This window comes from Stenotrophomonas sp. ESTM1D_MKCIP4_1 (assembly GCF_003086895.1).
Classification (GTDB): domain Bacteria; phylum Pseudomonadota; class Gammaproteobacteria; order Xanthomonadales; family Xanthomonadaceae; genus Stenotrophomonas.
In genome coordinates this window covers 453,973-498,073 of sequence record NZ_CP026004.1, presented here as the reverse complement: position 1 = coordinate 498,073, position 44,101 = coordinate 453,973, and the positions used below count along the sequence as shown (strand labels likewise).

At 63.2% G+C, this 44,101-nt stretch carries 39 protein-coding genes (1 of these 39 cut by a window edge); 25 read left to right on the top strand and 14 right to left on the bottom strand.

The genetic code is table 11. The features are described from left to right. The 6 genes from C1924_RS20500 to C1924_RS02215 form a co-directional block, all read left to right on the top strand. Positions 1 to 932, top strand: a 932-nt coding sequence (locus tag C1924_RS20500) for a DUF2345 domain-containing protein (protein WP_254051200.1), incomplete at its 5' end; no start/stop codon positions are given. A 35-nt stretch (positions 933 to 967) separates the two neighbouring features. After that, positions 968 to 1,327 (top strand): hypothetical protein, encoded by a 360-nt coding sequence (locus C1924_RS20250; RefSeq protein WP_159094742.1) that lies wholly within the window; start codon positions 968 to 970, stop codon positions 1,325 to 1,327. A 25-nt stretch (positions 1,328 to 1,352) separates the two neighbouring features. Further along, a complete protein-coding gene (locus tag C1924_RS20245; protein ID WP_159094741.1) occupies positions 1,353 to 2,696 on the top strand; it encodes a hypothetical protein in 1,344 nt (447 codons plus the stop codon). Then, positions 2,693 to 3,532, top strand: a complete 840-nt coding sequence (locus tag C1924_RS20240; protein ID WP_159094740.1) for a hypothetical protein — start codon at positions 2,693 to 2,695, stop codon at positions 3,530 to 3,532. The genes C1924_RS20245 and C1924_RS20240 overlap by 4 nt, the downstream gene beginning before the upstream one ends. Positions 3,533 to 3,582: 50 nt before the next feature. After that, on the top strand, positions 3,583 to 4,422 hold the full coding sequence (locus tag C1924_RS20235; protein WP_159094739.1) for a hypothetical protein: 840 nt from the start codon (positions 3,583 to 3,585) through the stop codon (positions 4,420 to 4,422). A 104-nt stretch (positions 4,423 to 4,526) separates the two neighbouring features. Next, positions 4,527 to 5,084: a hypothetical protein gene (locus C1924_RS02215; protein WP_108763880.1), complete on the top strand. Its 558-nt coding sequence runs from the start codon at positions 4,527 to 4,529 to the stop codon at positions 5,082 to 5,084. A gap of 78 nt (positions 5,085 to 5,162) precedes the next feature. Here C1924_RS02215 and C1924_RS02210 read toward each other — a convergent pair whose 3' ends face one another. Beyond that, positions 5,163 to 6,305, bottom strand: coding sequence for a YncE family protein (locus C1924_RS02210; RefSeq protein WP_108763879.1), 1,143 nt, complete (start codon positions 6,303 to 6,305; stop codon positions 5,163 to 5,165). A 280-nt stretch (positions 6,306 to 6,585) separates the two neighbouring features. Between C1924_RS02210 and C1924_RS02205 the strand changes: the two genes are divergently transcribed. The 3 genes from C1924_RS02205 to C1924_RS02195 all read left to right on the top strand — a co-directional run bounded on the left by C1924_RS02205 (position 6,586) and on the right by C1924_RS02195 (position 10,210). Next, positions 6,586 to 7,347: a hypothetical protein gene (locus C1924_RS02205; protein WP_108763878.1), complete on the top strand. Its 762-nt coding sequence runs from the start codon at positions 6,586 to 6,588 to the stop codon at positions 7,345 to 7,347. Positions 7,348 to 7,409: 62 nt separating this feature from the next. Further along, a complete protein-coding gene (locus C1924_RS02200; protein ID WP_108763877.1) occupies positions 7,410 to 8,795 on the top strand; it encodes an NAD-dependent succinate-semialdehyde dehydrogenase in 1,386 nt (461 codons plus the stop codon). Then, complete coding sequence (locus C1924_RS02195; RefSeq protein ID WP_108763876.1) at positions 8,792 to 10,210, top strand: dihydrolipoyl dehydrogenase; 1,419 nt, start codon at positions 8,792 to 8,794, stop codon at positions 10,208 to 10,210. The genes C1924_RS02200 and C1924_RS02195 overlap by 4 nt, the downstream gene beginning before the upstream one ends. Before the next feature lie 15 nt (positions 10,211 to 10,225). Here the strand turns inward: C1924_RS02195 and C1924_RS02190 are convergent, their stop codons facing one another. The 3 genes from C1924_RS02190 to C1924_RS02180 are packed head-to-tail and all read right to left on the bottom strand — an operon-like array spanning position 10,226 to position 13,427. Continuing rightward, the gene (locus tag C1924_RS02190) at positions 10,226 to 10,906 is read right to left on the bottom strand and encodes a GAD-like domain-containing protein (RefSeq protein ID WP_108766940.1); all 681 of its coding nucleotides are present in this window, start codon (positions 10,904 to 10,906) and stop codon (positions 10,226 to 10,228) included. A 5-nt stretch (positions 10,907 to 10,911) separates the two neighbouring features. Then, a complete protein-coding gene (locus C1924_RS02185; RefSeq protein ID WP_254051199.1) occupies positions 10,912 to 11,586 on the bottom strand; it encodes a GAD-like domain-containing protein in 675 nt (224 codons plus the stop codon). Further along, positions 11,583 to 13,427, bottom strand: a complete 1,845-nt coding sequence (locus C1924_RS02180) for a PAAR domain-containing protein (RefSeq protein WP_254051255.1) — start codon at positions 13,425 to 13,427, stop codon at positions 11,583 to 11,585. Before C1924_RS02180 ends, C1924_RS02185 begins: the two co-directional genes overlap by 4 nt. A gap of 443 nt (positions 13,428 to 13,870) precedes the next feature. Here C1924_RS02180 and C1924_RS02175 point away from each other — a divergent pair, with 443 nt between their 5' ends. After that, a complete protein-coding gene (locus C1924_RS02175; RefSeq protein ID WP_159094737.1) occupies positions 13,871 to 14,884 on the top strand; it encodes a hypothetical protein in 1,014 nt (337 codons plus the stop codon). A 183-nt stretch (positions 14,885 to 15,067) separates the two neighbouring features. Continuing rightward, the gene (locus C1924_RS02165; RefSeq protein WP_174208928.1) at positions 15,068 to 15,283 is read left to right on the top strand and encodes a hypothetical protein; all 216 of its coding nucleotides are present in this window, start codon (positions 15,068 to 15,070) and stop codon (positions 15,281 to 15,283) included. A gap of 158 nt (positions 15,284 to 15,441) precedes the next feature. Here C1924_RS02165 and C1924_RS02160 read toward each other — a convergent pair whose 3' ends face one another. The 3 genes from C1924_RS02160 to C1924_RS02150 are packed head-to-tail and all read right to left on the bottom strand — an operon-like array spanning position 15,442 to position 21,391. Next, the gene (locus C1924_RS02160; protein WP_159094736.1) at positions 15,442 to 18,066 is read right to left on the bottom strand and encodes a DEAD/DEAH box helicase; all 2,625 of its coding nucleotides are present in this window, start codon (positions 18,064 to 18,066) and stop codon (positions 15,442 to 15,444) included. Further along, positions 18,063 to 20,084 carry a hypothetical protein gene (locus tag C1924_RS02155; protein WP_159094735.1) on the bottom strand — a complete coding sequence of 674 codons (2,022 nt, stop codon included), beginning with the start codon at positions 20,082 to 20,084 and terminating at the stop codon, positions 18,063 to 18,065. Before C1924_RS02155 ends, C1924_RS02160 begins: the two co-directional genes overlap by 4 nt. Continuing rightward, on the bottom strand, positions 20,081 to 21,391 hold the full coding sequence (locus tag C1924_RS02150; RefSeq protein ID WP_108763869.1) for a hypothetical protein: 1,311 nt from the start codon (positions 21,389 to 21,391) through the stop codon (positions 20,081 to 20,083). The genes C1924_RS02155 and C1924_RS02150 overlap by 4 nt, the downstream gene beginning before the upstream one ends. 285 nt (positions 21,392 to 21,676) lie before the next feature. On the opposite strand from C1924_RS02150, the gene C1924_RS02145 reads away from it, so the two are divergent. From C1924_RS02145 to C1924_RS20225, 7 genes are all read left to right on the top strand, one after another. After that, positions 21,677 to 21,892 (top strand): hypothetical protein, encoded by a 216-nt coding sequence (locus C1924_RS02145; RefSeq protein ID WP_174208927.1) that lies wholly within the window; start codon positions 21,677 to 21,679, stop codon positions 21,890 to 21,892. A 488-nt stretch (positions 21,893 to 22,380) separates the two neighbouring features. Beyond that, positions 22,381 to 22,752 (top strand): hypothetical protein, encoded by a 372-nt coding sequence (locus C1924_RS02140; protein WP_108763867.1) that lies wholly within the window; start codon positions 22,381 to 22,383, stop codon positions 22,750 to 22,752. A 63-nt stretch (positions 22,753 to 22,815) separates the two neighbouring features. Beyond that, positions 22,816 to 23,607, top strand: a complete 792-nt coding sequence (locus C1924_RS02135) for a hypothetical protein (RefSeq protein ID WP_108763866.1) — start codon at positions 22,816 to 22,818, stop codon at positions 23,605 to 23,607. 1,338 nt (positions 23,608 to 24,945) lie between these two features. Next, on the top strand, positions 24,946 to 25,179 hold the full coding sequence (locus tag C1924_RS02125; RefSeq protein WP_159094733.1) for a helix-turn-helix domain-containing protein: 234 nt from the start codon (positions 24,946 to 24,948) through the stop codon (positions 25,177 to 25,179). A 60-nt stretch (positions 25,180 to 25,239) separates the two neighbouring features. Then, positions 25,240 to 26,454 carry a DNA cytosine methyltransferase gene (locus C1924_RS02120; protein ID WP_108763863.1) on the top strand — a complete coding sequence of 405 codons (1,215 nt, stop codon included), beginning with the start codon at positions 25,240 to 25,242 and terminating at the stop codon, positions 26,452 to 26,454. Next, complete coding sequence (locus C1924_RS02115) at positions 26,451 to 27,098, top strand: Eco29kI family restriction endonuclease (RefSeq protein WP_108763862.1); 648 nt, start codon at positions 26,451 to 26,453, stop codon at positions 27,096 to 27,098. The genes C1924_RS02120 and C1924_RS02115 overlap by 4 nt, the downstream gene beginning before the upstream one ends. A 112-nt stretch (positions 27,099 to 27,210) precedes the next feature. Beyond that, complete coding sequence (locus tag C1924_RS20225; protein ID WP_159094732.1) at positions 27,211 to 27,921, top strand: GIY-YIG nuclease family protein; 711 nt, start codon at positions 27,211 to 27,213, stop codon at positions 27,919 to 27,921. Positions 27,922 to 27,933: 12 nt separating this feature from the next. Here C1924_RS20225 and C1924_RS02110 read toward each other — a convergent pair whose 3' ends face one another. The 3 genes from C1924_RS02110 to aceE form a co-directional block, all read right to left on the bottom strand. Next, positions 27,934 to 28,965 carry a DUF262 domain-containing protein gene (locus C1924_RS02110; protein WP_108763861.1) on the bottom strand — a complete coding sequence of 344 codons (1,032 nt, stop codon included), beginning with the start codon at positions 28,963 to 28,965 and terminating at the stop codon, positions 27,934 to 27,936. A 2-nt stretch (positions 28,966 to 28,967) separates the two neighbouring features. Then, a complete protein-coding gene (locus tag C1924_RS02105) occupies positions 28,968 to 29,735 on the bottom strand; it encodes an FRG domain-containing protein (protein WP_108763860.1) in 768 nt (255 codons plus the stop codon). Between the two features lie 205 nt (positions 29,736 to 29,940). Further along, the gene (aceE, locus tag C1924_RS02100; RefSeq protein ID WP_108763859.1) at positions 29,941 to 32,628 is read right to left on the bottom strand and encodes a pyruvate dehydrogenase (acetyl-transferring), homodimeric type; all 2,688 of its coding nucleotides are present in this window, start codon (positions 32,626 to 32,628) and stop codon (positions 29,941 to 29,943) included. 638 nt (positions 32,629 to 33,266) lie between these two features. Here aceE and C1924_RS02095 point away from each other — a divergent pair. Beyond that, a complete protein-coding gene (locus C1924_RS02095; RefSeq protein WP_108763858.1) occupies positions 33,267 to 33,830 on the top strand; it encodes a PadR family transcriptional regulator in 564 nt (187 codons plus the stop codon). Positions 33,831 to 33,896: 66 nt separating this feature from the next. Further along, positions 33,897 to 34,694, top strand: coding sequence for a siderophore-interacting protein (locus C1924_RS02090; RefSeq protein ID WP_108763857.1), 798 nt, complete (start codon positions 33,897 to 33,899; stop codon positions 34,692 to 34,694). 50 nt (positions 34,695 to 34,744) lie between these two features. Here C1924_RS02090 and C1924_RS02085 read toward each other — a convergent pair whose 3' ends face one another. Beyond that, positions 34,745 to 35,575, bottom strand: a complete 831-nt coding sequence (locus tag C1924_RS02085) for a hypothetical protein (protein WP_108763856.1) — start codon at positions 35,573 to 35,575, stop codon at positions 34,745 to 34,747. Positions 35,576 to 35,737: 162 nt separating this feature from the next. Between C1924_RS02085 and C1924_RS02080 the strand changes: the two genes are divergently transcribed. Then, positions 35,738 to 36,139, top strand: coding sequence for a hypothetical protein (locus tag C1924_RS02080; RefSeq protein ID WP_108763855.1), 402 nt, complete (start codon positions 35,738 to 35,740; stop codon positions 36,137 to 36,139). Between the two features lie 428 nt (positions 36,140 to 36,567). Here the strand turns inward: C1924_RS02080 and C1924_RS02075 are convergent, their stop codons facing one another. Next, positions 36,568 to 37,278 (bottom strand): YceI family protein, encoded by a 711-nt coding sequence (locus C1924_RS02075; RefSeq protein WP_108763854.1) that lies wholly within the window; start codon positions 37,276 to 37,278, stop codon positions 36,568 to 36,570. An 85-nt stretch (positions 37,279 to 37,363) separates the two neighbouring features. Then, positions 37,364 to 37,954 (bottom strand): malonic semialdehyde reductase, encoded by a 591-nt coding sequence (locus C1924_RS02070; protein WP_108763853.1) that lies wholly within the window; start codon positions 37,952 to 37,954, stop codon positions 37,364 to 37,366. Positions 37,955 to 38,080: 126 nt separating this feature from the next. Here C1924_RS02070 and C1924_RS02065 point away from each other — a divergent pair, with 126 nt between their 5' ends. The 3 genes from C1924_RS02065 (at position 38,081) to C1924_RS02055 (ending at position 40,083) form a co-directional block, all read left to right on the top strand. Then, on the top strand, positions 38,081 to 39,040 hold the full coding sequence (locus C1924_RS02065) for a mitochondrial fission ELM1 family protein (protein ID WP_108763852.1): 960 nt from the start codon (positions 38,081 to 38,083) through the stop codon (positions 39,038 to 39,040). Between the two features lie 142 nt (positions 39,041 to 39,182). Then, positions 39,183 to 39,413, top strand: coding sequence for a hypothetical protein (locus C1924_RS02060; protein WP_108763851.1), 231 nt, complete (start codon positions 39,183 to 39,185; stop codon positions 39,411 to 39,413). A 109-nt stretch (positions 39,414 to 39,522) separates the two neighbouring features. Continuing rightward, positions 39,523 to 40,083, top strand: coding sequence for a queuosine precursor transporter (locus C1924_RS02055; RefSeq protein ID WP_108763850.1), 561 nt, complete (start codon positions 39,523 to 39,525; stop codon positions 40,081 to 40,083). A 95-nt stretch (positions 40,084 to 40,178) separates the two neighbouring features. Here the strand turns inward: C1924_RS02055 and glnE are convergent, their stop codons facing one another. Next, positions 40,179 to 42,974 carry a bifunctional [glutamate--ammonia ligase]-adenylyl-L-tyrosine phosphorylase/[glutamate--ammonia-ligase] adenylyltransferase gene (gene glnE / locus C1924_RS02050; RefSeq protein ID WP_108763849.1) on the bottom strand — a complete coding sequence of 932 codons (2,796 nt, stop codon included), beginning with the start codon at positions 42,972 to 42,974 and terminating at the stop codon, positions 40,179 to 40,181. A gap of 401 nt (positions 42,975 to 43,375) precedes the next feature. Between glnE and C1924_RS02045 the strand changes: the two genes are divergently transcribed. Continuing rightward, positions 43,376 to 44,101 carry the beginning of an acetyl-CoA hydrolase/transferase family protein gene (locus C1924_RS02045; RefSeq protein ID WP_108763848.1) on the top strand. 789 nt of this gene lie beyond the right edge of the window, so 726 of the gene's 1,515 nt are visible here — the first part of the coding sequence; its start codon is at positions 43,376 to 43,378; its stop codon lies off the right edge, out of view.

The following is a 44,101-nucleotide window of genomic DNA, read 5'->3' as shown; positions in this document are numbered from 1 at the left end:
TGGCGCAGCTGAAAGGCGCCGAGCGCAGCCTGGAACAGATGCAGCAGACCCTGGCCCAGCAAGAGGTGCCCGGCCTGGCCGAGTACCAGCGCACCCAGCAGCTGCGCGAGCAGATCGACCCGCAGGCGCAGGGCCGCTTCCAGGGCGATGTGAACGGGCAGAGTGGAATGAAGCCCGGCAGCGATGGCCGCAGCCCCGGCGAGCAGCCGGTGGAACGGCTGGGCAAGCCCCTGCTGCTGGCCGAAGCGCCGCACCACGTTGCCTGGACCACCCCGGCCAGCGCGGTGGCCTACGCCGGACAGAACCTGCAGATGACCGTGCAGCAGGACCTGCACGTCAGCGCCGGGGAAACCATCGCCACCGTTTCCGGCGGGCACGTCTCGCTCTTCGCGCAGAGCGGCCCGCTGCGGGTGATCGCCGCGCAGGGCCCGGTGAGCCTGCAGGCCAACGACGGCGAACTGGAACTGCTGAGCGACCAGGCCCTGACCATCACCGCCACCGACGACCGCATCGACGTGCTGGCGCAGACCAAGGTGGTGCTGCAGGCCGGCAGCAGCGCGATCACGCTGGAGGGGGGAAACATCACCTTCAGTTGCCCGGGTGAATTCACGGTGAAGGCGGGGGAGCATCCGTTTCTGGGGGGAGCGTCCAGCCCCGCTGCCATCGTTCCGCTGCCGAGGCAGCTTGCGCCACGATTGAAGTATCGCGGGAAGCTGCGTGTGGTGGATGCGCAGCAAAGGGCCCGACCCAGCACCTACTACAAAATTGTCACCGCCGCGGGCGAGGTGTTGGCGCAAGGCGTTACTGATGAAACAGGACGGAGCATTACGGTCGGAACCGAGTCGGACGCCACGCTTACGGCCTACATCGGTCATGGAGGCTGGAGCATCGAATCATCGATCGATGGACAGGATGACCCCTGCGAATGTTGAGTCCGCCCGCTAACAGTGCTCAAGGGAAACCAGCCATGAACGCGCCGCGCGCCCCTTCTTCAACAGGGTCAACCCAGCTTCACTTCTCGACGAGCTTCGGCGAACCGCTGGAATGCATCGCGTACCGGCTGAGAGATGAGCGAGGAACGACACATGTCGGCACCACCTCAGCAGATGGCCGGGGAGTAACGGTCTGCTCCGGCCATGACAGCAGCTCGGGCGAACAGGACGGGACGTGGTGGCTGCCTGTGTCTGGCCATGTGCAGATCGATATACGTCGCGATGACGGCTCGTGGAAGCACATTGGAAGCTTCTGCCATCACGCCCACCAGCGTAGCAACGTCGTGATCAAGGCCAACGCAACAGCGTTTCCCTTCAAGGTAGACCTCGCATGAACCCAGCCCAGCGGAAGAAGAACTGATGCAGCGCGCGAACCAGCCACCAGCAGTAGCAATCGTGCTCCGTGACCGGGACAACGTGGCCATGAACCTCTACCACGTTCCAGTCACGCACCATGTCGAGATCACTTTCACGATGAGAGGAGGCGATGACGGGAGAACTACTCAACTGATCAAGGGGCTGCCCTACGTCGTAGTACATGCGCGCCCGGAAGACCCCAGTCACTGGCGCGTGCTGGCGCGCCCAAGAGGCTCTTCCGGGAAGACATCCTCGCAGGGAAAAGCTCATGTGCTTCTCCATGGTGCGGGGAAGTACAGGATCTACATCAATGAGCCCACAGAGCAGTTTCCTCCGCGAAGCACCTTTCGTATACAGCAGCACGCACTTGCCGACGGTCGAAACAGTGGACGTGACGTTCAGCCACTGGTCGAGCTGGACGTGATCGAAGCAGCCGACTTGAGCCCTTCCATCCGTACCACACACCCAAATGGTCTGTCGCGCACTCGTGGTGGAGCAGCTGACTCCATCGCAGCGGACGGCCCCGTCCTACAGTTGATGAACCATCAAGAGGCCAACGGCAGAAGAGTCAAACCCTTGGATCTTGGGCGCCACCTTATCTCCTTCCAGGCGTGGGCTGATGCCTCTCGCACGTATGGCAGCGAGCACCCGCTCATCGAATCCAGCGACTATCGCGAACAGTTACGCATCATCTACGGCGAGCGATTGACCATGAACAGCGCAAGGGACGCTCACTTGCAGGACCGGATGTTTGAGCATGGCGACAAACAGATTGAGTTCAATCACCAGTCAACTACCGGCGGACGCGGGCGGCTCTCCTTCCGCGAAGACAACGGCCATGCCGGAAACCGCATGACTGCAGATGAGACCCTGCGCAGGACACATCCAGCAACCATGGAATTCCTATTGAGGATGATGCATGACCTGGACATCTCGCACATTCGATCTACCGGTGCGTGGCGCCCGCACTTCGGTTCCGTTCTGCATCGCTATGCCTCAGCACTGGACATTACAAAAGCAGAGGCAACGGTAGCTGACAACAACGGCCGCTTGAACCGAATAGAGGCCCGTTTTCATCGCGAGCTTGGCAAAGAGTGCAACCCGATTCCACCTAGAGGCGCAGAGTCAGATAGTAACAGGCGTCGGCGTGAACTTAGTTTCAGAGTACATGCGTACATAGCTCAGGCCAAACAAGACGGTGTACTGGGGTGGATCGGCGGACCATGGAGCCTAACGCATACCCAACTCGGCACCTTTGACGCCCGCGATCCTGGAGCGGTTGGATTCGTGACTGACCACGTTCACCGACACCATATCCATATCAGTCTCAGGCATGTCCAATCATGACACTTCTTCTGCTTCTTTCTCTCGCATCTGCAGGCGCAGTGCAAACACCGGCTGATGATCTTCCAATAGCAACCGGGAAAGACTGCCCACCGCCACCTGCAACCGTCAGGTTCCTTGGTCGCCGGTATCAGTGCGAACCCGAAGAAGGTGAGGATGCGTACAAAGATGTAACGCCTCCGGACGATCGCGCGCACTGGAGCCTGAACTTCGGTAACGTCGAACAGCCCCCCCTCGGTTCTCGCAACTTCCGCTGGGTCGATGCATGGCCATTCCGCTCCATCGTTGTAATCAGCCTTCCGTGGCCCGAGCCCAGAGATGCCTACTTCATCTTCGACCATAACGGAACGGTGATCGACTCCAGCGATGAAGAAGCGATCGGCGAACGAATGGCAGAGATGACGGTGTCAGGCTTACGCGTGTGGCCCACCGCCAATGTGTACTACCGTATGCCTACCGGCAAGAATCGCGACGCAGGAACGGCTCGTGATCCCATGCTGAGGGTAATCTATCCGTCGCACTTTGCACTGATAGTCGATCAAGGCATGCTCTGCCCAGTTCTCGAAGAATCCGAGTTCGTGAACTGGCCGCGCGACCGGCGCTCAGGCGACAACACCGGGACATACATCAATGGCCACTGCGGCGACGCCAAAAGCCGCACTTTCAGCTTCCCGGGGTTTGAGCATGATCTGCAGACGGACTATGAGTACCCAGGATTTCCAAACAGAAAGCGAATTCTGCTGTGGTCCTTCCAGCGCCATGACGAACCAGAACGTCCAGTGCGCGACCGACACGGGAAGTGCGTTGCACTTTGCGGCAGCGATGGGTCGAAGCGCTAGAAGGAAAGATTAGTGTGCGTGCTACCGAACTGCAGGAATCGACATCACCCATGAACTACGCCATCTCTTCCTTGCTATTCCTGTCAACTGCGGCCTATGACGCGCCTGCAGATGAGTTGAAGAGCCCGCCGCGACGTATCGAGTGTTCTGACACACCCGCCATCACCTTGGTCAATCGCGATGGGCAGATGCTCCATTGCGTGCGGGAAGGAGATGAGCCCTATCAACACATTCCTTTCCCGGATGACCGGTCGATCTGGCGGCTGCCTCTTGGTATGGAACATCCCATCGAACCCAGCATGCTGAGCTACAGTCCTGCTGCGGAATGGCCCTTCAGATCCATTGTCATCGCAGACGATCCCACTGCCATGGGCCGCGAGCATTATTACCTGTTCAACCGTGCTGGCGTTATCACCCACTCCAGTGACGCCGCTGCCGTAGGTGAGCAGATGATGGAGATTCGACTCGAGCAAGCGCGCCTATGGCCTTGGGCTTCGGTCTACTACCGAGCCCCACGCACGGCCGCGCTGCGAAAGTCACGATCATTCAACGCCGTGGCGCGCATCGATCAGACATCACGCTATTCCCTCGTCGTAGACGGAGGAGTGCTCTGTCCTGTGCTGCAAAGCCGCCTGTATTCAGACTCGGAGGATCCGCGAACTCCGCCGTCCTTGGAGGCAACTTACCTCAACGGTCACTGTGCACGCGCGTTCAGTGCCAATTCCCAGCTTGAGCCGCATCCGCACGGCCAATGGCTCGCCTACCCAGGCTCCTCGGCCGATGGACTCAACATGATCTGGAGCATCCAACGCCATGACTCGCCCGTGCGACCGATCCTGAGCCGCCGGGGAAACTGTCTGGCGCAGTGCGATGCCGGCGGCAGCGAGTAGCAAGCCGGAGATATGGCTCTTCCCGGCACAACGCCAACACCCACCGCATTCGGCTACGATCCCCCAACACCCGCAATCACCTTCGATATCACGGGAAACTGAAGATGCCTTCCCGCTTCCACGCGTCTCTACTGCTGGCAGGTCTTTGCCTGTCCACGTGCAGCGCTGCCTCTGCCAGGAACACCGATACACTGGAGCGCGCCTGCGCGGCGGCCGCCATGGATGACAGGATCGAGCTCATACCTGTCGAGGGCAGCTTCGTCAGTGCCTGCCCACCCGGTGATGACGAAGCCTGCCCCTACAGCGGCCGGCAAGGCAAGACGTCGTTGAGCGACACTCCCGACTTGAACAACGATGGACGCAAGGATGCTGTCTTGACCTACTTCGGCAGCAGCTACGGCACCATCGACGCAACCGACAGGTTGGTTCTGGCCCAGTGTCCGGATGGCATGTACATCCGCCTGTTGGAGGGCAGATTCACCACATTGATCGCCCCTGCAGCACCGCATGCCATCTGGCCCGCATTGGAAGCAACCCGGGATTGCCCAGTGGGCCAGAGTGGCACCGTGCGAACCGAACGTATGCAGCTTCAGTTCGATCCGACGGCGCTGCGTTATCGCGCGCCTGCGGGTGTTGACCTGCTCCACGCCTGCAGCGAATAGACAGACGTACCGGCAAGCACTGCGTTGCGCCGGGCATGACCCGGCGCTACCGATTCCGCATTTTCCGGCGTTGCCGCCTTACAGCTGGATGCGCGCCACGCTCTCTTCCGCGCCCTTGGCATCCTTCTCGCCGTTCTTGATGCTCACGAACAGGACGTTGTTCTTCGCATCCAGTGCCAGGCTGTTCGGGTGCGTCGGCACCGCATAGGTGGCCACCTTCTTGTAGCTGGTGCTGTCATAGGCCGTCACCGTGCCGCCTTCGCGGTTGGTCACATACAGGCGCTTGCGCGGTGCGTCCAGCAGGATGCCCAGAGGGCCGGCGTCGGTCGGGATGCTGGCCAGTTCCTTGCCCGTGCTGCGGTCGAGCACCAGCACGCGCTGCCCCGGGTGCTTGCTGACGAAGCCCTCGCTGGTCTTGGTCACGTAGTTGCGGATCATCTCCGAACCCTGGTCGGTCACGAACAGGCGCTTGCCGTCCGGGTCCAGCGCAATGTTCATCGGCTGCTCGGCCGCAATCTTGTGCTGCGCCACCACCTTCCCGGCGTCGGTGCCCACCACCACCAGGTCGGCCAGCAGGTTGCTGGTGTACACGCGCTTGTTGGCTGCATCCAGCGCCAGGCCCGGCGCCTTGGCCTTGCCCAGGCCCGGAATGGTGTCGATCAGCTTCAGGGTGGTGGTGTCCACCACGAACAGCACGCTGCCCTCACCCGAATGGCCGGTCACGTACAGGCGGTTGCCCGCACTGTCCACCACCAGCTCGCGCAGGTCGTGGGTGTAGCCGGCCTTGCCGTCCTTGCCCACCTTCTTTTCCATCAGCTGCACGGTGCCGATGGCCTTGTTCTGCGCGGTGTCGACCACGGTCACCGAAGTGTCCACGGTGTTGCCCACGTACAGGCGGTTGTGCGCGTCATCCAGCACCACGCCGAACGCCTTGCGCTCCAGCGGAATGCGGGTCTGCACGGCCAGCGTGGCCGGGTCCAGGCGCAGCACCTGGGACGGGCCGGCATTGTCACCGAAGCCACCGGACGAGGCCACGAACACGGCGTTCTGGGTGGGGCTGTAGGCCAGCTCGTACAGGCCCTGGGCGATGGCCTGGCGCTGCACGGCGGTGCTGGCGGCCGTTGCGGCGGTCGCGTTATCGGCAAATGCCGCCGGGGCGGCGACGCTGAGCGAGATGGCAACGGCCAGCGCGGCCGAGCGGAAACGGAAATGACGGGTCATGCGAGCATCCTTGAAAGGGCACGGAAGGGTGTCCTGGCTCGCTGGGCCGTTCTACGACGGCCCTCTCCGCAGCGGTTGGCGCGGGGTGGGCTGGCTGGGTAGCGGGGGAATGGTAGCAGGTAGGGGGCGCGGCGTCCGCCCAAGCCAGCGTGGGTATGGCTCGTACCGCGCTGACATCACCCTCACCCGCTTTCACGCCGCAGGAATCGCCGCATACGCACGATCAGAAGCCCCCCATGCACGCGCCGATCGCCCCCTGCGGTCGCGCGATCTGATCCTGATGCAGCAACTCGCCCCCGATTACTGGAACCTGCGCGGCACCTTCAAGGTTGCCGGCGTGCTGGATGTCGGCACGCACCTCTCGTTGGTGCGCCGCTGCAACGGTCGCTTCCTGGTGCTGGACAGCTACACCCCCGATGAGGCCCAGCGCCAGCAGCTGCTGCAACTCACCGCACAGGGCAGGCTGGTCGATGCCATCCTCAACGTGCACCCTTTCCACACCCTGCACTGCGATGCACTGCACCAACTGCTGCCGGCGGCGCGCCTGATCGGCACCGCCCGTCATCGCCAGCGCGCGCCGCACCTGCCGTGGGATGCCGGCGTCATCGAGGACGTGGCCACCCAGGCCGATTTTGCCGAAGACCTGGATTTCTCCATCCCCGCCGGCCTGGACCTTGTCACTAACGATGACAGCGTGCACGCCAGCTCGGTGCTGGTACGCCACCGCCGCAGCGGCATCGTCCATGTCGACGACACCCTCACGGTGCTGGCCGCGCCTGGCGTGTTGGGAAAGTGGCTGCCGCAGTCACGCCTGAAGTTCCACCCCAGGCTGCCGCGCGCGTTGCAGGCCCGGCCCGGTGCCGCCGATGCGTTCGAGCGCTGGGCCAGTGCGCTCGCCGAGCGCTGGGCCGGCACGCCGTTTGTCTGCGCCGCCCATTCGGCCGTGCGCGAACTGCCCGCCGAGGGCTGGCGCAGCGAGATGCGCAATGCACTGCAGCAGGTGCAGGGCGCACTGAACCGCCATCGCCACCGCCACGGCTGAAGCCCTCCGCATTGCCCGTCCGTCCACCCCTTCCTTCCCTCCCCCACAAGGCAGACCCGACCATGACCAGTCAGTCCCTCAAGACCATCAACCCCCTCACCGAACAGGTGCTGGACACCTACGCCTACATGTCCGATGCCCAAGCCGCAGACATCGTAAAGACCAGCCATGAGGCATTCCTGCAGTGGCGCCTGCGCAGCCGCGAAGACCGTGCCGCCGTGGTGGCTGCCATTGCCCGGAAGCTGGATGAAAAGAAAGAAGCGTTCGCGCAGCTGATGACCGATGAGGTCGGCAAGCTGATCGGCGACAGCCGCAGCGAAGTGGATCTGTGCGTGGCCATCTGCAAGTACACCGCCGAGCAGGGCCCCAAGGTTCTGGCCGATGAACAACGTCCGTCGGACAATGGCACCGGCATCGTCACCCACGCGCCCATCGGCGTGGTGTACGGCATCCAACCGTGGAATTTCCCGGCCTACCAGGCCGTGCGCTATTCCATCGCCAGCCTGATGGCCGGCAATGGCGTGCTGCTCAAGCATGCTGAAAGCTGCACCGGCAGCGGTCTGTTCCTGCGTGATCTGTATGAAGAAGCCGGCTTGCCCAAGGGACTGTTCGGCGTGCTGCTCATCAGCCATGACCAGTCCGATGCCATCATCGATCACAACCTGGTGCGCGCGGTAACCCTTACGGGTAGTGAGAAGGCCGGGCGCACCGTCGCCGAAAAGGCCGGCAAGGCGCTGAAGAAGACCATGCTCGAACTCGGCTCCAATGATGCCTATCTGGTGCTGGACGATGCCGACCTGGAGCTGGCGGTGAAGACCTGCGTCAAAGGCCGCCTGTTCAACAACGGCCAGACCTGCGTCAACGCCAAGCGCTTCATCGTGACCGAAAAAAACTACGACGCCTTTGTTGAAGCCTACGCCAAGCAGTTCGCGCAGATCCGCATGGGCGACCCGAACGATTCCACCACCCAGCTCGGCCCGATGGTGTCCAAGGCCCAGCGTGACACCCTGCATGAACAGGTCAGCAAGAGCGTTGCCCAGGGCGCGCGGCTGGTCGTGGGTGGCGAGGTGCCGGCTCAGACCGGCTGGTTCTACCCCGCCACGGTGCTGGCCGACGTCGCACCGGGCCAGGTGGCCTATGAAGATGAACTGTTCGGCCCCGCCGCGGCCATCATCAAAGCCAAGGATGATGACGATGCCATGCGGATCGCCAACGACAGCCGCTACGGGTTGGGCGGCGGTATCTTCAGCCGCGATGTGAAGCGTGCCCGCGAGCTGGCCACCACCTACTTCGACACCGGCATGGTGTGCATCAACGGCTTCAACGTGGCGGGCCCCACCCTGCCCTTCGGCGGCGTGAAGGCTTCCGGCTACGGGCGCGAGCACGGCCCCGAGGGCTTGAAGGAATTCGTCAACATCAAGTCGATCACCTTGCCGGCGGCCCCGTGAGCACATCCCTGCGCTGCGATGTGGCCATCATCGGCGCCGGTACGGCAGGCCTGGCGGCCGAGCGTGCCGCGCGCCGCAACGGCGCGTCCACCCTGCTCATCGATCCACACTTCAATGGCACCACGTGTGCCAACGTCGGCTGCATGCCCTCCAAGCTGTTGCTCGCCGCCGCGAAGCAGGCCGAGCGCGTGCGCCGCTCGGATCTGTTCGGCATCCACGTGGAAGGCATGCAGATTGACGGCGCGGCGGTGATGCAGCGCGTACGTGCCGAACGGGATCGCTTCGCAGCGCTGACCCGCAAGCAGATCGACAAGCTGGATCCCGCCACGCGGCTGACCGGTCGCGCGCGGTTTGCCGGCCCGACCACGCTGGAACTGGATGACGGCCGACGGATCGAGGCACGCGCCATCATCATCGCCACCGGCTCGGCGCCTTCCCTGCCACCGCCGTTTGCCGCACTGGGCGATCGCGTGCTGACCAATGAAAGTCTGTTCGAGCTGAAGCAGCTTCCCGCGCGCGTGGCAGTGGTAGGCACCGGCTCGCTGGGCCTGGAATTTGCCCAGGCACTGGCCCGGCTGGGTGTGCAGGTCACCCTGCTGGGCAACGACACCCAATTGGCCAAGCTGCGCTGCCCGCGCGTGCACGACGCACTGCTGGCGGTACTGAAGCGGGACATGGACATCCACCTCGGCGTGGACGTACACCCGGAGCAGAGCGATGAAGGCGTGCGCGTGCGCTGGACCAGCAAAGACGCAGCGGATGGCAGCGTGCAGGTGGACTACGTGGTGGCCGCGCTGGGGCGGCCGCCCAACCTGGAAGGCATGGCGCTGGACAAGGCAAAGCTGAAGCTGGATGAGCACGGCGTGCCCTGCCACGATCGCGAGACCATGCGCTGCGGCGACAGCGCCGTGTTTCTTGCAGGCGACGTCGCCGCCGATCTGCCATTGCTGCACGAGGCGTCCAGCGATGGCGCCATCGCCGGCCGCAATGCCGTGGCCCTGCCGGCCCGCATCACGGTGAAACGCCATGTACCGTTGAGCATTACCTTTACCGACCCGCCCGTGGCCAGCATCGGCCAATCCGAAGAAGAGGGCGCCGTGACCGGAACGGCCGATTTTGACGACCAGGGCCGCGCGCGCGTGGAGGGCGTCAACGAAGGCACGCTGACCCTGTACGCGGCGGCGCCGGAGGGCAGGCTGATTGGCGCCGACCTGGCGGCCCCTGCGGGTGAGCACCTGGCGCACCTGTTGGCATGGGCAGTGGAAACCGGCTGTACCGCCAGCCGGCTGTTGGAACTGCCGTTCTACCACCCGACCATGGAGGAAGGCTTGAAGCAGGCCCTGCGCAGCATCTGCGCAGCAACGCCCATCACGCTGCCGGCCGACCATGATGCGGGTGCGCCTTCGGGCGGGTGATGCGGTGAGGCGCGCTTACTCCCACAGTCCGCGCGCCTTTACCTCCTTCACGATGTCCACCATCACCCTGCGCTCGCCAAGCTGTGCCAGGAACAGGAGGTGCTCGGCGGCCTTGACCTTCTGCAGGTGATCCAAGCGGCACGGTCCGCCCAGCGCGAGTGCAGGAACGAAGCCGTACATCTCGTCGTGGGCGAGCGTGCCGAGCAGCGTCACGGCACGGTTGAAGAGAGGGATGCCGTTGTCGTCTGTCTGATCGACGCCGTCCAGCTTCATAAAAGCAAGCCACATTGATATCAGGTGATCTCCCTTCCCTTCATTCATCCATCGAGATTTGTCCGAGGGAAAAATCATTGCCCATGGGCAATTGATGGTCAGGCTCCGCCCCCTCTTCGTGCCCCAAAGGGTCAAATCACCGAATGCGGTGCGGCCGATGACGGAGTAGTGATCTTTGCCATCGAACTCGGTCCCGTACAGCCATGCACTGAGGGCCTCGGTGTACTCGTCCGGGTCGGTCATCCAGAATCGTCCCCCGCCATAGCCTGCGAAGCCGTACGCCTGCCAGTAGTCCAGCAGCTTGTTGGGCACCTTTCCTCGGTAATGCTTAAGCCTTGATGGAGGCACGGGCCGGGCGTCAATGGCAGGGCCAAAGCCCTTGTCCGCGTAGAAGTACTCGAAATCCTCATCAACTATTCTCACGCCTACTACTCCCACAGCCCGCGCGCCTTCACTTCTTTGACGATATCCACCATCACCCTCCGCTCTCCAAGCTGTGCCAGGAACAGGAGGTGCTCGGCGGCCTTGACCCTCTGCAGGTGATCCAAGCGGCACGGTCCACCCAAGGCGAGTGCGGGAACGAAGCCGTACATCTCGTCATGGGCGAGCGGGCCGAGCCGTTTCACGGCGCGGTCGAAGAGGGGGATGTCTCTGTCGTCCGTCTCGTCAATGTCACTTTTATCCATGAAAGCAAGCCACGTAGAGACCAGAAAGTCCTCTTTGCCCTCACTCATCCAGCGTGACTGATCAGTTGGAAAGATCATCGCCCAAGGGCAATTCACCGTCAGGCTGGTCCCGGTTCTTGTCCCCCAAACACTCAAATCGCCGAATGCGGATCGACCAATAACGTAGTAGTTATCTCTGCCATGAAGCTCAGTGCCGTGCAGCCAAGCCTTGAGTGCCTCGGCATACTCATCTGGGTTAGTCATCCAGAACAGGCCACCTCCATAGCCCGAGAAGCCATACGCCTGCCAGTACTTCAGCAGTTTGCTGGGCACCTTTCCCTCATAGTGATCAAGCGTCGATTGAGCCACGGGCCGGGAATCAACTGCTGGCCCAAATCCGCTATGCGTGTAGAAGTAGTCGAATTCCTCATCCATCATCTGCATCGCTCCAGTCCACCATTCATTTTCGTCGTATGACGCTCGCTCGCAGGTACCCGCCTGGCTGCCGCATCCAGATCCTCGATACGGGTGGTCTGGCCCTTCTTAGCGTGTCTCCATTGCCGCCCGATAGTCTGGTTCACCTCGCCATCTCCGAAATCAGCAATGGTGTCATCGCCACCTGCAACAAGGTCGGGATTGTGCAACGCGTTCAACGTCTTCATCGTTTCATTGGCGTAGTCTTTAGCCAGTCGTCTCGCCTCTTCGATCGACCCAACCGAAGGCGCCAGTTCTCTGGCTTTTTCAGCTTCGAGCTTCTTCTTGAAATCGTTTCTCGCCCTCGCTGCGGCCCTCCTGTCTCGATTCCGTGGATCAAACGCCTTCCGCGCAGCAAGGTAATCCTCCACACTCATATCATTCAGCCCCTGCTCCTGCCCCTTCAACTGCCGGTCCATCTCCGGGTACTTGGATGCCGGCAGCTTCTGTGGGCTGAAGCACGGTAGCGTCTTGCGCGGCATGCGCTTGGGCAGCCGGATGGTTTCCACCGTCCTGTTGCCATCCGGCGTCCGGTTGCCATCGGCCTGCCGGCGCTTGCGGTGCCGTAGCGCCTTGGCCAGGTCCTGGAAGGCGTCTTCCACCTCTTCCATCAGGTGCAGCAGGCGCGAGCCGATGCGTGTGGCGGTGCGCCCGGCCTTGGCGGCCGCGTAGCCAAACCCACCGGCACCGCCCAGTTCCACCGTCACCGCGGCCAGCAGAATGGACACCACCACATCCAGCATGATCTGCGCGCCGAAGCGCGCCTGCAGGCGCTCCTGCTCGTCCGGCGGCACGGCATCCCACCACGCCAGGGCAAACGCGGGCAGTTGCCGGGTAATGGCCGGGTCTTCAATCAGCAGGTTGAACAGCGCCTTGGCTTCGCTGGCGGCCTCCATAACCTTGCCGCCCGCCGCGCGCATCGCGGCGATCTTCCGGTCCAGCCCTTCGCGGTCACCGGTCACCAGCAGCCGCGTCCATTCCTTTATCTCGCGGTCGGTCGTGTACATCAGCACGGCCAGATCCACCACGGTCTCCACCGTGCCCACCACGTAATCCCACGCGCCCTGTCCTGTGCCCAGCGCCTGGTTGCCGCGCTGCAGGCCCCAGCGCTTCACTGGCCCCGCCGCATTCCATTGCTGCCACTCCGGCGCCATGTCGGTGCGGGTTCTCGCCACGATCGCATCGAGGGCTGCCTGCAGCCGCGCACGCGCCGCGAGGATGGGCGCGTCGTCGTCTTCGCTGGCATCGGGCTGGAACAGCACCTGCACCGTCTGCAGCGGGCCCACGATGACCTGCGGGATGCGGGCGCGGCCTGCATCGTCCAATTGGCCAGTCACCACCTGATCGTCGGGCAGCATCACCCGGTAGCCCACGCCGCGTACGGGCGTGCGGTCGAGATCGCCGTAGTGGTAGTGCAGCAGGATGTCCTGCCTGCGCGGCGGTTCTGCATCAGGCGCGCGCGGAGCGGTGCCGGTGGGCACGAACCCGGCAGGCGGCACTGCGTTGGCCGCCGTTGGTGCGGCCGCCTGTGGTGCCCCACCGCCGCCCGCCTGCACGGACACCGTGGTCTGCCGCGTGGCCATCAGCCGGCACCCGCACGCCAGCGAATCGCCTTCGCGCGCCAGCGGCTTGCCATCAATCAGGAAGGTGTCATCGCCAGTAACGATGGCGAAGAAGCCACCGTGCTTCGGGCAACTGGCCTTGTCGCCCACGCGGGCGATGGGAATATCGTTGATGAACGTGCTGGGCGCACCGGTCAGCACCTCGCCGCCCCCGGTGGTGCGGTCGCCGACGACGATTACCATCCGCTGCATCTGCTCTCCTTCGCGTGCTGCTGAAGAAGGAGGCTAGAGAGCGGTGATTGCGCGGAATCGCTATGGGTTTGCTTTTGCGATTAGTCCTAAAGCATGCGGAGGAAATGCGTGCTTGGCACCACAGAAAGCATCCCTGCGCGAGTTCCGAGGCGAGCCGTTTGCGACAGTGCGACGCGCCTGGAAGGACGGATAACCGCCGGTTGCCCGGCGCACCGCACCGTACGCGTAGGCCTATCGCTAACGATTTCTCGCAATCGGCCGATCTTGTTCATGCCGCCATACGCTTAAGTGCGTCGGCAACACTCGGTCCTTGCACGAAGGGAAGCACCATGACAGACGAAACTCAGCAGGCGTCCAGTCCCACTACAGCCGTCGTTCCACCACTTTGGGCTCAACAGCTTGCGGAGGCATTCACGTGGGCGGAGAGGCATCCGGTGAAGCTCGCTGCGGCATCCATTGCGCTGCCGAGCCTCAGCTTGTCGTACTACCTGCATGCCGAGCACATTCCGCTCAGCATACTTTCGTCGGATGTCATCTCCGGGCTGCCGTCGCTGCTGGTTATGATCTGCGGCATCACTCTGGCGTTGTTTGCCCTGGCCCTTATGCCATTGGTGGCAATGCTGGAAGAGGCTGTCGCAGAGGGAGACGGCACCCTTCGCGTACTTAGGCGGCCGAGCTACAGCGTCCCCAACATCCTTCGCTGGCTCGTTACGCTGACCCTTCCGGGAGCCATACTTGCTGTTGCGATCGTGCTGATGGCTCGCCTGCCTGGGCACGACCGATGGGGAATGCCTGTGGCCATTTTGATGGCCGGGGCGGTTTTTACCTTGGGTTCTTTCCTATTTGGGAAGAACAACAAGAATCGCCATTGGATTGATCGAATTTGGTATTCAACCGCATCTAATTTCGTTCAGATGTTACTGTCACTTGCCGTCATGAAACGGGCGATCGCCCCGTTCTCCGACTCTGAGAGCTACCTCTTTATATTTGCTGTTCTACTCGCCTCGGTGACAGCGATGGCGGCAGTCCAGATCATTCTTGTTGCGCTTATCGAATTGGGAAGCAACGAAGGGAAGATCATCGCCAGGGCTTTCCATGCAAGCTTGGTCGTAATCTCGGCAATCTGCATCTTCCCTGCAAGCGGTGGCTGGTTGGCGGGGCGAGCGATCTCCAGCAGCGCATCAGGTGGCATGGAATGCCTGCGGTTGGTGGTCACAGGCGATAAGGCCGATTTTTCCGATTTGATTGATTGGAACAACAGAGGCAGCCAAATCACTAAAAAGCTGAGCATGCGCGCGGCGACGTCATCCATGTACTACGTGCGAGTGAAGGGCGAGTCAGAGGATATTTCAACCGTTCCGACTGACCGCGTGTCGAGGTTCGTGTCATGCGCCCCCGCGACCAAGTCCACCGGTGCATCTTCTGCTCCCATTACACCGGGCACCTGACACTACACGGCTTGATTCTCGTAGTGCCACTCCTTGCCGTTGTGCCACTGCGCTACATCAGCCTTGTGCTCTCCTTGCTCGATATCCGCTCGCTCCGTGCGTCCGTTCCAGCAGGGGCGCTGCGCATCCCAGCCCATGAGACATCCCCAGGCCATCCTCCCCTGCCCTTGCATGAGGATGGCCATGACCCCGATAGATCCCACCTGGCTGCACGCCTTCGACTCTGAACTGCGCTACCTGTTCGGTATCGACCACTGCGATGCAGGCATGGATGAGCAGTTGCTGCGCCTGTATGCAGACCTGGCGCCGCGCGATGCGGCGCTGGCCTTTGGGAGTGACTACGATCTGGAACGCGACGATGCGCTATGGCCGCGACCGGGAATCACGTCGCGCGGCTAAGCGAAAGGCGTTCGAGGCTGTCCTCGCAACGCTTTGCTGAACACCTACAACACAACGAGCCACCAGGACGTTGGATCATTCGCAGCCAGCAAGCGCAGGTCGCTCATCTCCATTTCGAGCTCATTGCGGGCCATCTGCCTGAAATGCGTAGCACGCCCTCAGTCCACCACCGTCGGGGAGAACCTGGGCGCAGCAAGCGCCACCCGCTCGGTCAGCGCCAGATACTCTGCATCCGGTTCCGCGGACCGAGGCAGGATGTCGCCGTGCAACTGTGCACGCAGCTGGTCCCAGCGCTGTGCCAGTACACGCCAGTGACCCTCGTCATAGGTGCCCTCGAACACCACTTGGCGCACTTGGATTCTCGGCACTTCCGCCTGGAACGTCGCATCCTCCACCGCAGCCTGCAGACGTTGCTGCCAGAGACTGCCAAGCCGGTCCACACGGCCGATCTGCTGCTCCACCACCGCCGGATTCCATTCCAGATGCAGCAGAACGACGGTTCGGCATGCCTCGTGCAGGTTCAGGCCTTCACGGCCGACCATGGACTGGGCCACCAGAACGCGTGGGAAGGCATGGGGCCGGTTGAAGGCAAGCTGCAGCAGTCGGCGGGTACTTGGTTCCATGCCGCCGTGCAGCTGGCGTGCGAAGCGCCCACCGGCATGCGAGTAGTCGCTGTCCAGCCGCGCCAGTACCGCCTCCCACTCATGTGACTGCTGCGCACCCACGTGCACATCGTCTTCTACTATTGCGTCGTCGGCATCATCGGTCGCGGTATCCAGATTGGCCGCTGCCTGCACCAGCTCCATCAGACTGGCCGTAATCTCCGATGGCGTGCCCGATTCAGCGGCCTCGCCCAAGTGGTCGGACAGCGCGCGCGCGACGATCGCCAACCCTCCGGTGGTTCCGTCGTGGGCGGTCGTCGCCGACGCCTGCAGAACCGCCAGCAACTCACCATAGCGGGTGCGCTGCCTGCCCTCCAGCTGCGCAATGCCGTCGCGCAGTTTCGCCAGCAGCCCATTGCGGAAGCGCTGGCGGCTGTTCTCCAGCTCGCGATAGCCGTCCCGCAGCGCCTCGTCCAGGGCAACCAGATCCACCTCCTGCCCGTACAACTGCCGGTGCGCCACGCGCACCGCAGCCGCTTCATCCTCCTGTACCACGCGTTGCGGCCACGGATGGCCCTGCTTCACCGCGCGCAGCATCGCGCGTGCATTGAGCAGCCGGGTCAGCGCCTGCATCGGGTCACGATAGCGTGCGAACACCAGCACCTTCTCATCCGAGGCCATGGTCTCGATGAATGTGATTGCTTCGGTGATTGCAGGGTGCCGATACAGCACGTCCTCGTCCGGGTGTTCAGAGCGAATCACCCGCCCCATTGCAGCCTTCCACCAGCCGGCCCGCTGCGTCCGCTTGTCTTTGCCCGTATCAGCCGCAGCATCAGCCGCGCCACCCTGCTGCTGATGCTCCGTATCCAGCGTCTCGTCGATCAAACGTGCGATGCCGTGGCCGTTACCCATCGTCAACCGTTGGCGTTTTCCAGCGCTGTCCTCGCTCATACGGCTGACGAACGAAAGCGCCTCAGCGGCACACACAGCCTGCCGCCAGCCCGTTGTCATCGACTGCAACCGCACCGGCAGCGTATCCACATCGCGATAGCCGTTGGTAGGCAGCCCCGTCTGCGCAACGAACCGGCGCACGGCGTCGTCCTCCCGCTTGTCACGCCGCAGTAGATACGGGTCCAGTGCGTCCTTGTAGCGCGCGGCTGCCGCCACATAGGCAGCTTCCACCTGTGCGTCGCACGGTGATCGGCGCAGGTCCTCCACGCCCTTTACATACGCGTCGATCGTGGCAGGCAGCGTTGCCTGGTGAACGTGAATGCGGCGCAGACTCTGCTGCCATTGCCCAGCATCCAGCTCAACCGGTGTTGCGCTCATGGCAACGCGTCGAGCGCCTGCATTCTCTACCAGCACATCGTTCAACAGCGTGCTCAACAGGCTGTCGTCGCCGCGGCTCTTATGCGCCTCATCGATGATGACCAGATCGAACACACCCAGCCCCAGCCCAGTGACGCGGTCCAGTTGAGGGCGCAGCGCGCCGCGTGCGTGGTACTGCTCCGCCTCGGCCGAACGCTTCCACACGGGAATCGACTCCCTGATTGCATCGAGCGTTGTCCGCCCCAGCGAACGCTTCGGCAGGCGCCCGATGTAGCCGGCGATGGAGGCACCCGCCGCATGGGTTTCCGGATCATCAAGCGTGTCGCTGACGTTGTAGCCGGAGGGCAGGCGTTCGCCCAGCACGTCCCGCTGGTACTGGGCTAGTACTTCCGGCAGAAGTGACCAGCGCCAGTCAGGAAGAGGCCCCGATGCCCAGCGGTTGAAACCATGCGACAGCAGCACGATGGGCTCATCGAACCATGGCTTGGACGGCGCATCCTGCGACCATGCCCGCAGGTACTGCGCGTGCGTGCGTAGCAGTTCGGGCGTCTGCAGCTTCGCACGCAGCAGCTCGCGCTGCCACTGTCCGCCCAGGCCCGGGGGCGCAACGATGGCCACCCGGCCGCCCGCACGTGTTGCGCAGAGCGCCAATGCCACTGCTATGCGCGTCTTTCCCATGCCAACTTCGTCGGCCAGGATCACGCCATTGCGCGATAGCCGCTCGCACAGCGCCAGCAGGCTGTCACGCTGCCCCTGGTTCAACTGCAGTCCCGCCTCTGCCTCCACCAGCGGGCTGCCCAGCAGCGCCCTGGCCTGCGCGGCCACCTCAGTCCAGTCCAACGCCAGCGTCATGCCACGCCCTCCACTGCTGCCAATCCCTGGGTTCTCCATGCCTGCTCCACGCGGTCCAGCATGGCCTCATAGCGCATACCCGGCTCCACGGTGCCGTCTTCCGCATATGGGGGCCGGAACGGCGCCGCACGCAGGGGCGACAGCGGGTTGATCCCCATCGCGACGAACGCGTTGACCGCCTCGCTCTCCTGGGCCTGGCACAAGGTCTGTTCCAAACGCACGCACCACCTCGCCCAGTCGGTAGCCGCAATGTCCACCTGACGCGATGCGATGCGTTCCACCATGCCCATCATCTGCCGGATGGCGGCACCCTGTGACACAGCCCGCTGGGCGGCACGGGTGCTTCCCGGAGGGCCACCCGGCCCATCCTCGTTATCCTCATACTCGGAGACATCGCCTTCCGGTTCAGGCACGCCCGGGAAAGACATCAGCTGCTGCTCTACATCAGCAAGCTCCATGACGCCCAGCGGCGTTGCCGCCACACGACCAAACGCGTCGATCACCGGCACCCACGCTTCACGTTGCTCACCATCGCGCTGCCAGCGCAGCCGCACCATGCGGGGCGCCGTTCCAGGCCAGGCATAGCCGCCCGCAACGTGTGCACAGGCCTCGCCCGATTCGTCCAGTACATCAACGCCGTCCGGCAACGGTTGCGCATCTTCACCCTTTGCTGAAGGCGCCAGGATGCCCTCCTCCCGCCAATGGAGGAACGCCAACGGTGCCGCGTCGTTCTGGCCGGTCGGCGGCTGCCAAGGCTCACCGGCAGAAAGCCCTGGCGCATCAGCGTCCAACAGGGGCCCACCCACCGGCAAGCGATTGGACAGCAGCGCAGGGTCCTTGGAATTGCCCCGCCAGTACAGATCGTCGGGGAACAGCACCATGCCGGCTTCCAGGTTGCCGCCCCCCGCCGACATCTTCTGCAGCATGCCCGCGTCGGTGAAATTGCCCGAGCCCATATAGAGCCAGGCATTGTTGCAGGCACCGGTCTGCTCGCTCCGGTTGGCAGCGAAGATGAACTTCGCATGCAGCGTCCGCGCGCTTCTCTCGCCGTACAGAGCAACATTCGGCACAGCGGCATGCACGGCAATGGCGTGGTCCGGGTGCTGGCCCAGATAGTACACGGCAGCGGCGATGGACTGGCAGGCTGTCGGTTCCACGTACAGCTCGACCTTGCCGCGCTCCTTCAGCAGATGGGCCTGTTTCAGCCTGCTTACGACCTTCACCGGAACTACCGGTCGCGCATTTCCATCACTCGTTCCGTTGGCGCTGCCCTCGTAGAAGCCCGAGCCCATCGCCAGGTAGCCGCTGGGCTTACGCTGGCGCGCGCCCACGGCGTCCAGAATCTCTGTAAGTAACGGGCGGGTGCGGCTGTCGATGAATCTTGGCAACAGTCCCTGCGGGTTGTTGACCTTCTTCCCGCAGGCCCGCAGCCACTCGTCCAGCTCCACAGCGGCATCGCCGCCGGTCAGCGGTATGCCCGCATCAAGCAGGCGGGTGTCATACAGGGCACGCAGTGCCGCGAGGAACTGCGTTGCGGCCTTGATGTCCACGCGTTCCTGCGCGCAGTCCGCCTGCCCAAGCGTTTCGCTGAACACCTGCAGGTCACAGGCCAGATCAAGGCTGTCCTCTACGGTCTGCCGGGTCCAGTTGCCGGTGCTCACCACCAATCGAACGCACCAGCGGGCGGCATCCTGCTCGTGGCGGAAGCCAAGCACGGCTACCTTGGCGTGCATCAAGCGGAACGGCTTCTGGCCCGGGTCTCGCAGCGGCAGATGCGCCAAGCCGGGAACCGATGTTGGCAACAATGCGGGCTGGTGTGGGTCCAGCATCAGTGCAAGGCGCACCTCGCCCATCTGCATGCGCTGCAGGCTGCCCAGCCCGGTGAAGCGGTCACCCGCTTCGTTGAGGAAGCGGAAATCCGCGGAGAAACCGCTGATCCAACCGAACGTACCCACATAGCCCTTCGGCGGGCTGAAATGGGACACAAGTGATTGAGGCGTGTAGTTTCCGCTGCTCATGCGACAGCCTCCTCGGTGGCATGGCCAGCTACATCCTGCGAAGCGTCCTCAAGGTCCCGCTGCAATCGATACAGATTCCGGATGCGGTAGGAAATGCCCACAGGTATCGGCTCCCCAGCAGCCCCCAGCGTGTCTTCCTGGTCGCCGTCATCTTCTGCGACCACCGCTGCCGTCGGTGGCTGCCCGGTATAGGCCGCACCCGGACGTGCACAGCCATCCACCAGGCGCAGCACCTGGTCATCACGCAGCAGCAGGTGACGCAGCGCTTCGGCGTCGCCGGAGACGCACTCGGCGCAGAAGCGGTTGGCCTCCGCGTCGTGATGCTTCAACGCCAGGAAGGCCTCAGCGTGGCCGGCTAACGCGGCCAGCGCAGCCCGCACAGGCTCCGGCAGCTGCTCCGACAGCGGCAGCGAGCGACTCTTGCGGGCTTCAATCACGCGTTCCACTGCGTCCAACACCGCAATGGCCGCATCCCGCACAACCACCAGCTGCGCGCCAGCGCGCAGATCATGCCAATGCTGCGGATCCAGTTCTTTCGGCGGCGATGGCTGATCCAGCGACTCGACAGTCGCCGGTTCACTGTGCAAGCGCGCAACCCATTGCCAGGCCCGCTGGCGGCGTTCGCGCAGTTCCGGGCTGAGTGCAGTGCCCTGCAGCAAGGCATTCTTCAACCAGGCACGCGCCGGGGACCGCAGCGGCCGCAGCGGGTGCAGCGCTTCGATCAGCCCTGCACTTCCCCACTTCAGCTGCTTGCCTTCCACCCAGCTGCTGAGATGCTTGAGCACGGTCGTATTGCCGGCCATCAGATTGCCGAGACAGTTGGAGACAAACGCGTCGAGGTTGTCATTGCACTCGAAAGCGTTGAAGCGCGCGCTCTGGGTATCAACCAGCCCCAACGAGGGAAGGGCCTGTGCCGTAGACATGCGCATGGGCTGGGACACATGGAAGCTGCGCTTGCAGGCCACCCGGTACTCGGGCGCCGGACCACGGCGAGGCAGCTTGTTGCGCCCACGCATGCGGATGCTCGACTCCCAGTTCGTATCGTCGTAGCCGATGATGCAGGCCACGGCTTCGATCGCGTTGGCGACCTCGATATGAGTGACCTGGACGCCCGGGTTCTCGACTCGCTTGGCCACCGCCATGCTCAGCGCCACAAACAGCACCTGCTTGGCGTACTGAACCCCACCCAGGCCCGGAACCGCCAGTTCGTTGAACTGTCGTACGGAACGGCCCAGACCCAGTGTGCGTGTACGGCGGGTGCCGGGCAGCGTTTCCGGGGCCAGCAGGCCCCACTGACTTCCTGTCATGCAGGTTCCTTCAGATGTTGTGGTGGGTACGTAAGCAATGGAATGGAACGCCCCACACGCCATGCGTATGGGTGCAGCACGTGATCGGCCCGTCATGGGAATTCTTGAGCAATGTTGCGTTTGAATTCGGCCCGGTGGACTGGCGCGTTCTCTGCAGCGCGAGCGTACAAGGTGTCGATTTCATGTCCTGAGATTGGCCGGGATCGTACCCATGGCGGAGCTGCTCGCCGTCCCATCCCGTGAGACACCCGAGCGTCATCATCCCCGGCCCCCAGGAGGATGGCCATGACCAAGATCGACGCTGAGTGGCTGGAAGACTTTGACGAGGCCCTGCTGGGCCTCTTTGCCGTGGACCGCCGCGATGCGGGCATGGATGAGTACCTGCTCAACTGCTACGCAGATCTGGAACCGCACGAGGCGGCGATGGCTTTCGGCAACGACTACGACCTGCCCCGCACGCCATTCCTCTGGCCGATGCCGGGGTTGGCGCTGCATAGCTAACCAGTGTCGCAATCGACCCGATACCGCCGGAGGGGCTCTCAACGTGCTGTCGTTTTTGGATCTGCAATTCCTTGTAAACGGTGCATTTGCAGGTGCAACAGCGGCGCAGCTTAACAACGGCCGAAACCATTGCACCGCAAAGCATTCGCGCTGCGCCGCGCGTGCAACAATGCCGTAAGCGTCAACACTTGCAGCCTCGCAGGGCTACGGTTTCTTGGCATCTCGCTTTGGTGCGAGTACATCTGGGCATGCCACCTGACATGGGTGGCGCGGGCGTCGAAAACCCGTTCAGTAGCCGGTGTGTTAGCGCTGGTCAGCCGGCGTCACCTTCGGGTGGCGTCGGCTGATCTTCCGTTCGCGTTCTTATATGGCGGGCGGTGCGTGGGGGTCTTCGGGCCCGCCGGATTGGCTACTGACCGGTTTTCGATCCACGCATCGTCCGCCACCCTTATGGGTGGCTCTGCTGTTTTCCTGCACGGAGCACTGCCATGAGCGCAACGAAACTCCCCGGTTTGAAGATCCAGCATGATTCGGCCAATACCGATCGCGATGATGAAGAGTACACGCCCGATCCCAACGGGTTTGTCGCCACGCTGAAACGCATTGGCGCGGGCGCGGCCTCCAATGGGCAACCCTGGCCCGATCGCAACCTTCGCCCCGGCCGCCGCCTGCAGTTGGCCGACGCCGATTGCGCGCTCGTCGGCCTGCGATCGGTGGCGGAAATGGCCCTGGCCTGCGAGCGCACGCGGCAGAATAGCGGCCCGCAGGAATACCTGGGCGAGCGGCAGATGGAGGGGCTGCTGCAGGCGGTGTTGTCGCTGACGTTGATGGCGAGTGAGCGGGTGCAGGGGCAGTCGTAAGGCCTGCATTCCATTGCGGGCTCTTGGCCCGCCGCGTCTCTTCGGTCCAGCGAGGATATTCGGATGAGCAGCGCGCCGCTTCATCGGTACGCCTGCGTTGCGATGGCGGCCGTACTGGCCGCCACCGCCTGCACGCGGGCACCGTTCAAGGGCAACGATGAAGACCTCAACCCCGTGTTGAAGGGCCGCACCACCACGCGCATGGTGGAAGGCCGTACATACACGGTGGAGCCGGTCGAGGCCAGTGTAGGCCGCCACCGATTCGCGTTTCCGGCCAATCTTTACTACAACCAGATCGCCGCGCTTACCGGCGGGGTGGTGGTGTTGACATTGATGTGGCCCGATTTCGATGCGGCGCCTCCGGGCGATTACCCTCTTCGCACAGAGGAGGATGGGTACCGACAGGTTTCAGTTGAGCTCCGGTACCTGGGGCATGCGCGAACTGCGGATTATCTGGCGCAGCACATCGGACGCGGCTCGGCGCAGAGCCTGGCTGAGCGTGTAGCGATGGTGCCTCGTCTGGGGCTGACGCCGTATGCGGTTGATCGGTCGCGGGGGGCTGGTGCGGGGCGGGAGTTGGAACCCGATTGGTATGTGGCGCGCGCCGGGGATGGGCGGGTGATGACGTTCATCAGTTGCGACCCTTCCGAGTACATGCCGGATGGGTTGCTGATGGAACGGTGGACGCTGGTGCGTTCAAATGGGGACCGCATTGCGATGTGCCGGCATTCCTGGGTGGATGTGGAACGAGGGATCGCGGTGGAGATGCACTATGCGCGGGTGATGCTGGTGGATTGGAAGCGGCTGGAGGGGGCGGTGGGCATGGCTATGCAGCGGTATGAAGTAGGGCGCTGAGGCTTCGGCTCACCATAGGTGCGCCGCCCTGATCAAGATGATTGCCCATGTGTCGCATTGCAGGTTGATAGATGAACCTCATGCAACGTTCGCCCTGCAACCGCGTCCGCCTGCGTCTCGGCTTATCTGTCGGGAATAGAGCACTCGTCTAACACGCGCCCCAGCCTCTTTCCCCGTGGCAGGGCCGTGGTGTGCGCAGCACTGCTGCCCTGCAGCGTCGCCAGTTATTGCTTGAGGGCCGAAGAGGTCGACTCCAAGCGCATTCGTACAAAGTGCCCATCGGTGGCTACCATCTGCCGGCTCTCGCCGGCCCAGGAGCGTGGAGCATATCTCGTTCGCTGGGCCTAGACGGCCGTCCGAGGCTCCTACAAGGCCATTTGCGACAGTTAGTGTCGTGTATTGCATACTCCTCTGGGAACGGCGCGCCGGGCGGCCGATGGGGGGGCTGGGCTGTGAACGAATGGACAGAGGACGAGCTCGCGGCCGCCGTTGCGGCCTATCGTCGAATGGAAGTTCAGCTGGCTAGTGGCTCTAGAGTTGAGAAGGCAAACACGTACAGGGATTTAGCCGCCCTGCACGGACGTACGCCTAAGGCGTGGGAGTACCGAATGCAGAACATTTCCCACGTTCTGGAACAGGCTGGTGAGGAGTGGCTTCCCGGATTGCGACCAGCGGCGAACGTCGGCACCAGGGTCGAGGCCATCTTGGCCAGGCTACTTACCCAGTCGACTGCCACTCCCAGCTTGGTGTCAGGCCCAACGAGGCATCTCTTGGAGCGGGAGGCCGAGTCTGCCGTTGCTTCTGGTAGCTTTTCGCCTTCGGACGTCGTTGATGAGCGGCAAAGGGTTCTAGCTGCCATTGTCCGCCGTCGCGGCCAACCAGCATTTCGGACTAGCCTTCTAAAGGCGTACGGAGGGCATTGCGCGATGAGCGGCTGTGACGTCGTTGACGCGCTGGAGGCGGCTCACATCCATCCCTACCTCGGACAAGCAAGCAATGCCGTGAGCAATGGATTGCTCCTGCGTGCGGACATCCATACTCTCTTTGACTTGTACTTGGTGGCGGTCGATCCTGACTCTCGGAGGATTGCGGTCGCGCCGGCACTGCGCCAATCAACCTACGGTGATCTGGACGGTTCAGCGCTGACATCACCGATCTCTGCAGACATGGTGGCTAGCGCTGAATCCCTCGCCTGGCACCGCTCGCAATGTTCTTGGATCTAGCCTGCTTGTCTCACTTCTTGAGACAGGGGAAACGGATGCTACGCGTCTGGATTTTGCTTGCCTCACTTGACGTATAGATCAATAATTGCGGCATGTCGGAGCCGGACACCGGTACGTGATCACCCTTCAAGAACTGGGCTGCCAAGTGGCAGCAAGACGCAAGCAGCTGGGCCTGAAGCAGATTGACGTTGCTAGAACGAGCGGCGTCACGGCCGAGCTGCTCTCTCGATTCGAGAGAGGGCACCTTCCTGAGCTGGGGAGCCGAAAGCTAATCGCGGTGCTTGCTGCGTTGGGGATGGAAATCTCTTTGAGTCCAGCAGCCTCAGCCTTTGCCTCGGAAGAAGCTTGATCACGTCGATACCAATGCGAGCTAAGCGCTTGCCTAATCAGAATTTATTGGAGTACTGGAATGAGATCGGTTGAGCTTTTCGCAGGTGCCGGCGGTCTGGCCATGGGTTGCGAAATTGCCGGTTTCGAGCACCTGGCCGTGGTCGAATGGGATAAATGGGCGTGCGATACCGTTCGGGAGAATCAGCGCCGCGACTACCCTCTCGTCCGAGACTGGACACTCCACGAAGGTGACGTTCGATCCTTTGACTGGTCCTCGGTTCCCCAGGATATCGAGCTACTGGCAGGCGGTCCGCCCTGCCAGCCGTTTTCCATTGGCGGCAAGCACAAGGCCCACGAAGACGGCCGTGACATGTTCCCGGCTACTGTGGACATCATTCGGCAGTTGCGGCCCAAGGCTTTCATCGTAGAGAACGTCAAAGGCCTCACGCGCGCGAAGTTTGCGAATTACTTCTATTACATTCAGTTGCAGTTGGAGTTCCCTGACGTTCCGCCTCGGAAGGACGAAGATTGGTCCGATCATCTGGCGCGCCTCCAGGTTGAGAAGACATCGGGCAAGCGCAAAGGTAAGGGCAACACGTACAACGTGATTCCTACGCTGGTAAACGCAGCGAACTTTGGCGTCCCCCAGAAGCGCGAACGCGTCTTCCTCGTGGGCTTCAGAGACGATCTGGGTGTGGAATGGTCGTTCCCGTCTGAGACTCACAGCTACGACGCACTCTTGCACGACCAGTGGGTGACGGGCGTCTACTGGAAGCGCCACGGCATACGTCAGCCTAAAACTCCGCCAAAACTTGCAGCTCGGGTGGCCAAGCTGCAGCAGTTCCGCACGATGTTGCCGACCCAAGCGTGGCGAACGGTTCGGGATGCTCTACAAGGCTTGCCCGATCCGGAGAGCCGTGACGCCAAGAAATTCGCCAACCATATCTATCAAGCAGGCGCGCGCGCGTACCCCGGCCATACCGGCAGCCCCCTAGATCTGCCGGCTAAAACGCTTAAGGCTGGCGGTCACGGTGTGCCCGGCGGTGAAAACATGCTGGTGAAGGACGACGGTTCGGTTCGGTACTTCACGATTCGCGAGAGTGCTCGAATCCAAACTTTCCCGGATGGCTTCCAGTTCCATGGAAGCTGGTCTGAAACCATGCGACAGCTTGGCAATGCCGTTCCAGTACTGCTGGGCCAGAGGGTGGCCGCGAGTGTTGCCGAGCAGCTAGCGATTGCGGGCCTGTCGCAAATCGCCAAGAATGAAGCATCGACGAAAAAGAAGCGCGCATGACTGCCAAAGTAATTCCGTTCAATCCTTTGGATAAGAAGAACCTTGGCGCTAGTGTTGCTGAGGCATTGCTGACTAAGGAAGTACATCCACTCGGCCAGCTGCCTCAGTTTGATGGCGCGGGCATCTATGCAATTTATTACACGGGTGATTTTGAGGCCTACGCGCAGGTAACGCGCCTGAACAATGATGGGAAGTTCATGCTGCCTATCTATGTCGGCAAGGCGGTTCCGGCCGGTGCTCGCATGGGCGCGGGCACAGACGTGCCTCCGGGGAAAGTCCTATTTAAGAGGCTCAAGGAGCACGCGGACAGCATCAAGTCAGCGACGAACTTGAACATTGAAGACTTCTTTTGCCGATTCCTGGTTGTCGATGATATTTGGATTCCACTAGGCGAGTCGCTGATCATCTCTCGATTCACTCCTGTGTGGAATTCGCTGATTGATGGATTTGGCAATCACAATCCCGGCAAGGGACGGCATGCCGGAATGAGGCCTCGGTGGGATGTACTCCATCCAGGACGAGAGTGGGCGTTGCGCCTTGCTGAACGCCCTGAATCTCAGCTGCGCGTGTTTGAAGATGCTGAGACATATCTCCGTGCCCTGCCCGCCTGCTTGTCTCAAATGTTTGTCGGGGACAATAGCTAGCCGTTTATTTTTAGCCTCATTACGGAGGAAATTTCCCTTGTCGTATAGTTCGACATTAGAGTTCGACCTACCGACCGCGCTTCGCGATCAGATCGTCGCCCAGTTACGGCGAATGAAGCCAGCGACGCTGAGCGAATCCAACATTACCGCCATGGGCATAAGTGGGGACGGACAAGGGGTTTATCAGCTCTTCTATAAGGGAGAGCTAGCTTACATTGGAAAGACGGATCTAGAGGCTGGCCTCAGAAAGAGGCTTTTAAGGCACGCAAACAAGATAAGCTCGCGAAAAAATATCGAAAAAAAGGATGTCAAGTTTTTATCTCTTCGCGTCTACGTCTATTCAGCGATGGATCTAGAGTCATCACTGATTGCTTACTATAAAAAGCAAAAAACACCCGCATTTTGGAACACAAGCGGGTTTGGATCAAACGACCCGGGACGTCAAAGAGACACATCTGGAGTCAAAGAATCTCACTTTGATTCACTCTATCCTATTGACCTTGATTGGTCTGTCGGCGAGGCATTGATTGAGTCCAAAACGATTGCTGATGCCTTGATTATCCTGAAGAAAAATACACCATACTTAATTAGATTTGAGACCAACAGAAAGAAGGCGCCTCACGCAGATTTAGCCAATTGTGCAGCACCGCAATTCAACAAGAACGAGTCAGTCGGCTCCGCACTTCTTAAAATCTCCCGCTCTCTCGGCGCCAAATGGCAGATCACAGCTTTGCCTGGATATGTAATTGTCTATAGAGAGAAGAGGGAATATGCGCATGGAACAGTTATAAAATATACAAGTAAAAAAAGGCCCGCCTCCTAGGCGGGCCTTTCATCAACAATCATGAGAAACAATGAAACTCCTCAGGATTTCATATCGCGTTTTGTAGGTGTACTCATCATTGGCACTCCGCGACGCAAGACTGTAAGCAGACAGCCCCTCAGCGTATGCACCATTTTTCCTTTGATCTTCAAACTCAAAAATGCAATCCCTGATCGAATGTCCGGCAGGGTTTTCTACGCCCTTCCTGTAGACCCAGTAATAGACGGGAAGATTTCCCGACGATTTCAATAGCGAATCGTCTTTCTCGAAGTCTCGTCGCATTCTAGACAGAACGCTCTTCACGTTATCAAATGCTTTATCAAAGCCCTGCTCCTGAAGCATTGCCTCCGAAACAAACCTATCGAGCGTAGCCTTTTTTGTATCTACGAAGTCACCCCGGTGCTCCAGCAATAGAAGCTTAGCGGCCACATTCTCATGTTGCTTTCTAGAGTTACTGAACGAAACACACTCGCGAAAGAACGGAGTTTCAGAAATCTCACGTATGTAAGCAGGAACAACCCCCTGCATTGCACTCCGGACCTCTGCGCCGGTGAGTGACTTACTTCTATTAAGTCTTATGAATAGATCATTGATTCGGCTCTCCTGGTCAGTGATGACGGACATCACAGAGAGCGAGAACGCCTCAATTCTTGACATTATCCTAGGATGCCTCTCACGAAGATCCTTGGCATATAATCCAGACAGCGAAACTCCACTATCAGAAAGATACATTGAGTCCTTATTCAGTGGAAATTCCCCATCGAGGAACCCGAATATTGCTTCAAACCTTTGCCGTCCGTCAATCACTGCATAGGGCTTTCCACTGGTGTTTAGCCGACTTCCAGAATAACTAAAATCTGCAACATAGAACTTTGGAACGTCGTACCCGTTAATTATGGAGTCTATCAGGAAGGCACGATCACTCTGCTTCCACACGCCAGACTTCCTCTGGTAAGGCGGGGACAGATCAAGAAGCTCACGTTCCGCGTACCACCAAGAAATACTACTAGTAGCGAACGGCCGAACGACAAAGACGTTATCCATATTCAGAACCCAAAAGTAGTCTTTATCTCCATACCCAATCCCGAAAGATCAGGATAGATAACGGAGTGCGTATAACCGATGCTCAAAAGCTTACTATGAAGCCCCGCCTTCTTAGCTTCTGGAACTCGAAGCGAAACAAGCGCATTGGGCGCGTAGGCTTTTGACTCCATGCTCTCCGGCGACCGGCAGAACATGACAAAGGTGCCCCTCTGCGCCGTTATTCGGTTATTAGTATGATTGCCTAGGATCGCTATAGGATCAGAGGGTGCAAAATCATCCCCGGGGTCCCTGAGAAACTGCAAGGCCGTCGGCATAGTTGGATCGGGAACTCTATCCAAGTGCGGATTATTCAAAGCACTCTTGTTCCAAAGTATAGGATCCAGCATCCAGACACACGCATCCGCCCCCGGGGGACTGCTCGAAATCGCGAAATACAACGCGATATATGGATTCTCACTCCAATCCAGCAACCTAGTGGGGACGCCGTAATGCTGTTGCAGGAAAAGCCAATCAAAATCAGTATTTGGCTCGTTGCGCAAGAAAGGAGCGCTAGTCTGCAAGAATCGGGACTTTAGTCGAGCCTCCAAGGGTAGGATTTGCGAAGGGTCTCCAACCACTCCACTGTGTCGAAACAACGTAGGCAGAAGCTTGTAGTCTGGATGATTACCAGATCCTCGAAACCACTTCGGACCCGGACTGGCCGCAAGCCATTTTTCCACGTTATCCATCACATCTGCTAGCGATTGAATTTCAATCTCAGCAACTGCCATTCTTTTCCCCCTGCACCCAGCTTTTCTTTGTAGAAAGGTAACACGAGCACTACCCCATTGATAACGCTTATTGAGCAGATGCACGATATCGACATGTTACTCGTCGCATCCCTCCAAGCCTCATCTAAGATCCCGCAGTTCCTCCCTAAATGCAGAAGGGGCGACCAACTGGTCGCCCCTCTGTAGAGATTTACTCGTTCCTACTTCAAACCCCAACAGGGTTAGCCTTCTCCGGATCAATCTTGTACTGCTTGATCGCCCGGGCCACATCCTTCCCGGTCATCTTCCCATCCTTAGCCAGCGCCGCAATCGCGGCATGCGCGATGTAGTACCGGTCAACCTCGAAGAAGCGACGCAGGTTCGCGCGGGTATCCGAACGACCAAAGCCATCCGTGCCCAGCACGGTGTACGACATCGGCACGAACGCGCGGATCTGGTCCGCATACGCACGCACGTAGTCGGTGGCGGCAATCGCCGGACCCTGGCGGCCTTCCAGCAGCTCGGTCACGTAGGCCTTGCGCTGTTCGCCTTCCGGGTGGAAGCGGTTGGCACGCTCGGCATCGAAGCCGTCACGGCGCAGCTCGTTGAAGCTCGGGCAGGACCAGATGTCGGCGGTCACGCCGAAGTCCTTGTCCAGCAGCTCGGCGGCGGCAATCACTTCACGCAGGATGGTGCCCGAACCCAGCAGCTGCACGCGCAGCTCGCCCTTCTTGGGCTTGCCGGCGTCGGTCAGCAGGTACATGCCCTTCACGATGCCTTCGGCTGCACCTTCCGGCATTTCCGGGTGGGTGTAGTTTTCGTTCATCAGGGTCAGGTAGTAGTACTCGTCTACCTGGTCTTCCATCATGGCCTTGGTGCCGTGCTGCAGAATCACGGTCACTTCAAAGCCGAAGGTCGGGTCGTAGCTGCGCACGTTGGGAATGCCGCCGGCCACCAAGTGGCTGAAGCCATCTTCGTGCTGCAGGCCTTCACCGTTCAGCGTGGTGCGGCCGGCGGTGCCGCCCAGCAGGAAGCCGCGGGTACGCATGTCGGCAGCCTGCCAGGCAATGTCGCCCACGCGCTGGAAGCCGAACATCGAGTAGTAGATGTAGAACGGCAGCATCGGCACGTTGCTCACCGAATAGCTGGTGCCGGCGGCCATCCACGAGCTGATGGCGCCCGGCTCGCTGATGCCCTGCTGCAGCACCTGGCCGCTCTGGTCTTCGCGGTAGAACATCAGCTGGTCGGCGTCGACCGGCTTGTACTTCTGGCCGAACGGCGCGTAGATGCCGATCTGGCGGAACAGGCCTTCCATACCGAAGGTACGGGCTTCGTCGGCCACGATCGGCACGATGTGCGGGCCCAGTTCCTTGTCACGCAGGGTGATGTTCAGGCTCTGCACGAAGGCCATGGTGGTGGAATAGCTGCGCTCGCCGCTGCTCTTCAGCAGGCGCTCGTAGGTTTCCAGCTTCGGTGCGTTGAAGCTCTTGTCGGCCTTGCGGCGGCGCTGCGGCAGGTAACCGCCCAGGGCGCTGCGGCGTTCCTGCAGGTACTGCACTTCCGGCGAATCCGGGCCCGGGTGGTAGAACGGCACCTGGCCATCGGCCAGCTGCGCGTCGGTCACCGGAATGTTGAAGCGGTCGCGGAAGTGGCGAACGGCTTCGTCATCCAGCTTCTTGGTCTGGTGGGTCGGGTTCAGTGCCTCACCGGCGCTGCCCATGCCGTAACCCTTCACGGTCTTGGCCAGGATGACGGTCGGCATGCCCTTGGTGTTCACGGCCTGGTGGTAGGCGGCGTACACCTTGTGCGGGTCGTGGCCACCACGGTTCAGGCGCCAGATGTCGTCGTCGGAAAGACCGGCCACCATGGCGGCGGTTTCCGGGTACTTGCCGAAGAAATGCTCGCGGGTATACGCGCCGCCGAAGGCCTTGCAGTTCTGGTATTCGCCGTCGACGGTTTCCATCATCAGCTTCTTCAGGACGCCATTGGTGTCCTTGGCCAGCAGGGCATCCCAGTAACCGCCCCACAGCAGCTTGATGACATTCCAGCCGCCGCCACGGAACACGCCTTCCAGTTCCTGGATGATCTTGCCGTTGCCGCGCACCGGGCCATCCAGGCGCTGCAGGTTGCAGTTCACCACGAAGATCAGGTTGTCCAGGCCTTCACGGCCGGCCAGCGCGATGGCACCCAGGGTTTCCGGCTCGTCGCTCTCGCCGTCGCCGATGAAGCACCACACCTTGCGGTCGGACTTTTCGATCAGGCCACGGTTTTCCAGGTAGCGCATGAACTGCGCCTGGTAGATGGCGGCCAGCGGGCCCAGGCCCATCGACACGGTGGGGGTCTGCCAGAAGTCCGGCATCAGCCACGGGTGCGGGTAGGACGACAGGCCACCGCCGTCCACTTCCATACGGAACTTGTCCAGCTGCTCTTCGCTGATGCGGCCTTCCAGGAAGGCGCGCGAGTAGATGCCCGGGGCGCTGTGGCCCTGGATGAACAGCAGGTCGCCCGGGTGGCTGTCGCTGGGGGCGCGCCAGAAGTGGTTGAAGCCCACGTCGTACAGGGTGGCGCCGGAGGCGAAGGAGGCGATGTGGCCGCCCAGGTCGCCCGGCTTGCGGTTGGCACGCACGACGGTGGCCATCGCGTTCCAACGGATGATCGAGCGGATGCGCCATTCCAGTTCCGCGTTGCCCGGGCTCTTGGCCTCCAGCTGCGGATCGATGGTGTTGACGTATTCGGTAGTGGGAGAGAACGGCAGGTACGCACCCGAACGACGGGTCAGTTCCACCATGCCTTCCAGCAGCTGATGCGCGCGCTCAGGGCCCTCGACATCAATGACGGCCTTCAACGACTCGATCCACTCCTGGGTTTCCACAGGATTGGTGTCGTTGTTCAGCACTTCGTTCAACCAGTTCATTAGCGCTCCCAATTACCGCACGCACGCGCGCGACTGTTGTATAGATATCTAGACCGCAAAGTGTAGCGCACCAAGGGCTTGCGTCGTTTGGCTACGCTGCCGTATGGATGCGTAAAGCCCATGTCCGCAAGGCCTGTCCCGGGCCACGCGGGGCCGGGACAAGTGGGCTTAACCCTCTGTTTTTTCCGCCGTATGGCCCCGCGCCGGGTGTCGCTTTTGGCCTGCTGCGCCCACGTGCAGGACGCAGTGTTACCGCCACGCATGACCGCCGTAGGGCAATCTGGGCCGTCGTAGGCCTTGTCTGACGGTACGCCACCGTATATCTGACAGCCTTGTCGCATATGGCTCTGGACGCTGCGTCGGTCGGTCCGCACCGTCGGTGGGGAGCAGGCCCCTTCCAGCGGTTCGCCGCGTTGTCTGCCCGCCCCGTCCACCGGGGCTTTCTGCGGTTGCTGTTGCGTGGCCCGGCACGGATGCCGGGCCACGCAATAGTGGCTTGCAGCGCGCGCACGCCCTGCCCCAACCCCTTGCCCTGCCTGGCCCCGTGGCCCATTTTGCACATCGGTGTGGCCGAAAGCGTGCTTGCCCGGCCCCGCCTATCGATATATCGTTTGCACACTCGTTACCGATATATCGAAATGAGCCGGACCGCTACCGCCAAGACCAGCAAACCCGACGCGCCCGCCATCCCCCGCCGCAACGGTCAGCCGCGGGTGCTGAGCCGGGGCGACCTGCGCCTGCTGGTGCTGGCACTGATTGGTGAACAGCCGCGCCACGGCTACGAGCTGATCCAGCACATCAGCGGGCTGTTCATGCAGGCCTACACCCCCAGCGCCGGCACCATGTACCCGCTGCTGGCCAGCTTCGAGCAGGCCGGCTGGGTGGCGTCGGAAGAAGAGGACGGCCGCCGCGTGTTCCGCATCACCGCGGCGGGCGAATTCGAGCTGAAGGTGCAGCGCACCCAGGTACGCCTGGCCCAGCGCCGCGCCTTCGACCGCGCCCGCGAGATCACCAAGGCCTCGCTGCCGCCGCCGCTGGCCACCGCCCTGCGCGAATTCAAGCAGGCGCTGGTGCGCCACCACGGCCGCTGGAGCGAGGGCGAGGCCGAGGCGGTGGCCGAGCAGTTGTCGCGCGCCTCGGCCCTGCTGAACGGTGCGCTGGCCGATGCGCCCTACCGTGTTACCCCGACCGAGCCAGACTGACGCCCGCCAGGTCGTTCCCCCTTCCACGCGCGCGATGGCGCGCGCTTGCCTAGTACAGGTACTGCAATGACCTCACATGAAAATTCGCGGCTGCGCCTGGATGTGCGCTTCCGCCACCTGACCGTACTGCGCACCGAGACCGTGACCCCGCACATGCGCCGCGTGGTGCTGGGCGGTGCCGACCTGGCCGGTTTCGATTCGCCCGGCCCCGATGACCACATCAAGCTGTTCTTCCCCAACAGCAGCGGCGAGATGGTGCTGCCGGTAATGACCGCCGAGGGCCCGCGCTACCCCGAGGGCAAGGAACATTCGGTGGCGCGCGATTACACCCCGCGCTGGTGGGACCACGAGACCGGCGAGCTGGCCATCGACTTCGTGCTGCACGACCAGGGCATTGCCGGGCCGTGGGCCGAACGCGCGCAGCCGGGCGACACGCTGTCGATCGGCGGCCCGCGTGGCTCGTTCGTGGTGGCTGATGATTACGACGCCTACGTTCTGATGGGCGATGAAACCGCGCTGCCGGCCATTGCCCGCTGGCTGGACGTGCTGCCCGAAGGCGCCGAGGTGCAGGCGTACATCGAGGTGAGCGACGAGGACGAGCGCCAGGACCTGCCGCAGTACGAGAACGTGCGCATCCACTGGCTGGAGCGCAACGGCTTCCCGGCAGCCAGCAGCACGCTGCTGGAAGACATGCTGACCGACTTCGAGGCACCCGACGGCGACACGTTCTACTGGATTGCCACCGAATCGCGCCGCGCACGGATGATGCGCAAGTTCATCGAAGGCCACCTGGGCGTACCGCGCGACTGGATCCGTTCAACGGGTTACTGGAAGGCACACCCGGACGAAACCGACGGCGATTGAGGCACGGTGGGTGAGAACCAGGTAGTGCCGGCCGCTGGCCGGCAACCTCATCAACCCTCGGCCGGATCCTGCAATTGCGGGCCAGCATCCGGCACGACCGCGTTGGGCGCCACCCGGCGCACCCACCCGAACCGGTGCGCGGCCCAGATTTCCAGCCCCACCAGCAGCAGGATGACCAGCCACGGCAGCAGCAGCCCGAAGTACACGCCGGGCATCATGCCGTTGATCTGCGCCTTCACCAGCCGCACCACGCCGCGCGTATGCAGGAGTTCGTCCACGTGCATGGTCAGCGCCTCGCGTACGACCTTGGGCTCCACGCCCACCACACCGGCCTTGTCCACCAGGGTGTCTTCCACCAGGCCGCGCAGCACGCCTTCGCGCACCTTGCCGATGACCCAGCCGCCACCACGCGCCAGCACGCCATCGCCGAGGCGATCGGCCAGCGGCAGCGGGTGCTCGCTCAGATAGGCCGACGCGACGGCATCCGCGACGTCCCCCACCGTGCCCTGGCTGCGCAGGGCCTCGCGCATGCGCGGGTCATCCAGCGAATCGGTGAAGCTGACGCTCCACGCGCCCACCAGGGTCTGCAGGTGCGGCTGGAAATGGTCCATCTGCTTGAGCAGCGCGCGGTGCGCACCCGCAGTGAACCCCAACTGCAGGCCAAAGAAGGCGGTGCCCAGCGGCAGCAGCACCACGTAGCTGGCCAGCAGCCAGTGGTGCCAGCGCCGTTGACGCTGCAGCCAGCGGCGGCGATGCAGCGCGTACCACAGGGCCATGCCGATGCCGAGCCCGAGCAGAACGCCCAGCACGCTGCCAACGGCCAGATCGAGCACGCTCAGACCTGCCCAGAATTCGTTCAACCAGTACTGCGCTTCCTGCATCGTGTTGCCCTCCATGGTGTGAAACAGCGGCCCATTGTAGGGCCGAGCCCAGGCTCGGCTGCTTTTGGCGAGGCAGGCCGAGCATGGGTTCGGCTCTACAGGAACGCGTTGCGACGTTCTCTGCCACAATCGCGCTCCTTTCCCGCATCTGTGAGGCCCTCCATGGGCAAACTGACCCTGGCCGGCATCGACAAGCTGCGCACCCGCTTCGCTGATGATGCTGTTTGCGACACGGCACTGGCCGCCTTCGCCGACCCGGCGGCACTGCGCGCGCCGCTGCGCGAGCTGCTGGAGGCCGAGCACCGTTTCCTGCAGGCCGAATTTGAAGTGGCCCAGGTAGCCGACGTGCTGCGCCGCGACCAGAAGTACGCGCCGGCAGGCCGCCCCTCGGTGCATATCGTGCAGCTGCGCAAGCAGCAGGCCGCCACCAAGCAGGCCGCGTTGATCGCCCGCAACGTGGTGGCGCAGGCCGCGCAGACCTTCGTACGCGCCAGCGGCATGACGGTGAAGGCCAAGCAGAGCCCGAGCGAAGCCTGCGCCGCGTGGTTGATTGCCCAGCGCTGAGCGCGATAGTGCCGGCCGCTGGCCGGCAGAATTCCGGATATCGCGACGGGGGTAGAGTCGACCGTTGGTCGACTAGCGCGCGCAGCGCGCGATTCCGGCGCACCGCGAAGCGCAATCGACTAACAGTCGACTCTGCCTGCGCCGCGTGGTTGATTGCCCAGCGCTGAGCGCGGTAGTGCCGGCCGCTGGCCGGCAGAATTCCGGATATTCCAACGGGGGTAGAGTCGACCGTTGGTCGACTAGCGCATGGCGCGGGATTCGGGCATCCCCCAAAAGCAGTCGACTAACAGTCGACTCTACCGGAAGCAGGTCCCGGCGCAGGCCCAAGCCAAAGCGGGTTCCCGCGCGGTCACCCCACTCCACCAGAAAAAAGAAGGCCCGCTTTTCAGCGGGCCTTCTGCCTTCTCACAACGAGTGAGCGGGTTACATCACGCCGCCGGCTTTTCGCCGGTAGCTTCGGTGGTGATGCGGATGTTCACTTCATCGCTGACGTTCGGGGCGTAGGCGCCGACGCCGAAATCGCTGCGCTTCAGGGTGGTGGTGGCATCGAAGCCAGCGGCCGGCACCTTGGCCATCGGGTGCTCGCCACCGCCGTTGATGGTGACATCCAGGGTGACCGGCTTGGTGATGCCCTTGATGGTCAGGTCACCGGTGACGGTCAGCTTGTTGGTGCCGGCGGCTTCCACCTTGGTGCTCTTGAAGGTGGCATCGGCAAACTTGGCGGCGTCGAAGAAATCGGCGCTCTTCAGGTGTTCGTCGAACTTGGCGGTGAAGCTGTTCAGGCCGCTCAGCGGCAGCTTCACTTCCACGGTGGACTTGGTCACGTCGGCAGCGTCGTACACCAGGGTGCCTTCAGCGTTGCCGAAATGCGCGCTCGGGTGCGAGAAGCCGAAGTGGCTCCACTGGGCCAGCACGTCGGTGTGGCTCGGATCGAGCTTGTAGGTGCCCGAGGCGATCTGGATCGCTTCGGCAGCCGGGGCGGCAGCGGCGGCATCAGCAGCCGGGGTGGCAGCAGCCTGTTCGGTGGTGGCCGGTGCAGCGGCATCAGCGGCCGGGGCAGCGGTGTCGGCCGGCTTGGAGCAGGCGGCGATGGCCAGGGTCAGGGCCAGCGGCAGCAGCAGTTTACGGGTGGCGCTCATCTGAGGAACTCTCCGGAATCGTAGGGTGGGTACCAAGGGTGCAGCAGAGGCCGCCAAGGGGGCGGCCCGAAACCGATACAGCGACTTACGCGATGCGCGCCGCTTCGTCGAACGACAGGCGCGGCAGACGGGGGAACAGCCCCGAGGGGTCACCGTACCCCAGGTTGACCAGGAAATTCGACTTGATGCTGGTACCGGCGAAGAATGCTTCGTCGACCTTGGCATTGTCGAAGCCGGACATCGGGCCGGCATCCAGGCCCAGCGCGCGTGCGGCCAGGATGAGGTAGGCGCCCTGCAGGCTGCCGTTGCGGAACGCGCCTTCGTGGCGGCCTTCACGCGGGCCGTCGAACCAGGCCTTGGCATCGGTGTGCGGGAACAGGTACGGCAGCTTTTCGTGGAAATCCTGATCGAAGCCGACGATGACGGTGACCGGGGCGGCCAGGGTCTTGTCGTGGTTGCCTTCGGACAGCGCCGGGGCCAGCTTGGCCTTGGCTTCTGCCGACTTCACGAACACGAAGCGCGCCGGGCTGCCGTTGGCAGCGGTCGGGCCCCACTTCACCAGCTCGTACAGGGCGTGCAGCTGGGCGTCTTCCACCGGCGTGTCGAGGAAGGCGTTCTGGGTACGGGCAGTGCGGAACAACTGGTCCAGTGCAGCAGCGTCGAGCGCGTGGGACATCGGTGGATCTCCAGGGCAACAAAGGGAAGTCAGTGCCCGCGGCAGGCGCAGGGCGAAACGACGATCAGGAGTGTAGAGTGTCGCGACTGTTGCAACACCCAGCAGGGCTGAAACGAATTAATGCCAATGGTGAAACGATCGAGCGCGCCGTGGACGGTCACTGACGGCCGTGCGGGCAATGTCCGCCAGGCGGTCGCGCTGGCCTCGGCGCTGCGCCAGGGCACCCACCACCCGCTGGTGCTGCAGCCCCGCGCGCCGTGGCGGTGGCTCGCGCCGCGGCGCCTGCCCGGCGATGTGAATGGCTATGGCGAGGACTTTGCCGCGTTGGCGGCGCAGGCCCCCGCGCTGGCCATCGGCTGTGGCCGCCAGGCGGCCGGTGCGCTGCGCGTGCTGCGTGGGCGCGGCAGCCGCACGGTGCAGATTCTCGACCCGAGGCTGCCTGCCCGTCATTGGGATCTGGTGGTGGTGCCCGAACATGATGCCCTGCGTGGCAGCAACGTGCTCACCCTGGTGGGCAGCCTGAACCCGGTGGACGATGACTGGCTGGCGCTGGGCCGTGCCGCGTTTGCCGACTTCAGCGCCCTGCCCGGCCCACGCACCGCATTGCTGGTGGGCGGGCCGACGCCGTTGGCCCCGTGGGACGAGACGGCGATGGTGGCGGTGTTCAAGGCACTCGCCGAACAGATAGGCAGCGAGGGCGGCAGCCTGCTGGCCACCACCTCGCGACGCACGCCGCCCGCCCTGGCCGATGTGCTGCGCGCGATGTTCGCCCACCTGCCGCACGTGATCTGGGGTGATGGCGGCGACGGCGTGAACCCCTATGCCGGCCTGCTGGGCTGGGCCGACCGGGTGGTGGTATCGCCCGATTCGGTGAACCTGCTGTCCGAAGCCAGCGCCACGCGCCTGCCGGTGATGGTGGCCCTGGCCGACACCGCACAGGGGCGACTGGCCCGCTTCCAGCAGCAGTTGCACGAACGTGGTCGGCTGCAGACGCGCTGGCTGGATTGGCAGCACGACCGCATCGAGCCCCTGCGTGAAACCGCGCGGGTGGCCGCCGAAGTCAGCGCGCGCCTGACCCTGGCGTAGCGCCGGCTGCCGGCCAGCAACGGGTAGTGCCGGCCGCTGGCCGGCAACCCCGCACATCAGCCGGCCAGCGGCCGGCTCTACCGTTGCACGGGCGCCCATGCCCTTTAGGATGGTCCAGGCCTTCCCCGGAAATGGAGTTCCCATGCGCCTGCTGTGCCTGCTGCCACTCACCCTGCTCACCGCCTGCGTGAGTTCGCCCACCGAACTGGACCCGCTCTCCTACCAGTGCCAGCAACAGCTGGATGCCTATCGCGAGCAGCCAGCGCTGCGCGATTCACGCGATGGCCCATTGCCGCTGCCAATCGCGCCGGTCAGCGCTGAGTGTCGCAAAGAGCTCTCCAGCAAGGGCGTCGACGTGGAAATCCGGCGCTGATGCACGCCTCGCTCCCGCCGCGTTTCCAGCCACCAGGCTGAACCGACGATGTTGGTGTTGCGCGTGGCCGGGCGGATAATGGGCGGTTCCCTCTTTCCCCCGGCTCGCCATGTCCGTGCGTCCTGACCCTGTGTTTGCCCCGCTGACCCCGCGCGCGCTCGTGCTGGCAGTGCTGGCCATGGGCGCGGTGGTGCTGCTGTCCAACGTGCTGGTGCAGTACCCCATCAACGATTGGCTGACGTGGGGCGCCTTCAGCTACCCGGTCGCATTCCTGGTGAGCAACCTGATCAACCGCCGCTTCGGCCCGGGCCCTGCCCGCCGCGTGGCGTGGGTCGGCTTCCTGGTGGCGGTGCTGCTGTCGGTGTGGGTGGCAACGCCGCGCATCGCCATTGCCTCGTGCACGGCCTTCATCGTGGCCCAGCTGCTGGACATCACCGTGTTCGACCGCCTGCGCCGTGGCAGTTGGTGGCGTGCACCGATGGTGGCTACCACCTGCAGCGCGACGTTGGACACGATCATCTTCTGGTCCATCGCGTTTGTCGGTTCTGGCCTGCCGTGGGTGAGTTGGGCGGCGGGCGATCTGGCAGTGAAGCTGGCCATCGGCGTGTGCCTGCTGGCCCCGTTCCGTGCGTTGTTGTGGAAGATGGCGCCGCTGCGCAGCGCGCGGTGACGGAGCGTGCCGACCAACGGTCGGCACCTACCAAAGCGGGTTCCCGCCCGGTCATTGCATTCATGCCAACCAAGGTTGGCATCTACCCTTGAAGATCAGGCAAACGGCAGTTCCGCCGCCACGCACGCGGCACGGATCGCCGCACACGCTTCTTCAATTGCCGGGGTGGTGGGCGCCAGCCGCGGGCGACGATCCAGCGTGCAGGCCAGGCCCACGTCCAGCAGCGTGGCATGCGCGCCGTGCAACGCGTGTGCGGTTCCAACCGGCAGGAAACCGGCAGCCGCCAGCGCATCAATCAGCGAGGGTGTATCGCGCGGCTGCAGCAGCGCGGTGTGCTGGACGGCACGATCCAGCACGCCGGTCTGCAGCAGGAACTCCAGATCGACCACGCCACCCGCACCCTGTTTCAGGTCCAGCCGCGCCGCATCGCTGCGGTCCAGTTCGGTGCGCATGCGCCCGCGCATCTTCAGCACGTCGGCATACAGCGTGCCGGGGTCGCGCGCGCGCCCCAGGGTCTGTGCGCGTACCTGCTCGAAGTCAGCCAGCAGGCTGGCGTCACCCGCCACGCCGCGAGCGCGTACCAGGGCCTGGTGTTCCCAGGTCCAGGCGCGTTCGCGCTGGTATTCGGTGTAGCTGGCCAACGAGGACACCAGCGAGCCCTTGCCGCCATCCGGGCGCAGGCGCACATCGATGTCGTACAGGCGGCCGGCGGCGGTGACCGCGCCCAGCAGGGCCATCACCTTCTGCGCCAGGCGCGCATACCAGCGCCCAGGTTCCAGTGGGCGAGCGCCGTCGCTGGCGTCCAGGCCGGCAGGATGGTCGTGCAGGAACACCAGATCCAGATCCGAGCCGAAGCCCAGTTCCAACCCGCCCAGGCTGCCGTAGCCGATGATGGCGAAGCGGCCTCCGGGCACGATGCCATGCGCGGCGCGCATGTCCGCCTCGGCCAGTTTCAGCACGGTGATGACCACCGCCTGCGCCAGTTCGGCCAGTTGGCGGGTACTGTCCACGGCACCCTGGCGGCCATCCAGCGTGGCCATCGCCATGCGGAAGCTGAGGGCCAGCCGCGTTTCATTGAGCCAGCGCAGTTGCGACTCGGGATCTTCCACCGGCAGCACCTGCTGGCATTCGGCCAGCATGCCGGCGAAATCCGGCATCGGCCCGGAGACGCGTACATCCAGCAGTTCGTCCAGCAGCAGCGGATAGGCCACCAGGCGTTCGGCCAGCAGCGCGCTGCGCGCCAGCACGTCCACGAGCCGCGCCAGGGCGCTGGGTTGTTCGTCCAGCAGCGCCAGATAGCTGGTCCGGCGCAGTACCGCCTGCAGCAGGCCCAGCACGCGCTTGAGTGCGGCATCGGGCTGCGGCGAACGCGTGGCGGCATGCAGCAGCGCCGGCAACACGCGGTCCAGGCGCGCACGCGCGGCATCGGACAATGACTTCACGCCGGTGCTCTGGGCGAAATCGCGCAGTGACTGGTCGGCGCCGTTGGCATCGAAGAAACCGGCCTCGGCCAGCAGTTCGCTGTTGCTGCCTTCGGGCAGGCTGCGCCAGTAGCTGGCCAGCGCGTCGGGGGCGGCCTGCCCCTTGCGCGGGGCCAGCAGCGCGGCAAATTCGGTGCTGACGCGCTGCTGCTGCGCGGTCAGGGCCGCGCGCAGGTCATCCCACGCCGGGTAGCCCAGGCCGAGGGCGATGCGCTGGCGATCGAGCGGATCGCTGGGCAGCACGTGGGTCTGTGCGTCGCGCAGCATCTGCAGGCGGTTTTCCAGCCGGCGCAGGAACAGATAGGCCTCGCCCAGCGCGGCACCATCTTCGGGCGCGATCTGGCCGGCGTTGACCAGCGCGGGCAGGGCCACCAGCAGGCGCCGCTCGCGCAGCACGGGCTCGCGCCCGGCGCGGATCAGCTGCAGCGCCTGGCACAGGAATTCGATTTCGCGGATGCCACCGGCACCACGCTTGATGTCTTCGTGCAGCTCGCGGCGCGCGACCTCGGCGGTGATCGCCGCTTTCATCTCGCGCAGGCCGTCCAGCGCGGTGAAATCGAGATAGCGCCGGTAGACGAACGGACGCAGGGTCTGCAGCCACGCTTCACCGGCGGCGATATCGCCCGCCACCGCGCGCGCCTTCAACCAGGCGTAGCGTTCCCAGTCGCGGCCCTCGCGCTGGAAGTACTGGTCCATCGCCGCGAACGACAACGCCACGCGGCCGGCACTGCCGAACGGGCGCAGGCGCAGGTCGACGCGGTGGCTGAACCCATCGACGGTGGTGTCGTCCAGCAGCTTGGCCAGGCGCTGGCCGAGGCGGGCGAAGTATTCCTCAGCCGCCAGCGGGCGCGGGCCATCGGATTCGCCGCCCTGGGCGTAGGCGTAGACCAGATCGATATCGGAACTGAAGTTGAGCTCGCCACCGCCCAGCTTGCCCAGGCCGAACACCACCAGCTGCAGGGGCTGGCCGTGGTCGTCGCGGATGACGCCGTGGCGCTGGGCGAATTCCTGCTGCAGCGCGTCCAGCGCCAGGCGCAGGCACGCTTCGGCCAGGGTGGTGGCGCCGGCCAGGGTCTGCGGCACGTCATCCAGGCCGGCCAGATCGCGCCAGACCAGGCGGGTGGACATGGCGGTGCGCCAGCGGCGCAGCTGCGCGGGCCAATCGCTGGGCTGCTGCGGGTCCAGCACGGGCGGTGGCAGCGGCGGGCAGCCGGGCTGGGCCAGATGGGCCAGCAGGGCCGGCTGACGCACCAGGGTGTCCAGGGCGAAGTCGCTGGCCACCGCCAGGGCGGCCAGGAACGGCAGCTGTTCGGCGGGGAGCGGCTCGGGCACGGCCTGGGACAGGCGCGCCAGCGCGCGGTCGACCAGAGGCTGCAGGGTGGCGGGCAGTTCAGCGGGGGCGAGGGTCATGCCCCGATTGTATCGACCCGGTAGTGCCGGCCGCTGGCCGGATGGGGTCGGATCCCTTTGCCATCGGCAAAGGGCTCTGACCCCCTTGATTACCGCGGATGGGGTCAGAGCCTTTTGCCGTTGGCAAAAGGATCCGACCCCGCCCAGCGCGTATTCAGCTTGGGCATCGAGCAATAAAAAAGCCCGCTTGCAGCGAACTGCCAGCGGGCTCTGCTCCCTCCCCCACGTCGGGATGCAGGGCCATCCTGCGGGCTGCGGAAGGACATTGCACGCTGCACTGCAAAACAGAACTGGTGGGTACGGTAGCCCGCAGCCCGGAAAAGCCATTCCACGAAGGTAGAACGCCCCGTACGGCAGGGGATGGCCGATAATCGCCATTCCCCCCTGAAACACGTGTCGTCATGTCTGTTGATCGCATCGCCAACGCGCGTCTCCGTGACCGCGTGGTCTCCGCCGAGGCCGCAGCCGCGCTGATCCAGCCCGGTGAAACCGTCGCCATGAGTGGCTTCACCGGTTCCGGTTACCCCAAGGCCGTTCCGGTCGAACTCGCCCGCCGCATCGAGGCGGTGCACGCCCAGGGCCAGCCGTTCCAGATCAAGCTGATGACCGGCGCCTCGACCGCACCGGAACTGGATGGCGCGCTGGCCAAGGCCGATGGCATCGCCATGCGCATGCCGTTCCAGAGCGACCCGGATGCGCGCAACCGCATCAACGAGGGCAAGTTGGATTACATCGACATCCACCTGAGCCATGTCGCCCAGCATGTGTGGTTCGGCTTCTACGGCGAGATCGACACGGCGGTGATCGAGGTGTCGGCCATCCGCGAGGACGGTTCGCTGGTGCCTTCCACCTCGGTGGGCAACAACAAGACCTGGCTGGACCTGGCCAAGAAGGTCATCGTCGAGGTCAACGACTGGCAGCCGGCCGGCGTGGACGGCATGCATGACATCTACTACGGCACCGCACTGCCGCCGCACCGCAAGCCGATTCCGCTGGTCAATGCCAACGACCGCATCGGTGATACCGCGCTGCGCTGCGACCCGGACAAGATCGTGGCGGTGGTGCGCACCAACGGCCCGGACCGCAACAGCCCGTTCAGCCCGATCGATGCGACCAGCGAGCAGATT

Coding starts and splice junctions, on each gene's coding strand:
- C1924_RS20250 (WP_159094742.1), top strand. CDS start 968: ATGAACGCGCCGCGCGCCCCTTCTTCAACAGGGTCAACCCAGCTTCAC.
- C1924_RS20245 (WP_159094741.1), top strand. CDS start 1,353: ATGCAGCGCGCGAACCAGCCACCAGCAGTAGCAATCGTGCTCCGTGAC.
- C1924_RS20240 (WP_159094740.1), top strand. CDS start 2,693: ATGACACTTCTTCTGCTTCTTTCTCTCGCATCTGCAGGCGCAGTGCAA.
- C1924_RS20235 (WP_159094739.1), top strand. CDS start 3,583: ATGAACTACGCCATCTCTTCCTTGCTATTCCTGTCAACTGCGGCCTAT.
- C1924_RS02215 (WP_108763880.1), top strand. CDS start 4,527: ATGCCTTCCCGCTTCCACGCGTCTCTACTGCTGGCAGGTCTTTGCCTG.
- C1924_RS02210 (WP_108763879.1), bottom strand. CDS start 6,305: ATGACCCGTCATTTCCGTTTCCGCTCGGCCGCGCTGGCCGTTGCCATC.
- C1924_RS02205 (WP_108763878.1), top strand. CDS start 6,586: ATGCAGCAACTCGCCCCCGATTACTGGAACCTGCGCGGCACCTTCAAG.
- C1924_RS02200 (WP_108763877.1), top strand. CDS start 7,410: ATGACCAGTCAGTCCCTCAAGACCATCAACCCCCTCACCGAACAGGTG.
- C1924_RS02185 (WP_254051199.1), bottom strand. CDS start 11,586: ATGATGGATGAGGAATTCGACTACTTCTACACGCATAGCGGATTTGGG.
- C1924_RS02180 (WP_254051255.1), bottom strand. CDS start 13,427: ATGGTAATCGTCGTCGGCGACCGCACCACCGGGGGCGGCGAGGTGCTG.
- C1924_RS02165 (WP_174208928.1), top strand. CDS start 15,068: ATGACCCCGATAGATCCCACCTGGCTGCACGCCTTCGACTCTGAACTG.
- C1924_RS02160 (WP_159094736.1), bottom strand. CDS start 18,066: ATGACGCTGGCGTTGGACTGGACTGAGGTGGCCGCGCAGGCCAGGGCG.
- C1924_RS02155 (WP_159094735.1), bottom strand. CDS start 20,084: ATGAGCAGCGGAAACTACACGCCTCAATCACTTGTGTCCCATTTCAGC.
- C1924_RS02150 (WP_108763869.1), bottom strand. CDS start 21,391: ATGACAGGAAGTCAGTGGGGCCTGCTGGCCCCGGAAACGCTGCCCGGC.
- C1924_RS02145 (WP_174208927.1), top strand. CDS start 21,677: ATGACCAAGATCGACGCTGAGTGGCTGGAAGACTTTGACGAGGCCCTG.
- C1924_RS02140 (WP_108763867.1), top strand. CDS start 22,381: ATGAGCGCAACGAAACTCCCCGGTTTGAAGATCCAGCATGATTCGGCC.
- C1924_RS02135 (WP_108763866.1), top strand. CDS start 22,816: ATGAGCAGCGCGCCGCTTCATCGGTACGCCTGCGTTGCGATGGCGGCC.
- C1924_RS02120 (WP_108763863.1), top strand. CDS start 25,240: ATGAGATCGGTTGAGCTTTTCGCAGGTGCCGGCGGTCTGGCCATGGGT.
- C1924_RS02115 (WP_108763862.1), top strand. CDS start 26,451: ATGACTGCCAAAGTAATTCCGTTCAATCCTTTGGATAAGAAGAACCTT.
- C1924_RS20225 (WP_159094732.1), top strand. CDS start 27,211: ATGAAGCCAGCGACGCTGAGCGAATCCAACATTACCGCCATGGGCATA.
- C1924_RS02110 (WP_108763861.1), bottom strand. CDS start 28,965: ATGGATAACGTCTTTGTCGTTCGGCCGTTCGCTACTAGTAGTATTTCT.
- C1924_RS02105 (WP_108763860.1), bottom strand. CDS start 29,735: ATGGCAGTTGCTGAGATTGAAATTCAATCGCTAGCAGATGTGATGGAT.
- aceE (WP_108763859.1), bottom strand. CDS start 32,628: ATGAACTGGTTGAACGAAGTGCTGAACAACGACACCAATCCTGTGGAA.
- C1924_RS02095 (WP_108763858.1), top strand. CDS start 33,267: ATGAGCCGGACCGCTACCGCCAAGACCAGCAAACCCGACGCGCCCGCC.
- C1924_RS02090 (WP_108763857.1), top strand. CDS start 33,897: ATGACCTCACATGAAAATTCGCGGCTGCGCCTGGATGTGCGCTTCCGC.
- C1924_RS02085 (WP_108763856.1), bottom strand. CDS start 35,575: ATGCAGGAAGCGCAGTACTGGTTGAACGAATTCTGGGCAGGTCTGAGC.
- C1924_RS02080 (WP_108763855.1), top strand. CDS start 35,738: ATGGGCAAACTGACCCTGGCCGGCATCGACAAGCTGCGCACCCGCTTC.
- C1924_RS02075 (WP_108763854.1), bottom strand. CDS start 37,278: ATGAGCGCCACCCGTAAACTGCTGCTGCCGCTGGCCCTGACCCTGGCC.
- C1924_RS02070 (WP_108763853.1), bottom strand. CDS start 37,954: ATGTCCCACGCGCTCGACGCTGCTGCACTGGACCAGTTGTTCCGCACT.
- C1924_RS02065 (WP_108763852.1), top strand. CDS start 38,081: ATGGTGAAACGATCGAGCGCGCCGTGGACGGTCACTGACGGCCGTGCG.
- C1924_RS02060 (WP_108763851.1), top strand. CDS start 39,183: ATGCGCCTGCTGTGCCTGCTGCCACTCACCCTGCTCACCGCCTGCGTG.
- C1924_RS02055 (WP_108763850.1), top strand. CDS start 39,523: ATGTCCGTGCGTCCTGACCCTGTGTTTGCCCCGCTGACCCCGCGCGCG.
- glnE (WP_108763849.1), bottom strand. CDS start 42,974: ATGACCCTCGCCCCCGCTGAACTGCCCGCCACCCTGCAGCCTCTGGTC.